Genomic DNA, 57671 nt, shown 5'->3' on the forward strand with positions numbered 1-57671 from the left:
AGTAAGTGGAACACTTTTAGAAAACTTTCAAGAAAAACTTGAAAAGCTACAACTAACTCCAAAAATCCCAGATCTCTGCTTTAATATGACTCCCCTAATCAAACCTAAAAGCGGTTTGAAAAGAATTGAGCAATTTATCGAACAAAGAATAAACCAGCAGGATCATACATGGGCAGACACAGCTAGACAAAGATGGAATGAAGATTTAAAACTATTAGACCACTTTTATGTAGACTTAGAGGAAAAACCAGATTGTTATCACCTAGAAAAGGATGCCCTGCGTGACCTTTATGAGCCACAAATAAATGTAACGATTCAGAGTGGCGGCATCTTTTATTTGACACCCCAGGCTATATTTAATTAATAAGTTTCCTATTTATAGCAGTTGGCTGATTATGCCAACTGCTATAGTTTTGTATAAATTGGTGTATGAATTTGGCTACGATTCTAGTTCTCATACTTTTTAAACCCCAATTTAAAACTGATATTAAATGAAAAGATACGTTTAATTCCTACCAGAATACTAAAAGTAGGTGTCTTTTTGACCTATTTATAGATATCTATGAGAAAACTCCTTACTATTTAAGCGGAAGGTGCATGAAGATAGGCTACATTAGGTATAACGATTAGTACGAAATACAACAGTAATGGAAATATAACCCAAAAAGGAAATATAATTCGACAAAATCAAATTATTGTTATTAAAGTTTTATTAAAGAATAATTAAAGAAAATCCATTAAATAAAAGTCAGCGCATGAAAAAGTAGGTTAATCCACCTACAGATTGTTACAAACAAATTACAAATAACCAATTTAGTTAAAATTTTATTCTTTCGACAAAATTCTGCACACTTCCTATATAAACATATTTATAATAGAATTAGTTATAAAGTCAGGTAACACAAAGGGACTTTTGAGTTAATAAATATCTAAAAAATGACATAAAGTTTATATCAGCAAAAGGCAAACCTATTGAAAAATAGAGACGCAAAGTCACAGATCTAACGTGTTAACCATGATGGCTGGGCTGCCTGAAATACAGGCTAGTATTTTAGGAGGGTAATAAGGTGAATAGTGAAATCATTGAGAGAATAACAAAGGATGGCAAGCTTGATCGTGAATGGGTTGAGATGATTTTAGAAGCATTAGAAATAGGGATCAGTTCTGATGAAATAAAAAAATTTCTTACAGAACCAACCATTACTCATTAAATAAAACTCACTCTCTACATACTTGTATGTAATATTTTTTTATAAATCTGTTCTCCATATAAAACAATACCTTCTTTATATGCTATAATATTTATAGAAAAAGGAAGGTGACTTGACGTGATTGGCCCTAGAATAAAAAAATATCGAACACAAAGGAATTTATCTTTATCTGAACTAGCTGAAAGAGCAGGGGTTGCAAAGTCCTACCTTAGTTCGATAGAACGCAACCTTCAGTCTAATCCTTCTGTTCAATTTTTAGAAAAGGTATCTACTGTATTAGGGGTTACAGTTAACACCCTACTTAATGAACAAAGCGAAACAGACTTAGATGACCTTGACTTAGAATGGACAAAACTCGTGCAAGATGCCATGAAATCCGGTGTTTCCAAAGAACAGTTTCGAGAATACTTAGAATTTAATAAGTGGAAGCTACAGAATGACAATGATAAATAAGAGCATGGTTGGTGATTACGATCACCGATGGTGCTCTTTTGTGTTTTGTTCGTTTTATTGAATATCCCATCTTCACTTCTGATTGTTCTTTTTAGCGATTTAATTCTGTAAACCCATTTAAAATATGTCGTAAATTGACTGTTTTCATAATGCTAATTACACATAATTACGTTATAAAGAACATTAATGGTACTAATAGATTATATCAAAAGTCTTTATTTTTCCGTTTTGTTCTCTATAAAGATTTGTAGAATAGGTACATTCGATTAATATGGATAATAGTTACCTTTTACTTAGAACTTTGAAAGGTTTTTCTGGAGACCTATCCTTATACGATTCAAGTATGTTTTCATTGATAAAAAAGAATAACTTCTTCCGTTTTAGGTAGCTAAAACTATGTAGTTGGAGGAATATGCAGGAGTATTACCATTAATATCCGGTAAAAGGTAGTCTTTCATATAGGAACAAATTTTTCATATTAGTTGTTATTCTTTATAGTCAACAAGTTAATCTCAGGGGTATTGAATAGTCGAAACTTTAAAAATGAAATGGTTTGACTACTGCCTAAGCCTGTACTAACATATTGTTTTGTTTGCTTATATTCCCATAAACCTTTTACTCTATCCTGTGGAGGAAAAAGCCCACTCCGCTCATAATATGCTTCTGGAACAAACAACGCACCTATTAACGGGAGCCTAATTTGCCCACCATGGTAGTGTCCAGCAATAATTAAATCATAATCTCTAAACACAGCATTCGGATTAATTTTTAAAAGATCGATTCTAGCATCAACAATTGGATAGTGGTTTAAGGCAATGACGACATCTGTAGGTTTAGCTGAATCAAGCTTTACCATTTCTTTTAGTAATTGATTACGATGCTGTATAAAGGCTATTGCATCCCCTTCTAATAATCCATTTTGTGTATCCAAGACAGATAATTCGAAATCAACGAAATGTATAGAAGAGGTCCCCCTAACTACAGTATGTATTGACTCAAGATACTTAACACCTCTCATATCCAACCCTTCAATAAATTGATGTTTTCTCAATTTACCCTTTTCATCGATTACATAACTAACAGGATCTGAATTCCCTGGGACAAATAGAGCAAGATCTTTATTTTTTATACCTTCTACTAATTTATAAATAGGCTGATAGTTTTTACTATCTCCATTTATCAACATATCTCCTGTAAAGACGATTGCATCATATTCAATTGAATTAATCTTTTCGATTAAGTTTTCCTGATTGTCACCAAATACTTTTTCATGAATATCTGAAATCTGTAAAATTCTATATCCGTTTATATCATCTGATATATTATCAATTCCTATCTCTTGCTCTACAATTTTTATTCGATTATTGTCCCAATATGTGTAGGCTATGAGAATAAGTACAGTTAACAAAAATCCCAGTATGATTCTACCCTTACCTTTATTCATGATTAACATCGCTCCAATTTTCAGTGACGACGATAGAACTTCTATCTTTACAGTAGCTATTAAAAGCTTATCCATTCTCAACGACTCTTAGGTATTATAAATCTTTTGAAATTCCTGATCAGGAATTTCCTCCCTAACTGAACATTAAATAGTTTTGAAGGTTTCAATGTGTTTGTACGCTTTAACATTAGATTTTTGATATTTTTATTCTTTGGTGGTTGTTGCCTTGTAGTCATAGTTAATAAACTCATCACTTTTTTATCATCATCCAACATTTCCTCTACATCAAATAATATTGGGATAAGTGCAGTTGTTGGACCGACTAATGCATCACCTCTCTGTACTACAGCCAACCCAAATGATATTCTCAGCATACGGAAAAATCTTTTTTCCATAAGCGCAAGATAATATTTAGGATTATACCTAGATGTATGATCCTGGAATACACGCATAAATAAATGGAAGTAACCTCTCCGTTGGTAATCTTGATGTATACAAAGCTTATCTATTTCCCATATTCTTTCTTGATTTGCTTTAATTTCATCACATTCTGAAAATGGAAATTTATGCGGACCTTCAACTGTACTGTTTGGATTCTTTGGATGATAGGGAATAAATTCTATTGTGCCTATAACTCTTCTTCTCTTAAATCCACCCAGTTCTTTGATTAGTAAATTGTATCGGACACCGTTTTCAGCATAAGGATCATTTATCCAGCCAAATTCATCACAAAAGTATTCCCATGTTTTTTCAAACTGTCTTTGTTGTTTTGGTGTGTTTACTAGTTCAAATAGTGTTTCGTAACTGCTGGTTCGGTTTTTCTTTGCCATCATCATTCCCCATTTACCTTATTTAAAGAATTGATAAATAAAGATCCCTTATATAGAGGATGTTCAAAAAGTCCAGGGACAATTAACTTTCAACGGCAACTTATATTGTCATCCTTTTTGAACACTTTCTTAATAAGGGATATATTACTGCGTTAAATAATAATTTCATTTAACTATCCAAGTCGGGAGCTGGTTCTCCTGGTTCTCCAGGTCCGCCATGTCCTCCACCTGGCTTACCAGGTCTATCTGGCTTCCAACCTTTCATGGTCATTTTAATATCAAGTACTTCTATTTTGGGATTTTCCCATTTCCTTTTCATTACTACCACCTCCTTTCATTTAAAAATAGGCACTTTTCGTAAAGTTTATTACATTTAACTGTTTAGATTAGCAAAAAAAGTATCTTTCAACAATTTAAGTACAATTTGTATACATTAAAATTCGTTCTAATTTGTAAAGATTTTTCACAAACTAGCACCCATTTGATTGCTCAATAAATGTCCAAACACACTTCTTTTATCTTGTGCTAGTTGACCAAATTCCCCTTTTTGAATAATTCTGCCTTGATCTAAGACCACAACTTGATCAGCATTACGTATCGTCGATAATCTGTGGGCAATTACGATAATGGTCATTTTTCCTTTTAACCGATCTAACGCATTCTGAATCTTAGCCTCATTTTCTGTATCCAGTGCACTTGTCGCTTCATCTAAGACTAGAATAGATGGATTACGTAAAATAGCTCTAGCTAAAACAATTCGCTGCCTTTCCCCTCCAGACAATCGGATACCTCTATCTCCGATAAGTGTATCTAGACCATGTGGAAGCTCTCTAACAAACTCAGCTGCCGAAGAAAAGTCCAACGCTTCCCACATTTGTTCTTCCGTTGCATCAGGAACAACCAGTTTTAAATTATCCCTTATACTTTCATTAAAAAGAAAAGGGTCTTGTGGAACGTAACTTATTGCACGTCTCAGCGATAACAAATGATCACTTTTTAATGGTTTTCCATCAATTAACATCTGTCCTTTTTCAGGTTGATTCAGACCCATTAATAAATCGATTAACGTACTCTTTCCTGCACCGGAACGTCCAACAAAAGCTGTCATCTTATTTGAAGGTATTACCACATTGATATCCTCTAGCGCATATGATGTTGAATCTTTTTTGTGATAACGGAAAAACACATTTTCGCATTCAATTTCCTGGGTAATTTCCATTGGCTTTATATCTTGATTCTCTGGGAAGGTAAACTCTTTCGCACTTTTGCATTCATTTTGCAGAGTCCTTACAGCCTTAAAGGAAGGGAGTGTTGTAGCAATTTGCTCCATAGAACCTTGAATACCGGCAACTCTCGGCCATAGCCTTGAAAAAATAACAATGATAAGCATCAATTGACCTGCCTCTGCATTAAACATATTTACGGCAATAAATATAAACGAGGCAATCAAAAATGCTGAGGCAACTTTATAGTATAATTGAGATGTTGTTTTTAAATTGATGTATTCAACTTGCTCTTCTTGTATCCCTTTCGTAATTGTACGAAACCAATTTATCCGAGAGTCTTCTAATGTATTGCTTTTAATATCCTTAATTCCATTTATCTGATCGGTGATGCCTGCAAGGTATTCTTTCCCTAAAGTGTAATTTTTGCTCCCCAGTGCCAGGGATCTTTTTAGGAATTTCCGATTACAAAAGATTAGAATTAAACCACAAAGTAATACAAAAATGGTTATAGGAGGAGAAACCCAAAAGGCAAGACACACTTGGATTAATGTGAAAATAAGAGATGACATAAACTGCAACAATGAATGTGTTCCAGCACTCGAACGAGCAATTTCTGTTGTCAATAAGTTAATAAGGTCCGATTTTCTATTTCTAATGAAAAAGTCCCAATTAGCATGTAATAAGGAATTATATGTCTCTACACGTAAATAACGAAAAAATCCATGTTGAATCTTAGTATTCTTAATTGTAATATGGCGATGCAATAAATTTTGACCTATAACAATTAATACATAAACCATCAGGATGAATGGTAATCCCAATGTACTAGGTATATCCTCTAAAAATGTAAATATTCCAGTAATTGCAGTCCCTCCTACGTCCAGGTTTACGATTCCACTCATATTAATCATCGGAATCAATAATAAAATCCCAACCCCATCTAGTAGACTGATAAAAATCATCGCTAGTAGATTAATATAGAGAGTTTTCCCTGCATAGGAATGGATTTGCTTCAAAAAGTAAAAAACATGTTTCATCTATGGCTCCCCCTAGGGTAATGCATGATTCCTTGTTCTCCTCCATATCCAAATAATAGGACGTAATGGAAAGTATAAAAAGTGGAGTTTCTTAGGTAATGGCAATGTCTCGGCATCCTCAGGATATGGAAAAAAGAAACTCAGAACATACATGAACTTTTGCCATGGTGACATTAAAGAAAATAAATGATGTGAATGATAACGAGATACAACTTCTGGAACAGGATCTGTATGTAAATTAACCATCCTCTCAAGATAGAAGATTGCCTCCTGTGCCAATGCATTTGACCTTCTATTTACTATTATAGGCTTCATACCATCTGTAATCTGGGAATTTAGCAGCTCTCTTGTTAATACTAGTGCCTGTGCACCTACATTGTGAAACCTATATCTTTTTAGTAATTTGTATGTCTCCATCCAATCTATTTCTTGTTCTGTTAGTTGATGAATATCTAGCAACCATCTTAGTCTTGACCATCCATGACGAGCACCATGTGAAACGAGAAATAAAAATAAGTCCTCTTTTCCTAATAAATAAACGGGATAATTTGTAAGTTTACTACGATTTTTTCTCACCCACATATCTTCAAAACTAGGTTCAGCACTTGGACCTGGATTTAACCTCCAATGCATCTCAAGTTTAATCCGCTTTTGAGGATGAAAATAAGTAACATGATGATGACGCCATGTCCAATCGTTTAAAATCGTTTTAATATAATCATCTTTTTTATAGCCTTGTTTAACTAAGATTGCCTCTGCTTTCTCAAGCTCTTCAATTGGTATTAAAAAATCTAAATCACTTGATGTACGTAGAGAAATATCACCATATAGGTCATGTGCGATAACTGGCCCTTTTAAGAAAAGCAGACGTATTTTATCTTCGGTGAAGATCTTACTGACTTGTTCCATTTCAGCACTTAATTGAAGCATTTTGAACGTATTCCGTTTGTATTCAAATGAAAGCTGTTCAATCACATATTGAGGTATTAAATCCCTGTCAATTTCTTTTAACTTTAAGAATAAAACCGGATAAACCCGATGATGTTTTGACTGCTCAATAAACAGATCCCAATTAATCTCGGAAAATAATACTGTCTTATTTTCTTTCACAAAGTCTAGATTGTTTTTCTTGAGTAACTTAAGGATTACCTTTAGTTCCCTAGATACATTCTCTAGATCAAGAGTTAATTGGCTATTCACTTTGGATTCCCTCCAATTTTTTGGCGAATTTTCCAACTACAGTAAACTTCTCTTTACCTTCAGCACCTGTAATGTAGTATGGACCACTTCGCAACCATGCATGAGCTATTAATTCTCCTGTCTCATCCCTAGCAGTTCCTAAATAAAGAGTGCTTTCAATTTGTCGTTTTTCTAACATTTTCATTGCTGCTATGGCTTGAACAAGACATTGGCTTTCCCAGAAGGTATAACGACTCATAATTTGAATAGCCTGAGAGACAGAAAATAAAAACTTTTTATTTTCTGTATATAAATCAAAAGTAGTTTCATCCATATGCTTTCCTAGTGATGGGGCCACTTTAGAAAAAGAGATACTTTTAAGATATCGCCCAATACCTAGATAGAAATATGATTCTAGTAAAAGTCCTTTCATTTTCCAATCCATTGATAGAAAAATTTTTAGTTTATTCAAGGTCTCACTGTCCTTCTCTAAACATAATAAAATGTGGCACAATTCTGTTAAGGTCTTAATACATATCGACAAACGATAAATTAGCTTTCTATTAAATTTTCAGTTCTTCCAGCTCAATCAAATCTTCATCTATTAACCGTTTCACAAAACCCATTACCTCTGCCTCACATTCATTCTGTTCGACTTCATATTGTTGTAGTAACGTATTTACTAGTTGATCAATAGATGTAGGGGCTTTAATTAAGTCCCAAATCACTCCCCCCATTTCACCTAAATTGTAATACTTTCCATTTTCAATGCTTAACATCACTTTTTCTCCGTCCATATCACTTACAATATTTCCTTCCCCTTGACAAATTATATGAGTTTTTGAAATTTGTTGAGTATTAACCATATACTTTTTCCTCCTTATTGATTGTAGTTAAAATTAAATCTGTTAAATCATGTGCACTAAATCGGGTTGTTGGGCGGCGTAATTGGTACATTTCAATATGTTCACACATTTTAGCAGATGTGTTGAAATGCCATTCCATTAAACCTAGAGGGGCAATAAAAAAGTTACGGTATGTATGATTGAATAATGTATGTAACCGTTGTAGGTTTTTGATTGGATTCAATTCTATTTCCTCGTTTACATTTTTAACTAGTTCAATTACACCTGCGAGTGGTAATTGTTCCGAAGCAAATTGATTTAAAACGGGTATAGCGAATTTCGTTTCTCGATCAACTATAGGACGGTATTCATTAGATTCCATTTCAAATTCATTTAAACTTTCAATCCATAGTTTTTGTTGTGGATAAGCTGGTGTCACTACCGGGATATTCTCTTCATTCATCGAGACCGGTATCACATCATCACTTATTAGTCGAAAGCCTTTCTTTAAAAAGGCAGAAGCAAGCGTAGATTTTCCTGCACCTGATTCCCCAACGATAGCGTATGCTCTCCCATTCAGTTCAATTGCACTTCCGTGTAGAGGGAGAATTTTTCTTTGAATTAATAGTCCTCCCATACAAGTTCCGAGTAGGTAAAGACGGATTTGATCTTCATTTGCATTATCTACCCGAGAATAATAAATCTCTTTCCCATTTTGAATCATATAAATAGCATTGTCAGGCAGTCGGAACATAATAGTATTTTTCTGAATAACAAAGTATTTATTTCCACTAGAACTTTTTTCCCATAACGATGTAAGATCTTTCTCTTTAATAACAATATCTACTGTTCTATTATTATCATGAATCTTAGATAATTCTGGTAAGGGAATATCACTTAATATATTCAATCCAAAAGCTTTGAAGAGTTGTTTATTTTCGATATATGGTTTCAATGCTGTACCTCCAACTTGTACTTTATAAAGAACGATTAATATAAAAAAAGCAGGAAAACTTCACAAATAACGTTTTCGAACTTTATAAAGAACACTTATAAGATAAAAGTACCATTTTTCTGAAACAGTGTCAATTACTTAGTAGAACAAATAATAAAAATTAATGTGAAGTTATGTTTTTGTGGTAACTACTTTTTTTGTGATAATTGTGGCAAAACTCGTGGACTACTAAAAAAGAATCAATAGTGTTTATATAGAACGCAATATTAATAACAAAAAAACATTACCTGGAATATTTTTTTATGAAGCCCTTATATCAAACTGTATAAGGGCTTCATAATTACATTTTTTTAAGTCGGCTCATTAACTATAATTAACCACATCATGCTCACCTGCATCTGGATCTGGCTGAACCGCATCTGGAGTTTTAATTCCAGGCCCTGCCATAGTCATATTAATATTAAGCACCTCTATCTGTGGTTCTTTCCATTCCTTTTTCATATAGTCACCTCCCTTCAATCTTTCTAATAAATCGACATAGTATTAAACTACGCATTAATATCTTAAATTCAAATTCATAAAACAACTCCGGTTTTGGTTTCCCCTTAATCTTTTCTAGTGAATCTCTAAATACTTCAACATTTATAAAATTTGATAAAGTGGTCTGTTCATTTGAAATTTGTTGTAGTTCTTCGATAAATAATTGCCAACTTTTCTTCATTCGATGTACACCATCTGCTCCTTGAATTCCTCTAGATCGTTGATTGAGTCTTATGTTGTCAGGTAAAAGTCCCTTAGTAGATCGACGTATAAGAGACCTGTCTATTCCCTGCTGAACATATTGACTCTCCGGTACAGATAGACAAAATTGAATCACTCTTATATCGTTTGTAGGGTCTCGTTCCCACATAGAATGCCGTAGTGATAATTTTGTTCCTATTGTGCCGTTTAGACCCCAAAAATGTAATTGATTAAAATGATTCTTTCTAATTTCATAAACATCTATAGTAGAAGTACCTTTAACATCTACTGCATGTTCTTCAAGCTTTTCGAATACGTTTGTCCTCTTGGCAAAATCAGAATTAATCCATTCTGGAAAATAGTTTTGCTCTTGAGGTGAATTAGGACGCGTAAGTAAAGGGAATGCATTTTCCCCAACTAACTTGAATATTCGTGATCTATCAACACCAATATTATTACTGTATAAATTAACCTCTTGATATAAACGAAGAAATTTCATTCTCTTCATAAGAGTTGCATAATAATTTATTGCATGGCCCCAGGATACTGTCCAGTTGCCTCTTTGCCCATTTAACAGTACTCCAATCCCTTGTTGTTCAGCTTGCTCATAAATTCCCTTTAACCAATAAGAGTTTTCATAAAACTTATATGGCATTTCCATAATATCAACCCAATCGTTGATATCTGAATAAGAGTTTTTTTCTGGAAAGCTCAAATAATGTTCAGAGATATTCCCAACATGTTGAACAGTTGCTTCAATTAACGGTCTCTCATTAGCAACCCTATACCTTTTTGTCCAATCCACAAAATCATCAACAGGAACATAGCTGTATGTATGTAATTTTTTATTCTTTTCTCTTAATGCTTTTGCTGCATAGCCGACCACTGAACCAGAATCCAAACCACCACTTAAATGAGATCCAACTTGTTTATGAGTACGTAACCTAGCAACTACTGCTTTTTCATAAACATCTCTGAAAGCCTCTTCATATTCTAAATTTGACTTTAACTTTAATTTCTCTCCTGAAACCAAGTTAGAATATCTAGAAAACTCAACTCTTCCATTCTTAACTTTTATTGTATGGGAAGGTGGAATTTGCTTAATATTTTTATAGACTGTTTCATCAGTTAAGACTGAGTCCGTTGTTACAGGAATAGCTATAAATTGCGCAATCCATTGTTCATTGAGTCCTTTATCAATATACGGTAGAGAAAACAAGGGTTCTATGATGGTACAAAATGCAAACTTCTGTTCATCACAATAAAAATATAGTGTTCTTGTCCCTGAAAAGTCCCTTGCACCAAATAATTGATTCTTCCTCATATCCCATATCATAAATGCAAAATCACCTACTAAGTGCTTTGATACCTCTTCTCCCCACTTTTCGTAGGCAAGTAAAATAAGCTCGCTATCAGTTATTTCAATTCTTTGAGATCTATTAATTTGCAACTTTTGAAATAATTCATTCCGGTTGTCAATTATTGCATCAGCAGTAATTACTAATTGTCTTTCATAATCATAATAGGGTAATTGTTCACCTATTGATTCTGGCGTAATCCATTGTGCGTGGCAGCCGAAGAAAATCCTCTCGTTATGCCAAGTCTCAACATCATCGGCAGGAAACTTCTGTAAGGATTTCATTACATTTCTGCCTTGTTCTATATTTATAGGTTCGTCGTTTATATGATAGATTCCAGTTATTGCACTCATAATTCCCTCTCCTACATGAATAAATGTATCTCTTGTCATCATTTCAATTATTTATATATTCTCATTAAAGAACGTATAAATACACAGTGCTTTAGAACTATTGTTTCAACATTTTTTGATCTAAAAAACCATTAAATTCAGTGATTTATATTGTACGATAAGTCTCCAATCCTCTTTGCTGATGCATCTTTTTTTCTATTGATGATACACTTATTTTATGATTTACTACTCTAGCATTAATTTCTGTTATGTCATTCGCACAATATGGACATTGCCACTGACCATGATTAGAACTACTGTATGATGTGCTCATGCAGCGTGTGCATTGTTTTTTATACAATCAACAAACCTCCCCTATTGACTCAACAAAATGCAACATATAGACCTATTCGTTCTTAATAAAGAATACAAAGTCATATATTAATGACTTCATCTATATGTACCCAATTTTATTTATTTACTTAGAGTCATACAGCTCAATTTAAAACGAACAAATTAATTCTATATAAAGAACGTTACTATACATGTTTATCCTTTGCAACTGTTTTATTACGTTTCGTATATAAGAGTTGACCGTTTTTCAAAACCGAACAGGTAAATTAATAGCCTATTTCTATTCCTTACCTTGCGACATTAGTTCCTTTTGTTCTTTTTTAACTACCTCATATCCATTTGGATTATTAGTTTGCCAACGCCATGAATCCTCACACATTTCTATAAGTCCTTTTTGGGCAATCCAATTCAATTCTGTTTTCGCTTTTGAAGGGTCAGCATAGCTAATTCCAATATCTCCAGGTCTTCGGTCAATGATTTGGTAAGGAATAGCTCTACCTGAAACTTTTTCAAAAGCATGAATCATTTCCATGACACTGTATCCTATACCGGTTCCAAGATTATAGGCATTTACACCTGAAGATTTCACAATCTTTTCAAGGGCCCTTAAATGACCAACAGCTAGATCTACAACATGAATATAATCTCTAACTCCTGTCCCATCTACGGTTGGATAATCATTTCCAAATACATGAAGTTCAGGCAATTTCCCTACTGCTACTTGTGTGATATATGGAACTAAATTATTTGGAATCCCATTTGGATCTTCACCAATTTCCCCACTTTGATGGGCTCCTACTGGATTAAAATAACGAAGTAATGCAATACTCCACATTTTGTTTGATTTATAAACATCTCTTAAGATTTCTTCTATCATTAATTTTGTTTGACCATACGGGTTTGTAGCAGATAGCGGCAGTTCTTCATGTAGTGGTACTAGTTCACTCATACCATAAACAGTTGCTGATGAGCTGAATACCATGTTATGAACTCCGAACTCCTCCATCACTTCGCATAATACTAGTGTTCCAGTTAGATTGTTGTGATAATAGCGCAATGGAATTGAAACTGATTCACCAACAGCCTTTAGTCCTGCGAAATGGATAACCGCCTCTATGTCGTTGTCAGAAAAAACTGTTTCTAGTTCCAGTTTGTTCAGTAAATCTGTTTGATAAAATTTGAAATCCCTTTCGGTAATTTCTCTTACTCGGTTAAGAGAATCTACCTTACTATTAGATAAATTATCAAGTACGACAATTTCATATCCGGCGTTTAATAATTCTATACATGTGTGAGACCCTATATAACCAGCCCCACCTGTGATCAAGATTGGCACAGTTTCCCCCCTAGATTTACGTATATATCGATGATTTAGATTAAGGAATTTTTAATTATTTATTCTTAATAAAGAATTACGTTTTGGAATTAATGCTATAAATAGGCGCAAGACAGTTAAAGCCAAACATATTTTATAGATATCAGTCTATTTATCTATTTTAATACCATTTAATCACTGATTTTGTTCTTTATAATGAACCTACTTTTATATTACACTTCATCTAAATATTTATCAACCACTTCCTAACATTTTATCGGTACATGAAGATGAATGTACTCATCCATAACTCTAATTTCATTTGAAGTCACATGTTTATTACCATTTTGTCCAAGCGAATTGATACTTGCTAGAATTTTATATAGGAAAGAATCTATTTAAGGTGGGATGAAATTTTCTTATGTCGATATCAAATGCTACTTATGTTGTAGAACTTGATCGTTGGGGAATTAAGAATGATGGAACTGAAGCTGTGAATACTACAAATGGGATTAATAGTGCTTTCCAGTGGGCAAGAGATAACCATTTATATAGTGTCATTTTGCCAAAAGGTCAGTATCTTGTTGACAAGACATCCTTTATATTATTAGAAAGCAACACACATTATTTATTTTATGATTGTTTGTTCATTAAAGAATCTAATAATCTAGCTGGCTATTCTATTCTTATATGTGATGGAGTTAAAAACGTTACAATTGAAGGCGCAACAATAAAAGGGGATAGAGAAACTCATGATTATTCAAGTGGGGGAACACATGAATGGGGATACGGGATTGAATGCAAGAATTCATGTTATAACATTTCAATAAAAGCTTGTGAAGCATTTGAATGTACTGGTGATGGCTTTGTAACTTCTATGGATTTTTCTGCAATAGGCGGAGCTCAACATCCTGCTCATTTTGCAAAGGGTGATATTGATAATCAAGGAAATATTAATAGTTTAAAGAATGACTATACGACAGTGTCAAAATTTTTTGATGTCACAGGCAGCTTAGTTAAATCGGTTGGCTACTTTTATTACTCAGGTGATGGATATGGTGGTTATGGTACTGGAAGTAACCTTAATAAGACCATAATAAAGGTCCATTTTTACAAAGCTGATAATACCTATTTAGGTTTTAGAAATACTCGTTCCTATGAATTTATTTATTTAGAATCATTACCAGAAGGTACAACAAAAGTGAGATTCTCATTTTTGCAAGACTTTGATTTAATGAATGGGAATTTGCATTATGTTATGTGTGCAAAAATACCACAATATATTACTTTTTTAAATTGTAAATCTCATAAAAATAGAAGGCTTGGCGCCTCGATTAATGGTGGAAGATTTATAACATTTGATAGCTGTGAAATTTATAATAATAGCAATAAAATGAGTTTATCATCCGGTGTTAACCCTGGTTATGGAATTGATATAGAAGATGGTTACATGACTAATCAAAAAATCACAGTTAAAAACTGTAACATATATGATAATAGAGCCGGAGCTTTTGTATGTATAAGTACTCGCGGGGTACATGTAGAAAATAATAAATTTAGAGGATCATTTGTTTTTTCTGGAAGTGGTGATGACTATCTTTCATTAAATAATATGTACTACGGTGGAATATCGGGTAGGTCTATTACTAGTGGAGTTGAAGCTGACGGTACATTTTGTACGTTTAGAAATGATTCTGTATTTGGTCAATCCGTTTCAATTTTAGGTGGTAATACTACTTTAGAAAATTGTGTATTTTCCAAAAGCAGCCTTTCTTTAGGTGGGGAAACTACAAAAGTAATTAATTGCAAGCTAACTTTTGATGATCCAGACAAAGATGGTGCATTTAGTTTTTCAGGTAAAAATGTGGAGGTTTATAATTCCTTATTTGATATAAGAAGATCCAAAGGAATCGCGACAGCTTCATATAATTCAAGTGAAAATGTAATACTATCAAATGTTAAATTCATCACAAAAGATGCTGGAGGCGGACATTATGTAGGAACGAAAAATCTAATTGTAGATAACTGTGAATTTATTCATAGTGGTATTACAACACCAAATTACAGCCGTATGATGGTCTCTGAATCGATGAGAGTGGCAAATTCAACTTTTAAAAATCAATCATTCAGATTTGATGGTGGAGATATTTACGGGCTAGAAAAATTAGCAAAAGATACAGGCTATATTACTCATATTTTTAAGAAAAACAAGATAATTTGGGATGTACCGTACTCAACTTATACACACGAAGCTAGAGGTCCTGGAATTGCCTTTATTTATATACCAAGACTTGAAATCTTAAATAATACTTTTCATGTAATTGACAAAGGTATTTCACTTGGTTCTTTATACACATTAAGGATATTTACTGAGAATCATTTAAATCTGTCTAATAATACAATTCTAACAACTAAAGATATAAATTCAAATACAAAAGGAACAATTACAATAGATGGTTCTTATAGGAAAAATGGTTCAACAATATCAATACCAATTGCAACAATTATTGATCAGAACAATGAAAAAGTAAACTCAGAGATAATATATACAAATAGTATAAGTAACCAAATGAAATAATTAGTAGACAAACTATAAGTTATTTACAAATAATTACAGCGTGATACACAAAGAAACTCTATTACTCAGGTTGATGTATTCATTCCTTAAAACGATTACGATTATTCATGTAGAAACTTAAAATATAAGCAAAACTATATTGAGCATGAATTAATAAAGATAAGAAAGATTTTTACCGTCGATTGGGGAATTATGAAAGGTTTGACTTCTAATTCTCCCTTGAAATAACGAAAATGTAAAGTAATTGTTCTTTTATTTTCAATAAAAAAGGACCTAAATCACCTATATTCACAATTTGCGTGATAGCTGGTGTTATTTAGCCTGTTTTAGACCTTTTATTCTCGGTTATTCCTCTCTCATTCCCTGTCTACTGAACTAGTTTTACAAGCTTTAAAACAAGACTGTTTCTATCCAATAGCCAACGTCTGACCTCTTTTTCCATACGGTCTATGCTCTCAATACACAAGTAAGAATTTTAGCCCGGCGCTAAACGAACAGGAAATCATTACAACTTCTAGCCAAAGACTGCCCATACGATTAGGTATGTATTGAATCTTTTCATGCCCTTTTAAAGAAGCAAGAAGTCCATTACGAAACCTATTTGAATTTTGAATTAGCGAACGCAGCCTTCTTTCACTTTACCGTAGGCTGGTATATAATCCTCGACAAATTCATGTACAATTAAACTTTCAGACCCCGTAGGAAGAAGTAGAAGATCAATTCATCAATCAGCACAAAAAGTTAACTTGTTTGTGTCCTTGCTATTGACCAAGATTCAACTATACTAACTCCACTTAACTGCTTGTTGCTGATTATAAATACTGTTCATATAATTAAATTAAGGATAATTTCGAAGCAATATTCTGTAGAGTATTTTTTATTTTTCTCTTTTTAAAAGAATTTAAACCTAAATTATATAAAAAATTAATATCTTGATTTTCAATAGCATTTAGATAATCCTTTGGGAAATATTTCATTGCTGCTTCGTTAATTATCGTTTCTCTTACTGCTTCATTTGTAACGTAGTCTTTTATTATACCTTTAATCTTTTTTTCATTAAGTCTACTGTTAAATAAATTATATAAACAGTTTTTAAATGTATTTAATAACATTATACTAATTCCATTATATTGAATTTGTCGTGTGTTTTTATAAAACTCATCAATTACTTCCTTTTGTATTTGATAACCGTTGACAACATCATCAAAAAAATAAGGCATATATTTACTAGTGAATCCACCCAGTCGGTAATAATACAAAGGTTTATCGATAAGTTTAACTTTTTCTGACTTTAATAATATCTCTAAGTTTAAGTAAAGATCATCCCCCAAAAAGCGTATTCTATTTAAATATTTTCCACTATTTAAAAGTAACTCTTTTTTATATAACTTTGCTACTAAAAAGGAAGGAAAAGGGTGACCATGAAAGTACGCAGTAATTAATTTGCTATTTATTTCTTCTCTATTATAAATTCTATCGTTATAAAAATAATTACTTTCAATCTTTTTTTTGATTATATTTCCATTTCCTAGAGTTTTATATGCATTACATACTGTTATATCTGCATCAATTTTAACAGATTCATTGTAAAGTACTTCCACTGTTTCTTTATCAATCCAATCATCTGCATCAACAAACATTATATAATTAGACTTTGAGGCTTCAATCCCTCTTCTTCTTGTTAAAATACTGCCTTCGTTTTGTTTGTTTATTAGAATTATTCTATTATCATTTTTTTTATATTTATTACATATATTTAAACTACAATCCGTAGAACCATCATTTACCAGTATTAATTCAAAATCTTTAAAAGTTTGGTTAACGATTGATTTAATGCATTTTTCAAGTTTCTTTCCAGCATTATATATAGGCACGACAATACTTACCTTAATCATTGGATTTTTCCTTTCTGATTAGGATTATTAAATACAAGTGGATTGAATTCACATAATAATTAAATTTACTAAATGGCCCAACCTTTCCACTAAATTAGATTAGATTAAAGAAACTTTTAATTAAAGTTTTGCTGCCGAAATAACAGTATGTATCCCGAGTATATGAATTTGGATTTTTTCACATAAAATGACTTGATACTCATGACTAAAAACAACTCTATTTAGTGCTCGGTAGGAATAATAGACCTCTCTACTAATAGTAGAACATAATTGAATCTTTTTCTCTGATCAAACAAGTTTTGTGCGCAAATGCAATATTAACACGACTTCCATTTTAGAATAAGTGAATGTCCTTGTTTAAGGATAATCCTACTAACATATTATTTTTGTTGTCCAGTCAATGCCCTCTTTTCCGAATTTAGATTGCGTACGAAGTAAGCAGCCAATTTTATGACCCAAGAGCCAAGCAGTTTTAGACCTCACTTCAAGTTCTTCAGAAGTTTATGAGCAAACGCTAAAGGCTACTAAATAGTTCGCCATGTGAACTATTTCTGCAAGCTAGATCTCAAAAGCTTCGTACTATTTTTGTTACCTCTTCACCTGTAAAATATAGATTCCATCATACTTTATTGTTTTAGACTACATAATCTGGTATTTGATTTCACATTTATTCTTCAATTACCTTTTCGATTTCCATATTTATTTTGCATATTGATCAAAATCTTCAAACTACTCTTACGTACTTAAAACAAAAGATAAGGTATAAAGATTATTGAAGCAACTTTGTATAAGAATCATGCTCATTAGTTAGTAAGCATCTCACCTAAATTAAGTGTGTCCTCAGTAGGAGGATATATTTATTCAATTGATTCAATTGATTCACATAATTGACTTTTCTAATTTATTATCAACTGCTACTAGTCTACCTTTACTAATTTTGAATATAAAATCACAATTTTGTATTGTACTTAATCTGTGGGCTATAATGATCAACGTTTTATCACCTTTTAAGCTATCTATAGCTTTCATAATCTCTTTTTCTGTTTCATTATCCAATGCTGATGTTGCTTCATCCATAAATAATATTTCTGGATTATGATATAACGCTCGTGCAATACCAATACGTTGACGTTGTCCCCCTGAGAGTCTTACACCTCTTTCACCTACTTTTGTTTCCAATTGATTCGGAAGTCCTTCAACAAATTCTCTTAATTGTGCCTGTTCTAATGCTCTCCATACAGCATCTATATCAATCTGTTTTCCATCAACACCAAAGGCAATATTACTAGATATTGAATCATCTGACAGAAATATAGATTGAGGGATATAACCTATTCTCTTTTGCCATGTTGATATCTGTTCATTTAAACTTTTACCATCTATTAATATTTGTCCCTTATCCGGACGTAATAGTCCAAGAATTATATCAACGATTGTTGTTTTTCCAGCACCAGATTCTCCTATAAACGCAACTGAGTGACCAATTGGAATAGTTAGAGAAACATCATTTACAGAATAATCCTTTTGGTTAGAGTACCGAAAAGAAACCTTATTTAACTTAATTGAATCAATAAATGTTCTCTTTCCATCATTAATAACTACTGATTGCAAATCAGTAGTTATATCATTATTTGAAAAATTTTCTTTATTCATAAACAAATCATCATAGATTACATTTAAAGCAGGTTGACTATATCGAATCGTTGTAATCATTGCTACTACACGATTGATTGAAGGCATGAGTCGAAAAGCCGCCATGGAAAATAGTGCCATCGTCGAAACTAGACTTGTTGTATTTTCACCTTGGAAAATAATAATTACCATCGTAATAAGAACCAGAGATACCAATAAAATTTCTATAAAATATCTTGGCACTTGTTCTATTACCTTCATATATAAACTATTATTTGCCTTAATTTCACTTTGATTTTTGAAGGAATTTATAAAAAACCTTTCTTTCCCAGATACTTTAATTTCTTTACTAGCTCCTAGCCCTTGATTGACCCATTTTATCATTTCTCCACTTACTTTTTGCTGCTCTACCCCTAGCTCACTAATTTTTTTACGAAATTTATTAAAAAACAGAAGAACGCTTCCGAGTAGTATCACAGAAGATGTTATTGTAGCTAAAGGTGCTGAAATTAAGAGTAATAATAAAATACAAGTAATTACTAGTAGCTCTGTAAGCAACTGAAAAATAGACATGATTATTCCTTGAAACACCTTAGGTACTTCTTCATTTACATTACGTAGTAAATCCGCTGTATTTCGTTGTAAATGGAAAGTATATGGTTTTGTTAAATACTCTTTGAAGAGATTTTGAGATAATTTAACTTGTTGATTTAAGATAACTCTATTTTGTACGTAATGGAAAAATAGCAGATATACATTTTTCAAAATGAATATTGATAGTAAGAACACTACTGCAAACAAAATAAATGATTTAGTTGATTGAAAATTCAGCAATTCATACATGTACAATAAAATAAATTGTTCTTTAATAATAGCTGGATTAGTTACAATTCCAACAAAGGGAACAATTAATCCTATACCTAAAGTTTCAAACAATGCTGCGATTAACATCATAAAAAATAAAATAGCTAGTTTTCTTTTTTCTTTCTTATTAAAAAGCATTAATATTTTTTTAACATTATTCTTCAATATCCTCACATCCATTTCACTTCTTATTTATATATAGTTTCTATTTATTTTATAAATTGGAAAACAGCTTCTCCGTTTTAATTTAATAACCCCTTTCACAAGTCATCTACCCTTCATATTGCTTATATAATAAGATTACATAGTTTATTTATTTCTAGTGTATTTATATTTATATTTTCATTCTCTAAGTTTTGAGAAAAATTTTCACGAAGTTTTTTATTATTAATTAATTTCAAAACTCCTTTATATAATTCGAATTCATGAGCACCTACAATTAACCCTGTTTCTCCATTTTTTATTTGTTCTTTAGCTCCACTAGTGTCAGTAGAAACAATAGGTTTTTTTAAACATCTGGCTTCAGCAAGTGTTATACAATACCCTTCGTGTCTTGATGGCTGCACATATATATCACATTGATCCATAAAAGGATATGGATTAGGATTTACACCTAAAAAAATAAACTCCTCTTTAATATTATATTTTTTTACAAGTTTTTCGTATATCGTTTTAGAACTTCCTTCACCTAAACAATACCATCTAACTTTATGCCCCTCATTAATTAATAACGATAATACCTTAATAGCCATATCTTGACCTTTTTCATTTGTTAACCTACCGACAGTTAATATTCTCAACCCATCAAATTTATCAGTATATCCGTTTCCCCTACTTGCTTGTTTATATATTAATTCTGATGAAATAATATTAGAAAACACTTCAGTTTTCTCTTCTATCGAAGGTATCATATTAACTAATTTATTTCTTCCTTCTTTTGAAACAACAAATATCTTATCAAATTGTTTATACATTTTAGTTACATATTTCCCATTGAACCCTATTTTTGTAACGTCAAAATGTATCCATTGGGCTTTCCTCTTTGCTTTGATTTTATTTAATACATAAAAAGTTATTAAATCCATAGGACCAGCATAAGATATAGCCAGATCATACTCTTTTTTACTTTCATTTACTTTTTTTAAGATATAATTTAAGAACATTCCACGATCTCTGGTTATTTTTGAAATTAAGTGGAACAAAAGGATGTTAAAACCTTTAAAAATCCTTCCCGTTTTTATACACCTTAATGCAGATATATAGGGAGGATCATTATAGATAGATTTTATTTCCTCATATTCCTTAATATATTCAACATGTATATGACTTGGAATGTAGTTTAAAAAACCACCACATTTTTCTAACATTAAAATTGTGACATCATACTTATCATTTGGTAAATCCTCTATTAAATTAAGTAGTGCTTTTTCAGTCCCACCCACATTCATATTTATTATCATAAAGATAATTTTCTTTTTCATAAGATTCCTCGACAAACTTCTTCTTTCTCAATAAATTCATTTAACACTTGAAACTGATTCTTAGACTGTCTCTTCACTTTATCTAAATTAAAGCTATTATTAAATGATTGATTGATAAAGTTTTCATTACACATTATATTAAGATTTACCATATTAACGAGGATAGGATCTAGTTTTAGATCTTTTAGCATATTTGTCGTTTTCTCACTATATATAATTGGCATTAACCCAATACCAAGTAAGATCGCTAGAATATTTGCATGGAATCTTGCTGCGATAAATAAATTAAAAGAAGCTATTAAAATAATAGCTTCTTTTAAGTCGCCTCTATAATCATACACAATCACCTTTTTTTGAGCTTCGGCAGATAAATTTAATTTAATTTCATTGATCATTTGCAAATCTCCCTCTTGCTCACAAAAAGACATTAAAATGCATTCATATCCCTTACTTACAAAAGATTCAACCGATTTTACTGTACTACTAATATAATCTTTATAGAATTTCGATAATCCTAATTTATGTCTTACATCAATTATCGAAAAACCAATCCTTTTATTATCATCCTCAGTCTTATACTCATTCATATCCATTTGAAACACTATATCTGGTGCAAACCTAACTTGTGGTAGACTTTGAAATAAATTATATGAATAATTATCTCTAAAACAAACATCATCACATAGTTTAAAGAACTCTTTGTAATCTTCTAAAAAATCATCTGACTTAAAAGGTCCAAAATTTGCTCCTAGAACAAATACCGACCTTCCTCGTTCCTTAAATTCCTTAACCATTTTCATTCGTTCTTGATAGAGTGATTGATGATAATCTTCTTCCCTAAAGATAGATCCACCAATAAATAGTAATGCATCATGTTCTTCGGCTACTTTATCATAGTTAGTTATTGAATCAGATATTTTAAGACGTTGACTAATTTTATTAATTAGTGAATATTTTCTTCTCTTTACATTATGATATGCAGAAATAAATTGATCATAATTATTACCAAGATAATTAATAGTAAATTCGCTATTTGGGAATTTTTTTGCAAGGATATCTAAAAATAAATCGTCACCTAAGTTAAACTGTAAATAAATATCCACAAATACTCTTTTCATTAATTTCACCCCTCATCACATTTCAATTAGATTGTAAAAATAATTTAACTGATTCACTGAACTATATGGTTTTGTTGACTCTAGTTTTTTTAGTACTTTTTCTTTAAACTCTTTTTCATCCAAATATTTTTTAACACCATTATATATACTTTCTATATCATGTTCGACTATTAACCCATCTACTTCATGTTTTATGATCTCCTTAGCTGTAGGGAAATTAGTACATACTATTGGTCTTTTTAATATTTTTGCTTCACATACTGTCAAACCAAATCCTTCTTTTGATGAAGTCTGTACATACAGATCACATTTTTTCATATATGGATACGGATTTATTTTTTTACCTAGTAAAATAAATTCGTTATTTAGATTATATTTATCTATTAATATTTGTATTTTCTTTCTTTCTGGTCCCTCACCAATGACAAACCATTTGAACTTAACAGCAGATTTCCGTAACATTCTAGCTACTTCAACCGCTTTATCATACGATTTAACCGTTGCTAGTCTCCCCACTGTTAAAATATTTACTATTGATTTATCAAATTCCTCAACTTCATATTCATTTGACATTTTCTTTATCAAGTTAGGATCGGTAATATCTTTTATTATGTCAACTTTATTTTTATACTCTATTCTTATCTTTGAAACTGAATCTCTGGTATTTTGTGAAACTGCTATTATTTTATTTATTTTTCCATATGAGTCATAATCAAGATTTTTATTGTATTGCGTATTAACATAATCTGTATTAATCCAAGCAAGTTTTTTGGTAGCTGTAATTTTATTTGCCACAAAATATGTAGGCATACCTTGACTATACGCAATAGCAACATCATACTTTTTAGGTATAGGTTTCAATACTTTTTTTATATTCTTATATACTATTTGCTCTGTATGTAAAGTGTTTAACTTGTACGTGTTGACTCGTAAACTCAACGATGTTCTATATCTGTAAATTAAATAAATTAATCTTTTATTAACAGGGACATTTTCTTTATTAATAAATCTGAAATACTCTGGAATAGGAAGCACATTCATATGCTTTGGCAAATACTCTTCCAGATCCCCACCTGATTTAAAAAGCATTAAATCAATTTCATACTTTGAAGAAGAAATCATGTTCAATAATGATACTAAACTTTTCTCTGCTCCACCGATGGTAAGTGAATCAATGACAAATAATAGTTTTTTCCTCATATGATCACTTTTCTCTCCTAGAAATTTTCTTTTTTATTTCTCTCAATAACCTTAGATAAGTACCATAAATAACAATTGCTCTAATCCAGTTAATTTTGATGAAAAATATATAAGGCTTATAAAGATAATTTTCAGTCAAAAAACTATCTTTATAAGCCTTAATATAAGCTATATCTAATATTTCTTTTACTTGTTCATATGCTGGTTTCATTCCTATTTCCTTTATTCTTGCACTCTGTTGTTCAATTAGTTTTAAGATAACCTCTAGTATTTTCTTGCTTATCATTTCTTTCGACTTTAATTTATCTTTTCCTTCTGTATCGTATATCCTCTCTAGTTCCCTCCACACTATAATATAATTTTCTATATAATCAAATGTAATGTTTGAAGATATACTATTTTGATTATGTCTATTGTAGTTGTATAGGTAATGTTTTATTGAAGCAAAGGATTTACAATGTATAGCATACTGTAAAACAAATACTAAATCTTCACACATATATATATTCTTATCCAGCTTCAAATTAAAATTATCTATAATATCTTTTTTGAAAATTTTACTCCAAAGAACTCCTCCAGTGCCCTTACAGACCATTGCCATAAAAGAATTAACCGTAACATTTCCGATGAAATCAAAATCTGTATGTTCCATGGTACCTCTATTAGAAAAATCTTTATAACCGCAGCAAACTAGATCAGCATCAGAAATTGAAATTTCAACTAATAATGTTTCAATATACTTTTTATCGACAGTATCATCTGAATCTATAAAAACTATATACTCTCCTGTAGATTGTATAATCCCTTTATTTCTAGCTTCAGATGGTCCACTATTGTTCTGAAATAAATAAATAATTCTATTGTCTATTTCTTTATATTTTAAAATATTCTGCTCACTTTTATCATTTGATCCGTCATTTATAATGATAATTTCAATGTTTGAGTATGTCTGATTAATTATGCTTTCTAAGCAATTCGAAATATAATATTCAGAATTGTATACCGGTACTATGATACTTACTTTCGGAGCCATCCTTTCCTCCCCTTATTAATTTACTAATTCGTATAATTTCTCAAGCTCAAATTGATTTGAGAAATTTGTATTTTCACAGTTTGTTATTAACTTATTCCTTAGTTCTAAGTTGTTATAAACTTTAACAATTCCATCAGCTATTCCTTCAATCGATAATTCTGTAATATATCCATCAATTCCATCTTTTACCTGACTACTAGCTGTTGTATATTTTGTAATCATCACCGGCTTAGTAAGAATCTGAGCCTCCCCCACAGTTACTGCCTTCCCTTCGTATCTTGAAGGTTGCACATACAGATCAGCTGCTTTCATAAATGGGTAAGGATTCATCTTCTTCCCTAATAAAATAAAACTATCTTCTAATTTAGATTGTTTTATCAATTCTTTTAACAAAGCTTCATCTCCACCATAACCTACAATATACCAAACAAGATCATGATAGCCTTTTTCCTTCAGGATCTTTAAGGCCTTTACAGCATTATCTATTCCCTTAGCATGTGATAGTCTAGCAACTGTCACAATTTTAAATCGATTATCGTTCAACATTGGATTATCAACTTTTTCATCGGCCATTTCTCGAATAAATTCAGGTGAGGTTATGTTTTCTATTACTATCACTTTATTTTCTAATTCACCATACTTATTCAAAAAAGATGATTTACAGGCTTCAGACACCGCTACTATAAAATCAAATTTATTCCAAGTTCTTAAGTCCAGATTAATATCTGTTTCAACAGTAGAATAATCCGTATGAATCCAAGCTATCTTTTTTTTAGCATTAACTTTTTCTGCAACAAAATCATGTGGCCATAAATAACTAATCGCAACATCGTATTCTTTTTCAATTTTAGGCAGAAAAGGTAAAGCATACTTCCACATTAGCTGCATTTGATAGTATCCGTGTTCATTCATTCTTTTAATTTTCCCTTTAAGTTCAGCGTTTATCTTTGATAAAATTCTTGATATTCCTATACCATATTGTTTATCATTCAATGTTTCTCTTATTGATTTTCTAAAAGTAGTGTATTGAGGAACTTCATCTAATAATTTGACTTTGTTAGAAATTAGATTGAGAAAATCACCTTGATGACGGTATAACATTAAATCAACATTGTAATTATCGTAATCAAAGTTATCAAGCATGCTTATCAGACTTCTTTCGACACCACCAACTTCCATATCAAAAGAAGCTATTAATACTTTTTTCATTTAAACCTCCTAATTTCTTGAAACAACTTTCCTGATTTTAGCTATATTTTCTCCACCAATTACTTTTGCTGCAATTGATTTTATATTACTTTTTATTCTAGCTTTTGGTGGTAACCAGCTTTTATAAAAATGATGCATTGCAAACGTATCTGTAGTTAAAAACTTCCTACAATTTATATAATCAAATGGAGAGAAGTATGTTTGAGGGTAAAAGCTTCCTTGATTTTCTAGTTCTTGATATTGACCATTCATTTTCAATCCGATGTTTTTTAGTAGTTCAGTAACTATAGCTACATTCGTTAAATCATTGTAACTTCCATTTCCCTTAATGAATTTTTTTTTAGTGTATGAATCTAAAAATAACTTGATTAGCTGATTACCCTTCTTTGCTCCAATCGTACTTGTTGCAATAAAATTCTCTTGTTCAAATCCCCAAAAAGATTCATGGTGTAATAAATCATCAAAGGGCTTGAATACTTCAACATCCGTATCTAAATATATTCCACCATAATTATATAAAACATAAACTCTTACGTAGTCACTTACGAAAGCGAATTTTCTATATTCATAAGCCTCTTTTACATATAAATTACAGTTTATATCAAAGCTATCCTCATTCCATTCTATAAATTCATAACCAGACAAATGCTTTTCCCAGCTTGTCATACATTTCTTTACGATATCTGGTTTTTCTTTTCCACCAAACCAGCAATAATGAATCGTTTTGGGTATTTCACTTTTATTACTGTTCATTTTATACTCATCCCTCCTTCAATAGCGAAACCTATATTAGCTAATTTCCAACCTTAATTTTCAAACATTCTTTAATACATTGAATGACTCTATATTGTTCTTCATTTGTCATATTTGAACCAGAAGGAAGACACAATCCAGTATTGAACAAATTTTCAGAAACGTTCATATGTCCATAATGAGAGTAGCATTTTACTCCTTCAAAAAGAGGTTGTAAATGGAGTGGTTTCCAAACAGGTCGCGCCTCAATATTTTCTTCAGCGAATACATTTAGAATTGAAGAAATTGAAGTTCTTGTTGCCTTTTCATCAATTGTTAATGCTGTAAGCCAACGATTTGATTGTGTATGTATTAATTCAGGCATGAATTTAAGACCCGGTATAGACCCTAAAGCTTTATTATAAACATCAAAAATTGACCTTCTTGCTTGAACTCTTTCATCCAATACCTCTAACTGAGCTCTACCAATGCCAGCAAGGATATTACTTAATCGATAATTAAAACCCATTGAACTATGTTGGTAGTGTGGAGCTGGATCCTTTGCCTGGGTAGCCAAAAACCTTGCTTTCTTCATCGCTTCAATATCATCTGAAACTAGCATACCACCGCTTGATGTAGTAATAATTTTATTACCATTAAATGAAAACACTCCAAACTTACCAAAAGTTCCACTCGCTTTACCTTTAAAACTAGAACCAAGTGATTCAGCTGAATCCTCAATTATCGGTACTTCATATCGGTTACTTAGTTCTGTGATTTCATCCATTTTTGCACTTTGACCATAAAGATTAACGACAATGATTGCTTTTGGCATACACCCTTCAACAGACGCTTCATTTAATGCTCTTTCAAGAGCTTGAGGTGACATGTTCCAGGTATCAGGCTCTGAATCGATAAAAACTGGATCTGCTCCCTGATAAAGAATAGGATTCGCACTTGCTACAAAAGTGAGGGTTGAACAAAAAACTTTATCTCCCTTTTTTACATCTAATAAAGAAAGAGCCAGATGAATTGCTGCAGTACCCGAACTTACGGCAACAGCTTCACTGACTCCTAGATAATTTGCTAATTCTATTTCAAAGGCATCAACATTTGGACCTAGTGGTGCAATCCAATTTGTTTCAAATGCTTCATTAATATAATTTATCTCATTTCCACTCATGTGTGGTGACGAAAGAAGTATTCTCTTTTGTTCCATTATTTAATCCCCTCATTAACAGCTGCTCGAGCAGGAACACCAACAGCGGTTGTATTTGCTGGAATAGAGTTTATAACGGAAGCACCCGCTCCTATAATAGACCATTCCCCAATTTTTATATTTGGAATTATAGTTGCACCTGCACCTATATGTACTCCTTCACCCAACTGAACACTACCTGTCAAGGTTGCATTTGGTGAAATATGAGAATAATCATCTACTTTTGTATCATGTTCAATAATAGATCCTGTATTAACTATCACATGATTTCCAATATTAGCGTCTGCACCAATTACAGTATTTGCCATTACAACTGTACCTTTACCAATTCTAGCACTTGGACTTACTATTGAAGAAGGATGAATAAGAGTTGTAAAAATTCCCTCATTAGGTTTAAGTTTATCTACAATCTTTTTTCTTGTTTGATTATGTCCAATTGCAACAACAAATTTAACATCAGAATCCTTATTAAGAAAATATTCACATAAAGATATTGGTCCGTAATATATCTCATTTTCAAGAACTTTTTCCTTGAATTTGTTATCTAAATATCCTAAAATACTGCCTTTATGAGAAAGTATAATATCCTTAATTACTTTTCCGTGACCTCCATGACCTATTATAACAATTTTCATTTTTGACCCTCTCTAAAGATAGAACCTTTAAACTTTTCAACAGTAGCATTCCCCTGTTGATTAATGCCTTGTGATTTAAGTACCTTGTAAATAGTTTTAATAAGGATTTTTATATCAAGTAAGAATGTGTGGTTATTAACATACCAAACATCTAACTTAAACTTTTCCTCCCAAGAAATACTATTTCGTCCATTTATCTGTGCCCAACCTGTTATACCTGGCTTTACTAGATGTCTTTTAGCCTGTTCTTCCGTGAATAATGGTAAATATTCCAATAATAAAGGTCTTGGACCCACAAGACTAATATCACCTTTTAACACATTAATTAATTGTGGAAACTCATCTAAACTAGACGTTCTCAAGAATTTTCCAAATGGGGTTAATCTATATTGATCAGATAATAATTCTCCATTTTCACCTTTTTTATCTGTCATTGTCCGGAACTTATAAAAATAAAAAGGCTTATTATGTAAGCCTGGTCGTTGTTGTTTAAATATAATTGGTGAACCCAAATTAATTTTTACTAATATTGCTATAATGAGCATAAATGGGGAAAGCAAGATTAGTATAAACACTGAAACAACTATATCAAAAAAACGTTTCATTATTTCCCCTCTTTCACTTTATTGTATACGAGATAAATTGTTTTTTATTTTCCTCAATTAGATCACTTTTCTATTTCTTGCTTCATTTGATAAACAATTCTAAAATACCTTTTAGCAATTTTCTCAGTTATTTTTACGGAAGAATAAATAATAACCTCTTATAAATTTATGTAATCACTTCGGTAAAATAGATTTAAAGATATTACTTGTTCATAATAAAAGTACAACAGGTAACAAATCAATAAACAATAATAAACAAATTTTCTACTATTCTCTTTGAATAAATAAATTATCCAAGAAATTAAAATTAAATTATATAAACTGAAATAAATATTAAACCTAGCAAATATCCAATTTTGTGTTGCAATGATCATAAATAGTAATCCAATAAGTGACATATTTACGATAATATCACTCTTAGGCCATAATTCTCTTAATTTATGTCTACCTAGAAAAGCTATAATAATTGGAACAGATTCAACAACTACCCTAATAATATTTGCTCCGCCTTCTTCAAAACTACTGTAATGTCCGTATTGAGAGTCTGCCAGTGCAGAAAACAAAACTTGAGAGAATTGATCAAAACCTATTACAATAAAAATCGCAAGCGTCAGTATTAAGAATGTAACCTTTGTCCATGCCTCTCTTCGTACAATAAAATAGATCGGTAGCAAAATAAGAGCACTTTCATGGAATGTAGAAGCAAAAAGTATTACCAGAAAGTACTGTTTGAATTGACCATTTAACAAATACTTTGTTGCCCAAAATATGATAGAAGCTGCAAGAAATTGACGAACTCCATTCATAGAAACAATAAACAACCCAGATGTAATAAATACAAAAATACTTAATTCGATCATCTTCGTATATTTATATAAAGTCACAACAATTAATATATTTGTAGTCAAAGCGGTAATAAGCAAAAGAATTTGCGGATCGTTTGATAAGATTTTTAATAGCATTTGTAATACACTAAAACCAGGATCCTTATTAGAGAAAACGAAGTCCCAAGTAAAATCCTTAGTTGAATAAACATGCATATAAAAGTAAGTATCACCAATTGTGTTTCTTAATCCAGATACTAAAACTAAACATGTTAAGGCGAGAAATAACATAAGTTTATTCGGCTTTACTTGAATTTGACCGTATGCAGCAGCACTGTAAACTGGTATATATCTTGATAAAAAAGCGAGAATGAACACAATTAAAAGCATTACCCAAAGTACTGTCATTATTTTTCCCTTTCAGTTTAATTTACAAGGAAACGTTTTGTCTTACTCATAATCAGAAAATATAAGAGTAAGCCAAATGGAGTTGCCAAGATCGTTAACATTAGTAAAGGAGCTTCTGTTAGAAAATTTTTATTTTTAGAAATTAAACTACTTGAGACATAATGAATAGCTTGCTTAAATTTATATTTTTTTCCTGCAAAAGGTAACTTCATTAACTCCTTACGATAAAAAGCAAAACCTTTAGGATTTATTCTATACTGCTTAAACATATTTAATGATGAACCATCTGGTAAATACTCAACAATACAGAGAACTTCATTCACAAGAAGCATTGGATACTCTTGGTCTAACTTATGGTATTTATAGGCCAATCCCACATATTTTTCATTTTCAAAAATGGGATATGGGTATTTCCTCGTTAATTCAGATCTATAAACTAGCTTTTTATCACCAGTGACATTGTGTTTATTGTAGAGATCAAAAAGAGTTGAACTATACACATGGTCTGGACATTTAGTTCCGATAATATCCCCATTCTTATATGCATCAAGACCTATCATTCCACTCACCTTATCATGTCCATGAGCTTCCCAGAATGAGAGAATATTTTCTACAGCATCCGTAGGCATATAGTCATCCGAATCAATACAGACATTTAATTCTGTATCAATCTGTTTATATGCAGTGTTATGAGCACCATGCATACCTAAGTTTTCTTGCTTTATATAACGTATTTCAATAATTCCTTCTTCTATCCATTTTTCGACTATTTCATTTGTATTATCCGTAGAACCATCATCTATAATTAGCCAAGTAAACGCCTTGTTAGTCTGGTACTTTAAACTTTCATAGCAAACATTTAGACAATAGGCTCTATTGTAGGTTGGAGTGAATACAGTTAACTTTTTCAACAAATTCACCTCGCAGACTTCAAGTAAAAATCATTCATATAGATAGCAGTACTTTTAATATCATAACCATGTTCTGAGAGATTCTTATTTTGCATTTCTCGAATAGTATTTTTAGCAGAAAGTTCCCTAATTTCATTAACCCAAACATTTTTATTTTTTATAGATAAAAATTTAACAAGATCACAATTCATAACGACTTCTTCAGTAATATTATCTGATATTAAACAAGGTAAGCCAGCCCCCTGTGCCTCAATTAACGTGACAGGCAACCCCTCATGTAAGGACGGAAATACAAAAACATCTATGCCTTGTAATAAGATATGAATATCACTACGAACTCCAAGAAATTTTACATTACTTTCTAGTTTTAACCTTTTTACCTTTTCTTCAATACCAGAACGTAAAGTTCCATCCCCAACCAACACTAAATAAGACTTAGGTTCCAATTTATTTAATTCATTGAAAACATCTATTAAAAACGCATGATTTTTCTGGTGATTAAATCTCCCTACATGTCCTATGACTAAGTTGTCTTGTTCGATACCTATATCATTTCGTATCTGATCCTTTACTAGCTTTGAAAATGTAAATTTTTCGGTCTCAATTCCATTTTTTAATAGAATACATGCATCAACCTTATTCTTAAATAGCCATTCTGCTGCTAATTTTGAACAAGCTAAATAGTGAGTTGCAGATCTCTCGATATTACTACCGGCATATGTTTTATATAGTCTACTAGCAAATCCACCTTCACTCTGTGTATTATGACTATGTGCAATCCGAACAGGAATACTAGCCTTCCTAGCAGCCTTCAATACAAAGCCACTCATTTTATCCATATGTGAATGCACAATTTTATAATGATTGTTTAATCGAAAAAAGTGATTCAGATGTTTCAAATAATGGAAGTGTCCTCCATCTGTAATATACGGAATCCTGTGGATCTTCCCCCCCATATCTAATATCTCTTGATCGAATACACCTTCTTTACAAGTCAAAAAATCAAATTGTATCTTCGAGCGATCAATGTTTCGATATAAATTCATGATAAGTGTTTCCGCTCCACCACGATTCATATTAACGACTACATGTAGGACTCTTAATGGGCTATCCACACTTCTCCCTCCATTTCTTTCATGTACCTCTCGTAAATACGTCTCTTTTCTATTAAAATGGTTTTAACACTGTATGATTTAGCGATTCTTTCCCGACCGTTTTCACCAAAGGTTTTAAGAAGATGTTGTGTATTTACTAATTGAATAAGTTTATTTGCCATTTCCATACTTTTTTCCGTGCTAACTATCCAACCATTGTAATGATTTTCGATAAGTTCACTATGTCCACGATTTTCCGTTCCTACCACTGGTAAACCACAAGCCATTGCTTCCAGTATATTAACTGGTAGTCCTTCTCGTAAGCTCGAAGCTACTGCAACATCACATAATGGAAGAAGGTTTTCGATATCATCACGATAACCTAAAAATTCCACCATATTTTCAACACCTAACTTAACTGATAAGTCCCGACAATAATTCTGAAGAGTACCTTCTCCAGCCAAAAGAAGTTTTGCATTTGGTATGAACTCTTTAATTTCTGCCAATGCTTTAATTAGTAACTGCTGATTTTTATTTTTATTAAATTCCGCTGCATAAAAAAGTAAGAAATCACTAGACTTGTAACCTAAATCTTCCCTTAGCTTACGTTTATCCCCTGATTTCATTGGTTTAAACCGTTCCGTATCTACACCCACTCCATGAACGTGTTCAAGCTCTCTTGACATAAACCGATGCGAGATTGCGAGTTGGTAATCTTCTTCATTAATTGTAATTAAGCAATCCGTGTACCTAGATAGTACTTTTTCAATAGGATAATAGAGGAGCCAGTTCATAATTGGCGCTCCTTTACAAAAATGAAATCCATGTGCTGTGTATAGCACCTTTGCTCCGATTTTTCTAGCTTGAATAGCCGCAAGCCGAGTAATAACCCCTCCCATTGGTGTATGACAATGGATGATTTTATAATTATTCTCGTTAACGATTGATTTTAATTCTCGATAGGCTTCTATGTTTTTCGCATGAAGTGGCGAGCGCTGAATTGGTAGATTATATTTCATATCTACATAAGGCAGCTCGATTTTTCCATTTGCAGCTACATGAACTTCCCAGCCTTTCTCTTTAAACCATTTTAAAATCGGAAGATGAAAAGCTTTAAAATGGTAGTCAACTGTTGCGCAGAATAATACTTTATTTGACATAGACGATCACCCTTTTTGAAGCATGAAAAAAACACCTTTTATAGAGGTGTTAAATTTCAGTTACTTCTTTTTCTATGACATTATTTAAAAAAGCTAGCAATTCATATTTTAAGTCTTCTCGCTGTAAAGCAAGCTCAATAGTCGTTTGAATAAATCCCATTTTTTCTCCAACATCGAAACGTTTACCCTTAAAATTATAAGCATAGATCGTTTCCAATTGATTTAATGTAGCGATTGCATCTGTTAACTGGATTTCACCACCAGCGCCAGGCTTTTGTTCTCCTAATATGTCGAAAATTCTTGGAGTTAAAATATATCGACCCATGATTGCTAAGTTTGATGGTGCATCCTCTTTATTTGGTTTCTCTACTAGGCTGTTTACATTAAAGAAACGATCACCAATCTCTGTTGCATCTACGATCCCGTAACGTGATACATCCTTTTCTTCCACATGTTGAACACCAATAATCGAAGCATTATATCGTTCATATTGTTCAATCATTTGTTTTAAACATGGCTTTTCAGCTTGAACAATATCGTCGCCAAGTAACACCGCGAATGGCTCATTTCCAATGAACTTTCGAGCGCACCAGATTGCATGCCCTAATCCACGAGGTTCCTTTTGACGGATGTAGTGGATATCGACCAACTTTGATGCTTTTTGTACCTCTTTTAATAGTTCAATCTTTCCCTTTTCCATTAAGGTCTGCTCTAGCTCAAACGAGTGATCAAAATGATCTTCTATTGCTCGTTTACCTTTACCTGTTACGATAATAATATCTTCAATCCCTGATTCAACTGCTTCTTCAATAATATATTGGATTGTAGGTTTATCTACGATTGGGAGCATTTCCTTCGGCATTGCTTTTGTTGCTGGTAAAAACCTTGTTCCAAGTCCTGCCGCTGGGATAATCGCTTTTCTTACCTTCACCGACTACACACTCCTCCATTAAACTGAAACTAATTTCTTCTGATATGGTACTCGTTCATTTGCTAAATCCAATAATGTTTTTCTTAAATGATCACGCTCTAATGACTTGAAATTTTTAATAATATAATCTATCTCTTCTATATATAACTCAGAGGTTTTACCGATATAGATTTTCGGATAGATTTGCTCTTCATGAATCTCTTCTTTCTTTAATAATTCCTCAAACAGTTTTTCACCTGGTCTCATTCCGGTGAATTCAATGCCAATTTCATCAATATTATTGCCTGAGAGTTTAATAAGGTTTTTGGCTAAGTCGACTATTTTTACTGGGTCTCCCATATCAAGGACAAAGATTTCGCCACCTTTTGCTAAAGCTCCAGCTTGGATAACTAAACGGGAAGCTTCGGGAATCGTCATAAAATATCGAATCATGTCTGGATGTGTAACAGTTACTGGACCACCGTTTTGTATTTGCCTTTTAAATAGCGGGATGACACTGCCTCTACTTCCTAACACATTACCAAAACGGACAGCGACAAATCTTGTTGAACTTATTTGGTCGAAATGTTGAATTAACATTTCTGCTAATCGCTTTGTTGAACCCATGACGCTAGTAGGATTAACAGCTTTATCCGTTGAAATCATCACAAATGTTTCAACTCCATGTACACTTGCTGCTTGGGCAATATTTTTTGTTCCGATCATATTATTTTTTACAGCTTCTTCTGGACTTCGTTCCATAAGTGGAACATGTTTATGCGCTGCTGCGTGGTAGACAACATTCGGTTGATATGTTGTCATCACATTCATTAATTTGTCGTAATCCTGGAGATCAGCAATTTCCGTTATGAAATCGATTCCTCCTTTTTTAGCTATTTCTTTCAGTTCCATTTCTATCGAATAAATACTATTTTCACCATGACCTAATAAAATCAGTGACTTTGGGTTAAATCTAGATAGTTGTCTACATATTTCGGAGCCAATCGACCCTCCAGCCCCTGTTACTAGGACAACTTTATCTGTCACATAATCACATATGCTCGTCATATCCAATTCTATTGTGTCTCTTCCTAATAGATCTTCTACTTGAACATCTCTAAATTGATTGACTGATACTTTGCCAGTCATTAAGTCTTCAAGCATCGGTATCATTTGTGTTTTAGCAGTTGTTTTTGCACATTCCTTAAAAATATGATTAAGTTGTTTTTTACTTAAGGATGGTATCGCAATTACAATATTAGTAATATTATGGAACTTTGTTAGCTGTTCAATTTCAGTTACACCACCGATAACTGGAATTCCCAATATATCCAATTTTTGTTTATTTATATTATCATCAATAAAGGCGACTGGTAGTAATTCACCATCGTGATTACTTAGTAATTGTCTAACAACCATTGTACCTGCTGAACCGGCTCCAATAATAAGAGTACGTTTTTTATTTTTACTTTGACTTAGGATACTATCTCTGTATATTCTCCAAAAGAATCTTGAACCACCAATTAATAGTAGATGGGTCATCCAAGTGATAACCAAAATTCGGTAATCCATCTTAAGTTGAGCAAGTTCCTGCACGACAAACGTTAGTATGATTGTCGAGGTAATTACTTTAAATATGTTAATCAATTCACCAACACTAGCATATTCCCATGCCTTTTTATAAAGCTTATATAGAAAAGAAAATAAATGATGACCAAGTATCAAAGTAAGCGAACTAATGACGAATGGAAAAGTTAACGTTTGAATAGTTGGATTGATTAACAGTTGACTAATAAAAATGGTTGAAAGCACTATACACGAATCTAATACGATTAAGAACCATATCCGTTTTTGATACGACAAAACGATTTCACTCCTCTCGATTTAATCTTGTGATGGTTTCTTAAGTATTACCATCCGCTTATTTAGCATGAGCTAGAACTCTCTCTTAAATTGTTCAAGCTGATCGATTGATGCATCTTGTTTTATATACCGCTCGCGTTTTCATAGTTTTTGGAATTTGATCGAATTCCTTCATCGCTTTAATCTCCTTTAAATAAAATAGTTACCTATACATCCCGCAATCAAGACATATAAGTAATTATTTTATTAATTTGGGCATTTAACCCAGCCTCACACCGCACTCTTGACGACAAGCGTCTAAGGTTTCATTCACCCACAGCACAGCCGAGTACCTCCATTGATAAAGGCTAGGAGATATCACCTAAAATAAGTTATAAAGAAATATATATTCTTAATTAAGAACAATGAATTAATAGTTATTCTCTTTCGTTTAAAATAACTCCCAACACTTTTGCTCTTACTAGATTTAATAACCGATTGGCTTCTACTGCTTTTTCTCGATCCGTTTTGCCACTACTTAATACTAAAACGACACCATCACATTGCCCAGCTAACAGTTTCGTTTCTGTTGTTTCAAGAACCGGTGGACAATCGAAGAGAATCACATCGTATTTTTCTTTCATGTTATTAATAAAGTCAGTCATTGCCTTAGAACCGATTAACTCAGTTGGATTGGCTGGGATTACTCCACTTGTTAGAATTTCTAATCTTCCAATCTGCGTTTGAAATACGGCTTCCTCTATAGTTTTGGTTCCCAATAAGACCTCTGATAGTCCATCCGAGTCCTTTAAGTTAAAAGATGTTTGTAAGCTAGGTCTACGAAGATTTGCATCAATTAACAATACTCTTTCACCTTGTTGGGACATTGATATGGCTAAATTAATTACTGAAGTTGTCTTTCCTTCACCTGTTGATGGTGAAGTGATGATTAACGTTTTATGTTTACGATCAATCGATGAAAATTGAATATTTGTTCTGATTGTTCTAAATTGTTCTGCTATTTGAGAACCTGGATTAGCGTACGATACAAATTGACGTTTTGTTATATCCTTTTTCAATTTCTTTTTATTTAACTTAAGAGCCAAGGGTCTCACTCCTATACTCGTTATTAGTTTGTTTCCTTTTCTGCATATTTTTCTTTTTCATTTTAGAAACGGATCCTAGGACTGGTACACCTAATAATTCCTCAACCTCATCTTCTTTTCTAACACTATCATTCAAGGAATCTAATAAAAATGCTAAACCTATTCCGATCACAATGCCTCCGATAATAGAGATTATGATTGTTCTGTTTTGATTTTCATTTATTGGGTTTGGAACAACTTTTGCATCCGAAAGCAGCTTAACATCATTAAAACCCATAATACCTGGGATTTCAGCTTTATAAGTTTCAGCTACTGAATTTGCAATGGTTGCTGCTTGTTCTGGGTTTGGATCAGTAACAGTTATTGTAACAACTTGAGAACTATCTATACTTCCTACAGTGATCTTTCCACTAAGGACTTCTGATGGATATGGTAACTCCAACCTATCCACGACCTTGTCTAACACTGTCGTATCTTGGATGATAACCTTCAAGGTGGTGATTAAATTACTGTCTGCCCCAATAATGATCCGGGCTGTAGATTGATACATTGGTGTATTAGTAGATATGGAGTAGTAAGAACCTGCTGAAGTTGTGATAATTGTCAAAAATACAATCAACCATATGTATCGTTTTAAAATTTGAAAAATTTCCTTTAAATTGATTTCTTTTACCTTTTTATGTTCGCTTAAATGCTTATCCTCAAGCTCATGAAAGCTAGACATACAACATATTCACCTACTTATCCAGTATAGTTCATCATTAAGAACGAACAAATATTAGTACCTCTCGTTTTGCCACTATTCGTTCTATAATCCATAATAGTTCATTATAAAGAACAAGTCAATGACTTAATTCTATTGAAGAATCTCATTTCAGATACTTTTTTAGATTGTTATGAAAGAATCTAACGCACTACTTTATACCTACTAAAGTAAACCAAAAATCTCATCTTTCTTATTTAGTAAGTGTCAAATATTTGACTAAATACTTATGATCCTGTGTTTCATGGTAGGAACTATACTCTGTTTACCAACTCTAATTAATATAAGCTATTATTCCTATTTTTAAAAACTCTGAAAATTCCTTGTTTTTTCGCTAAAAAGAACACGTTCCCTCTATTTTCTCCCATTTCCTCTTATTATCATATTATTACAAAACTTTATTAAGAACAATATGTTTCATATAATGAATGATGTAGGACAATATTTGCTACAAAAGGATAAGGAGACCGCATATGGTTGGAGAACGTTTAAGGGAGTTGAGGCAGGAGAAAGGATATTCGATTAGTGAATTAGCTGAGTTAGCTGGTGTTTCGAAATCTTACTTAAGCTACATTGAACGAGATGTGCAAAAAAATCCTTCCCTTCAATTTTTAAGAAAGATTGCTTTAACACTTGAAACAGATGTTGAAGATTTGCTTAGTTCTTCATCTTCATCTAAACAATCAAACCATTTTGTTCTTGATGATGAGTGGAGGAGATTGCTAAACAAAGCTGTTGAAGAAGGGATGAGTAAGAACGACTTTATGGAATTTCGAGATTATTTAAAATTTAAAAAATGGAAGGATGCAAAGAAGCCAAAATAAAACTTCCCAGGAGGACTTGCTAAATGGATGATTATTTAGGACAGCCATTAGATCAGGGATGGATCGAATTAATAAAAGAAGCAAAACAGCTTGGATTTTCCTTTGATGAGATTCAACAGTTCCTACAACAAGGAAAGCCAACGAAATAGTGAAGAAAACACACCATTAATGCTATTTTACCTATAAATATCGGCCTTTGGATTTTCATTTAGAAATTCGGTTCATTTTAATAGAAGACGGTTCAATAAATTAGCATAAAAGAACATATGAATAGATTAAATTCGTATAAAGCACTATTTTTGATATACATCAATCTATACTCAAACAGCCTTTTATAAAAAAGAACTAATAAACGAAGACAACCTAGTAGATTTTAATACATATTGGATCTGGGATCGTCTTCTTTTATTGTTCTCCCCATTCAGATCCTCCGGCATTATCAATGTCTATCTACGCTATCTTTTTTCATATTCAGTGAATAATTATTCTATTTGAATTAAAACTATGTATATTGTGATTATTTATGGAAAATATATGTAGTAAGGACGGTGTTCATCGTTGAAAAAATGGATATTTTTTCTTACTATATTATATGGTTTAACAACTACTCAAGGGCATTTTATCTCCGAAGTTCATGCTGTCTCTCAAAAAACATGGGAAGATGTTGCGACAAAGGAGACAAAAAAACGATATCCTTTATCTCAGGTGCTTTTTTCACAAAAAATTTGGGATCAAGCTAAAAAGGATTTTACTGTTAAGCAATATCGACTTACATTGCGAGAAGGTATGCAGGACTTTGCAGTTTACACAACGATTACCTATGATTCAACCACAGGTGAAATAAAAAAAATCCAAGTGATTCCTGAAGCATAATGGCAAAGCAAACTCACTACGAGTATACATTTATTGTGTACTTCAAGTGAGTCTGCTTTTTTTGTACGATTACATTTTTCTTTACAAATTTTTTCGAAGAGAGAGAAAGTAACTAACCATTTGAACAAGTGCCACAAGTAACAATACAATAACTGGATAAAAAGGAATCTTTTCTTCGATAATTGGGTATAAGAGGAGCAATCCTGCACCAAGAGGAACTGCATACCACATAGCAATATATGAACTTCTACATGCCTTTGCCGTTATCAGTTGTTCCCTTTCATCAGATTCTTCTAATTCGGGTGGTAGCATGAAGGCTTTTGAAAGACTCTTATGCTTTCTTTTCCCCATTATTAACAAGTAAGCTGAGATCGGTAAACCAATAACAAAAAATATAAACAATGGCGATAAATTAAACGATATCTCCCATGGAGGATCAGGGTTTTTTAGTACATCGGCAAATTGCATTTGTGCATGATAAAGAGGCAAAAGTGCCCAACCAAATAATAGTAACATCACCATATTTAAGATAGCAGGTTGTAATATCTTCTTCATTTTATTAACTCCTTTCTCCTAACCAAAATACATCTTCCATTTTGGAATGAAACACCTCACACACCTTTAATGCTAATAAAAGGGATGGTGTGTAATCCCCTTTTTCTATGGCTGCAACTGTTTGACGGGTTACTCCGACCTGATCAGCTAACATACCTTGTGTCAAATCATATCTAGCTCGAAGCTCTTTCACTCGATTTTGTAGTTCCATTCCGTCACCTTCCAATATTTTACTACTCACTTATTGTAATATATACTTAACATAATGTAAAGTTTAATTAACATTATGCACGAAAAATAGGCTACTCAAAACAATGTGCCCAATCCTTCAATTAAATATAAAGAAATCTTTCTAAACAATTTCTTTATACATGATTAGGATTAGCCCTGTTTAAGTTAGCCAGTTATTTAACTGTTTTTTTCTTTTTTTTCATCAAAAGCTTAATTGAAAATGGCAAAACACCTAGCCATCTATTTGTGTAGTATGGTGTAGAGATCTCTTCATGCTTTCGATCTTCTCTTATTTGTTTACGAGTTTCTCTAGGTGTATCCATGTATTTAACAATTTGTTGAGTAACGTATTTGACATAATCATTTGTAGACAAGGTAAAAACCCCTTATTATCAGTTCTTACCTCTATTTATTACCAAGTTCATTTATTTTAGTCAGTTGTGCGATAATTTCATTGATGATCTCTTCAATGTTCTTATTTGACGTTTCAATTTTCATTGTGCAATCTTCATAATAGCTAATACGTGATTGATACAACTTGGTAAGCTCCGCCTTCGTTAACTTACTTGCTAATGGACGGTTTGTATCTGTATGTACCCGCTCGTATGTAACATCCATATCAGCATGTAATAAAATGACTTGACCGTTTTTCTTCATGATTAGACGATTTTCATCATTAATTACAATACCCCCACCCGTGGTCACAATGACATTTTTAGTTGGTAGTTCTGTAAGAATATCTTTTTCAGCCTGGCGGAAGTACGATTCACCATATTGCTCGAAGATCTCCTTAATTGTCATATTCAGTTTTTTGATGATTAGTTGATCTGTATCAAGAACAGGTAATTTTAGCTTATCTGCTAATTGTTCACCTATTGTTGTTTTACCTGCTCCCATAAATCCAGTTAGATAGATAGCCTTCAAAATATAGTCCCCCACGTTTTTCTTATACAATAACACAATTGCTAATATTCAGACCACTGTATCATTTCATTTTCCATCATATCGTATTGATATGTTGCTGTATACTCTCTATTTATTGTTGTTTTACAATGTAACTCTACCTGATAAATCCCTGAAGAGTCTATTTCAACTTTATATTCTATGCTTCCATTCAATGTGTCTTTTCGTATCGTTTCATTTAATTTAGCAGTTCCATTTTTAATTTCATGTAATGTCAGATCAACTGTAAGCTGCATTAAATTTTCAAGCATATAATATTGCTCTGTTTCTTTATAAAATTGCTTTTCACTAATTAGCGAAGTAGAAACATGTACAACGATTAATAAGCAAAACAGCGCTATTACCAATGTGGTTGGAAACATAAAGCCCTTTTGATTTCTCATGTTCCCGTTCTTCCCTTATACGAATGAAAGGTATATTGGTAAATATCACCAGAAACACTTATTATTGTTAATGAAACACCCGAATTCACCTGCTTGAACTCAACATTGTTGACATTAAACAAAAAGATCTCATGACCCTTTCCAAAAACTTGTCTTCTTATTAGGTTATGATAATGATTAATACTCACATCCTGCCCTTGTTTATTAGTTAATGTTACTTCGGTCCTTTTTACATCGATATTACTAGCCTCCTTTAGCTCTCTCTGTAATTGAATAACAAATAACTCCCATTCAAATGGCTTTAGATCATCTGGATGTTGGGCAAGAGAAATAAGAAAGTGGAGGATAAGTGTCAGCGATGTGATGATAATTGTGTAGATAAAGAATGAAAGAAGCATATTGATAAAGGAATATCCACGATCATTTTGACAATAGGAAACAAGTTGACTTTGAATTTTGATATGAATTCGTCCATTGTATACATGCTTTGTTATAATCATTTTCCTCTCTCCACGTTAAGTTGTAGTCGACATTTTCTACTTCAAGAACTTCATCGATCATCGGTCCACTGTTATAAGCAACTTGTTGTGTTTTTTCATGTAGGAGTTTATATGCTACTAGAGACTGTTGGGTATTTAACCGTTCCTGAGTTAATAGGACAAGTTGTGGGATAAGAGTGATTACGATGAGACTCCAGATACTGAATGCTGCAATGGTCTCAACAAATGAAAACCCATTACAATTCCTCAATTCGAATCCTCCCCTTACCTAAGTAAAAAATAACTTTGTATTTTCTATTTTTATAAGAAATATACATGGCACCACTTTTTTGAATGGAACCATTACTTATATAGGTCACTCTATTTGTAAGCGTCCCTCCTTCTAGGGAAATTTCTGGATGATAGTTCCTTTTTAGCAACGGGGTAGCTAGATCGTTAACTTCCAGACTATATTGAAATTGGTCTCCGTTAAACAAGATATAAACAGGTTCCTCGTGTACTATGGCATATTGTTGTGCAAGCAACATATCTTTTTCAAATTGGTCTAAAAATATTTCGATTACCTTTTTATGGTAAATTGGCACGATATTAGTAATGAGAACTAGACTCATAACACTAACTATGGATATTACTAATAAAGCTTCTAATAGAGTAAAGCCATTTTGATTATAAATCAGCCGTTTCTTCACCCTCTGTAACCTCACCATCTGCTGAAATGACTAAGACATTTCCATTGGGGCATACAGGATTTGATCGTAAGTAATTAGCATCCAATAACTCATCCTTAGTAGGTATCTTGTTATTTTCAATTTGGTAAGATGTGACTTGAGCTTGTACCATATGGATCAATCCCTCACAACCCTTCTTTTGGATACTGGAATTATGTTTTGTTATATTTGGTATAGTGATTAATAGTAAAACGGAAATTACCAATAACACAATGAGCATTTCAATTAAGGTAAACCCCTTTTGATTTTTCATTTCTTCCTCCTAAATATTCTCCATCAGTTTGTACATCGGTAATAACATTGATAAGTAGACAAATAAGACGATTATCCCGACAAATGCATAAATAGTCGGTTGGATAATGGTCATCGCCCTGACCATATTATTTTCTAATTTTTCAATAACAAATTGACTATACATATAAAGTTCCCGTGCCAACTGCCCATTAGCTTGTCCGTGTAAAATAATCAGTGAAAGCTCCTGCTCATAAAATCCCCGTTCCTGGATAATTCGATGAAGCTGTGCCCCTGTTTTTAACCGTTCAATTAAGTGACTCGCTTCTGTTCGGTAAAAAGGCAGGATCGTTTGACTTTCAAAAATCTGCAAACTTTCAAAAGTGGACATTCCTCCCCTCAAAAGATTACTCAGCTGTAGAGCAAAGAAATAGCTATGAAACATGATGAGGCTACTTTTTATAATTGGAATCTTCAGCAAAATATTCATTTGAGCGTAAACTGTCTTTTTTCTAAAGATAGAAAAGTAATAGGTTAGTATGACGATTACTAATCCGATACATCCTACACCAATCCACTTAAGTAGTAAGAATACAAATAGGAGAAAAGTGGAGAAGAATGATGCTTCGATATTCATTGAATCATAAAGTTGTTGAAACTGTGGGGTAATGACAGATTGGACAACAGATAAAATAATGATGACTGTTATGATGAGAAAGGCGGGATATCGAAGTATTTTAGTTAACTTTTCTAAATGTGTCATTTTTTTATATAGAACCTCACTGCTTTCCCTTAAGGCAAACTCCATATCACCATGTTGTTCTGCAAAATACAGGTAACTTAATACATCTCGATGAAATTTCAAGTTTGTCAGCGCTTTACGAAATGAATATCCTGAAGAGAGAAGTGTCATACAAGTGTATAAATCAGTTTTTTTCCTTCCATATTCATTAACATGAAGGAAATTTAGTGCTTCATTCAAGGTATATCCTTTTTCAAGCATGCTACTGATTCTTTTCAACATGATAGCCTGATCCTTTAAGCTCCATTTCTTTCTAATCTTCATATTGAAATACCCAGCGGTCGTATGCACTTGGATAAAGGTAGCCAAGTGCAATTCCCTTTTTAATAACGTCCTTAAGGGTTGGATAATGGTAGGTCGAAACTTCTCCTTTAGCTTCATTTACAACTGCTGCAAGATTTTTGCCATAGAGTAATTCATAAATACTTAACCGTCTTTTTTGTCTTAACTTTTTACAAAAGGGGGAACATACACCCGCGCAAAAAGGACATCTTAGTTGAACAAGACGCTGAGCAGATACAGCGATTAAGGTTTGTTCGATTTCAGACAAGCTCACATCGAATTCAAGTAACCTGTATATAGCCCCCTTTGCATCTCGAGTATGCATTGTAGATAATACTAAATGACCTGTTAACGCCGCTCTAATAGCAATCTGTGCCGTTTCACTGTCACGAATTTCTCCTATCATGATAATGTCTGGATCATGCCTTAATATTGCCTTTAAGCCTGCTGCATAGGTAATACCTGCTTTTTCATTAACCTGGACTTGCAGAACCTCTTCACTCTTTGTTTCAACTGGATCTTCTAAGGTAATGATATTACGATTAAAATGACGTTTTGCGTAGTGGATGAGTGAATACAATGTAGTCGATTTACCAGATCCTGTTGGCCCGGTGAAAATCATCAAACCATGTGAATGATTTAAGATAGACAGCAGTTTATTCGTTGTTGCGGGGAATAATGATAATTGTGAAATCGGAGGTATTTTCTCTTGAGGTAGAATTCTAATAACAAGGCTTTCTTCATGAACAGTTGGGAGTGTAGATAATCGGAGATGAACATTTATATTTGTTGTTGAGATTGAAAGAGCACCATTTTGAGGTCGTCTTCTTTCTCCAATATCCATTGAAGCGAGAAATTTCAGGTGGGATATAATCCGTTCACAAACCTCCTTTTTCATCGTATGTTTTTCAATTAAATCATCATCCACACGAAAATGAATGAGTGTTTCAGTATCTTTAGGCACAATGTGTATATCAGAAGCTCTTAATGCACAAGCTTCTTCGATTAATCGTTCACTTAATTGTTCAATTGCCTGCATTCCACCTTCACCTATCCCTTCTACTTATCTAAGACTATTGTACATAACGTTTGACGTTTAATCACATGACAAAAAAAGAGTTTTATTCGTCAATTTTTTATAATTGCTACGCAATTTTTTGTAAAACAGGGATTATTATCTGTTTTAGTGTTATAAAAAAGATAAAATCGAACATAATAGAAATGATTTAGGGAGTTCATTACTTCCATTGGGCTATAGCCAAGCGGTAAGGCAACGGACTTTGACTCCGTCATGCGTTGGTTCAAATCCAGCTAGCCCAGCTACTAAAAGACGTCTGTTGCTTTAACAGACGTTTTTCTTTATCTTGGTGACATGAAAAATAGGACTAAACACATACAAATTTAATTTCTTCTTCAGTTTGATGCTAGTATCCTGTAAACGCTATTTACAAGTGGGTGAATGGTACATTATAATAATTAAAGTGATGGACTTGTATGTCAGAGTATAATTTGTCAAAAGCTATCGTTAAAAAGATGTTTTATGAGTAGATCAAATCACATCATTATTAATCTGAACCTGTTGTTTAGGGCAAAATACAGCTTGTGGCAAAGCCAATAAAGGAGGGATACATATGGATCGTATGTTCCGTGTATTAGGTTTCTGGACAGGAATCTTCGCTGTTATGTTTTATCTTGGTGACATGAAGACTACTTCCTTACTATTTTTCGGGCAAACTGGGTTTTTCGTCTTCTTATCTTACTTAAAATTATCTGAGCGCATGTACATATACGTATTTGGTGCTTACTTAACCATTTTCTTTGTTGGGTTTACGTATTGGACAACATTTATGATGATTCCTGGTCAAAATATGGGTCATTAATTTAGACTCTTTTCTAAATGTTTGTTGCTTTTACACTAATAAAAGTCTGATTTGGACTTTTATCGTACAATTTTAAAAAAAGAACAGGCTACCTAAAAAAAGGTAGCCTGTTCTTTTTTATTTTGGATCTTTTCTTAAAAGCTTGTCAGTTAAACATTAGCGCCTTTTCGTACTGAAGTAAGTCCAAAATCAAGGAAAACTTCTCTGCTTAAAACCCATTCAAAAACGGATTTCCTTCCATTTCTACTTTTATACTTGTTTCAGGACCATGTCCGGATAAGACAAGAGTTTCTTCAGGAAGTATCAGTAGCTTATCATGGATACTTTTTATTAACTGATCGTGATTACCTCCAGGAAGGTCTGTTCTGCCTATGCTGCTCGCAAATAGTGCATCTCCCGAAAAAACAACCCCTATTTCTTCTACATAGTAGGAAACACTTCCAGGAGAATGACCTGGTGTTTCAAAAACTTGTAACGAAAAGTTACCGATTGTCAGCATGCCTTCCCCTTTAATGATTTCATCTGCCTTAGACACTTGTACTGAACCTGCCATAAAAAATTGTGAACCATTTAATGTTGGGTCTGAAAGCCAATCCTTTTCATTTTTATGTACGTACACTGGTACTTTCCATTGGTTACGAATATCATCAACTGCACCTATGTGATCAAAATGTGCGTGAGTCAGTAATATCGCTACCGGTTTTAGATGTTGCTTCTGTAAAATACTATTTAATTTAGGTGCGTCGCCACCTGGGTCAATCACTATACACTCTTTCACATCGTTAGAAAAAAGATAACAATTTGTTTGAAGAGGTCCTAATGGTAATTGTCTCCACTTCATTTCAATACACCCCACTTCATTTACTTACTTTTATTTTACACTATTAGATAAATAAACGGTATTATCAGTAAATGATTAAAGATTACTAAAATGGTCATGATAAAATAGAGTTGATTAGTAAATAAGTTTTGTATGTAAGGATACACTTTGTACGTAAAATCACTATTCTTGCTAAACCAGCCTCATACAAAAGAATTCACTTTAATGAAAATAAACTCGACAAACCTCTTGAAACCGATTAAAATATTATAAGGACTTGTATGTATCTTCGACATCAATAATGATACAATAAAAATGATCTACATAGAGTAAGGAGGCTTTTTAATGGGCTTAATTGTTATTTTTGGTCTTGTAACCATTCTTGCCATTTTTGGATTAATTCGTTCACTAAAAGAAAAAAACCTTCTAGGTGCATTTTTTGCATTTGGAACATTAGCAGTATTTGGATGGTTTGCTATTATGACTGTTGTTCATCATGGTTTCCCAACTGCACATTAAACTGTATACAAGCAAGAGGATGACTAATTAGTCATCCTCTTTTTCTATTTTTCCAGTAAATTGTTTCCTTTCATTATTACAAAAGGGTTAGACCTGTCCTTGTAGAAAATAGAGCTCTTTGAAAGGATCGATTTCACTCTTCATTTATATATTTTTGAACACTTTCAAGTTTACCCTCCATCGTCGTTTTCTTATCACGGCGGTCATCAACGCGGATATTAGTAGCTACACGTTGTATACCTCTGTTGAACGGTGCCTCATGAATTGCAGTAATTACCTCAAACAATGTAGCTAATTCACCTTCAATTATTGTATTCATTGGAGTTAGCTGATACTTTATCTTCTCTTCCATTTCATACTTCTTTAAGATCTGTTGGATATCTGCAACGTATTTACTAACACTCGGATCCTTTGTCCCTATTGGAATAACTGTTACATCTACTATAGCCAAAATGGTTCACCCTTTCTAATTTAACAAGACTAATTCATTAATTGATTTATCTGTGAAATTTATAATCTTCTCATACCTAGCACCATAAAGTGCAAACTCCCCATTAGGTGAGAGCTTAAAGGGTAGATTTTCAACATTGTCAAAAAGCTTTTCCTTCTCTCCAGTTCCAAGATCAAATGATATGAGTGAAAATGAAGACTTCTTTTCATTTACTTCAAACATATAAAAAATATTAGCTTTGTTGTCCATATCATGATTAGGTATCGCCCATTCTGAATACAACGAGACTAAACGTGTAGGCATTTCTTTTAGTTGCTCTTTTTCCGCTATACCATAAAATCTTACAACAGCAGATCCGTTTTGATCGATTAATTCGAACGTTGTTAAGTTATTTACAAAGTTTGTGTTCGAAACCACTTCACTAGAAATCAATGTTTCTTGTTGAGTTTCCATATCATAAATATAAAGTGGTGCTGTTAATGAAGGAGCATCCTGATCCCACTTAAGATAAGAGATTTCATTATTTGGTAGCCATTGAATAAAGGGAATATCTACCTTGCTTTTTATAAACTCCTTTTCAGCAACGTTTAACTGATATGTCTGATATGTCCAATCCTCATTAAAGCTAGTAACAAAAAGTTGATTTTGATTGAATTGGTTCCACGTATATTGTAGCTCGTAAGATTCTGTCTTAGCTCTATGTACAATTTCCGCCTCGCTATTTAACAAAATTAATTCCGCCTGATAACTGGTTGGACTTGTATGTACAACGAAAAGGCTATGGTCATTGTTGGCTTTAACCTGTACGATTGGAGATATTGATTCAAAAAATAATGATGTTTCTCCTGTGAATATGTTGTATGTATTGATTTCAGATCCATCGATATTATTTGTGATATATAAGATCTCTTCGTCACTTTTCCAATCAGATACAGAATGAAATATGTTTTCATTTAATTTTAATGGTACTTTTAGTTTTTTTACATTTCGATTATCTACCTTTTGTTCTGATTTTTGAGGTTCCCTCTTAGATGAGGGCTCGTTATTTTGCTCTGGTTGATGAGATGGATTACAGCCTACACCAAGAAGCACGATTAACATCAGCAAGAAAAGAAGTTTTGTTAATCTCATCAACTCTAATTTCACCCCATTCTATTTACTTCTTGATTGTTTCTCTGGATGTTGGTCGTTACCTTTGTGATATAGTGTTGAAAAAGGGAATCGGGAAGGTTCTTCCTATATCGAGAAAGAACCTTCTCATTTGTAATCTTGATATCTTTCAGTTAAAAACTCAAAAGGAAGTCCTGTCGAGTTTTATTCCTCATGATACTGGAACTTAATTAATTCTATTCGTATCATTCGATATTTTACCATCTATTACTCATACGATTAAGGTATGAATTTTGTTTCATATTTGTTAGTATTTTTCTATTATTACTTAATTAAAAATTCTAAAATCAAAAGTGAACTATATGTTTTACAAAAAACAACCATCTTTGCGAAACAGACGATTCACATATATAAGGCAGCAAAAAAGATCCCCTTACTTTTACTATAAATCTCATTAAATTGCGTAAAGGGTAATGGATTTTCACCAAAACCTAATTCAATAGTAAAACCTGCCTTTTCCCAATCGTTTACAAACCAATCACGAAAACCAGCGTGACTATCAATATCCCTGACAGCTTTATACCCACTTACCTTTTCAAATTCCTTAACAATGTGCGCTGCTTCGTCAGGTTCCTTTCTTAAGTAGCCCCAATATATCTCTTCACCTTGGGTATGAAAAGCAAGCACACGGTCAAAATCTCGCTTCTTAACTAGTTCAGAAAGAGCAATTGATTCAGGTTCTGTTAATGGAGCATCTCCAGGGTAATCTCGAGGGGCAGGTTTTTTGGGGATTTTGCGTTCTTTTTCAATTTCCCAATTGACAGGGTATTGGTTATTTAAATCTATTCCTCTAATGTTTGCTTTCCACTGCGAAAAGTCATGACTGTGATTATTTATCTCCAGGATTGATGTCCGATATGTGATGTTATCAGGTAAACCATTCTGTACAAGATCAACACCGTCTGGATTCACCATCGGCACGATCGATAACGTTGTCTCCTTATAAAAAGAAAAACAATCGTAGGCACCATATGAGTGTCCTTCGACTAAGGCCGACAGATACTCCTGTAGCCAATGCATTGTCATATTTGTAGTTATCCATTCATTTGCGTGAAAAGATCCATTCATATGAACATGCTTCGAACCAGTACCTATTGTTAATTCTATAATAGGAGTTCCTAGGACACTTTGACCGATTACTTCCTTTTTGATAAATGGGTATAAAATTAATAACTTTTCTATATCCTTCATGAATTTTTTGGAATCATAAGGTCTATTCGTTGTTAAAATTGTATCATGTTGAAAGATATCTTGCTTGATAAATGAGTGATCGTTCACCAATTCGATATATCTATTTTCTATATTTACTAAATGCTGAGTGAAGGGAATGTTTAACTGTGTTGCTGCCCCTATCTTCTCTTCAATTATTTTATCAAGGTTGCAGTCAATAATTAATTGTTTATGAATACCAAGATGCTTTGCAAGCATTGTTAATGAACTTGGTTTCTTTGTTCGAATGATCATCGTTAACCTCCTAAAACATTAAATCTTTTTGTTGTATTAGTTTATGAGGTAGGCGAGGATTTGGTATATAGTGTGTTTGCCTATTTTTAGAAACTGTTTCTTTTGTTCGTCTTGATTTTATCTGTAGTTTTATAATAATGGTAAATTCGCACAAAAAACTCCAATTAGTATATACTGTGTCCTATTCCTTTAAGCTCCAAACTTTAAAAAAGACAACAAAAAAACTGACCCGATCCACTATCCACTAAATTGTGAGGCGGTCGAATCAGTTCAATTGTTAATTTTTGTTAGTTTTTGAAGATTGTTGCTCTGAAACTGCAGTGTCACCATCTTTACCATAGAAGCGCAATAGATCTCCATATATGATCTCATCTGAATAGTTAAGCTCGTGTTTAGCCTTATCCATGTATGGCTCACACACATCTTGTTCTGTTTCTACACCGGTAGCTTTATCGTAGCATGCGCCACGAGTGTAGACGTTATTTTCAGTAATAAAGCTACCGTCTCTTAGAACTGTAAACGAAAGTTTATCATCAGAAAATGCATCTGTACCAAATTGAATTTGCTCATTTGTATCAACGCCAATAAGGCTCATAAGAGTTGGTCTTATATCAATTTGTCCAGTTACTTTAGAGAATGTCTGTGGATTTTTATCCGTCACACCAGGAATATGAACAATAAATGGGACACGTTGCAATTGAATTGATTCAAATGGTGTGACTTCTTTACCTAAAAATTTCCCCATTGCAACATTATGATTTTCTGAAATACCATAATGATCACCATACAAGATAATAATTGAATTTTCATATACATCAGTTTTCTTTAATTCCTCAAAGAAATGCTTTACCGCTTCATCCGTATAACGAACGGTTGGAATATATTGATTTAACGTTTTACTGTTTGAATCAAATTCTTCAATCAGTTTATCTTCTTCACCTAAATCAAATGGGAAGTGGTTTGTTAATGTAATAAGCCTTGTATAGAAAGGTTCAGGTAGATTATCGATATGTTGGACAGATTGCTCCATAAAGTCAACATCCTTTAGACCCCAACCAATTGAATTTTCTTCTGTTACATCATAATCATTCACATCAAAGAAGCGATCATAACCTAACGTGTTATACATAATATCACGATTCCAGAAGCTTTTATTGTTGGCATGGAAAATTGTTGAATAATATCCATGTTCCTTTAATAACTCAGGAGTAGCCGTAAATTCATTACTACTGTTAGTAAAGTAGACCGCCCCCCGTCCTAGGGGATACAATGAGTTATCAACAATAAACTCAGAATCGGATGTTTTACCTTGACCCGTTTGGTGGTAAAAGTTCTCAAAATAATAACTTTCATCAATCAAATCATTCATAAATGGTGTAATCTCTTGACCATTTAACTCTTCATTAATGACAAAACTTTGTAACGATTCTAGAGAAATTAATATCACGTTACGCCCTTCAGCTACACCATTCAGATCTTTTAGAGGTTCTTTGCGGTTAGCATTCACGTAGTTTTCAATTTCAATTAAGCTATTGCTATCTGCTAATGCACGTTGAGCAGATGTTTTTGATTGTAAAAAAGCATCATAAATATGGAAATTATATACGCTGATATTTTTCACTAGCATTTCGCGATCAAATGAACGTGTTAGTAATTGTGGACGCTCTGTTTCAGCTAATCCCAAGTTAAAGAAGAACACTGCTGCGACTAATAAAAAGTAAGCAGATCTTTCTTTTCGAGTCATTTGTGATGTAGATTTAAAAGTTGGTTTTTTTAATAACCAAAATAAAACAGCAAGATCGACAAACATTAATAAGTCTGTTGGCAAAAATAAGCCACTAATACTACTGCCTAAATCCCCCATATTGCTTGTCTGAAATAATACGGGAATAGTTAAAAAATCATTAAAAAACCGGTAGAACACCATGTTTGCTAATAAAAGTCCAGTTACAAATATACTAGCTCCAAAAATATATCGGTTCCGATTCTTTTCTTTCATAAACAAACCAATTCCAAAAATTAATAGTAGAAAACTTAGTGGGTTAATAAATAAAATAAACTCTTGTGTAAAGTTTTCAATTTTAATATCAAAGCTAGTTTTATAGACAATGTATGTTTTAATCCATATAAACAAAGTTGCTAAGAATAAAAATGAAAGTTTCGAAAAAGATTTCTTACGCATACGTTTACCTCCTCATCCCTTGGGACAATAGCGCTTTTTTATCTCTAATATTCCATTTATTAGGTTAGTAATGAAACAACTAAATCATATCTTAATACTTCTATTACAAAAAATCAATCCTTTTTATATTGGCTTAATATTAAACTGATAGAATGATAATGATTAGTTTATTCTCTTTACCATCCTATTAGACGTTTGAAACCTGAAAAAGTTTCATTTACTTAAAAGTTTAAAAATTCCAAAAACTAATTGTCCTTACTTCTTTAGAAACTTATGATAAAAAACTTAACCTTTGCGAAAATAGATTTTCATTATAAAAAGAAGCACTGGTTACTTGCTCCTTTTTATTCTTTCCGTATTAATGATTGTTTATTTAAACAGTTTTGTTTTGTTAATACCTTTCTTAAATCCCTAAATACAAAGCTACCACAATAAAAACAAACTAATTATTTACTTAGCTTTGTTTTCGCTAACCATGCGCCACCGATCACTCCCGCATCATTACCTAAGGTTGCAACCGTAATTGTGGCCGCATCAGAAACTCGAGGAAATGCAAAACGCTTAAAGTAATGTTCTACCTTATTGATCAAGCTATCTCCTGCTTTAGAAACCCCCCCACCGAGGACAATTTTCTCTGGATTTAACCCATTTGATACATTTGCAAGTGTTAACCCTAGATAGAATGTAACATAATTAATAATTTCCTCAGCCAGTTGGTCTTCTTTATCTGCAGCCTCAAAAACATCCTTTGATGACAATTCGCCATTTTTTTCAATTATCTTTCTGAGAAGGCTCTCTTTGTCAGTTGTTGCAAGTTTTTCATTGGCAATTCTTACTATTCCTGTTGCAGAAGCAATTGTTTCTATACATCCAGTTTTCCCACAATTACATGGTGCACCACCTTCTGGTATAACAGTAATATGGCCAATTTCGCCACCTGCACCATTTACACCATGGACAACCTCTCCATTTGAGATGAGCCCTCCTCCAACACCTGTTCCAAGAGTGACACAGATCAAATCTTTTGCTCCGTCACCTGCACCCTTCCACATTTCGCCAATAGCTGCAATATTTGCATCATTGTCAATCACAGCTGGTAAACCTGTTTCCAATTCCAGATGATCTCTTAACGGATAGTTTTTCCATCCGAGGTTAACTGTTTCGTAAATTAGACCACTTGCTAGGTCAACAGGACCAGGTGCACCCATTCCTATCCCTGCCAGTTTTTCTTTAGGTAATCCTAATTCAGCTAGTTTGGCATCAATTGCTTTTGCAATATCTGTTGTAATCTTTTTCCCGGACTTATCTGTAGGAATCTCCCACTTTTCCTCAATTTCACCGTAGTGGTTAATAAACGCCATTTTAATTGTTGTTCCACCTAAATCAATACCTACAAACCATTGCTCATTCATAAAATTCACCTTTTCTACTATTATATATGTATTTTGTAATCAATTACTCCCGGTAGAATTCACCTATCCTAAATTTTTTCATCAAAAACTAAGCTATATAGATTGATTTGTGATGATAACTTAAGAAAAAAATCGTAATCGTGTTAACCTTTAAGTCTTTGTACCTCTTGCCTTAGGAGAAGAATAGCCATTTGGTAGTCCTTTGTTTCAATTAAACTAGACTGAAATAACTGTTTTATTTCTTCCTCCATTAGTTCCAAATCGGCAATTCTATCTCCTATGTAAATAATCGTACCAAACTTTTTTAATAGCTGTTGTACATCATATATTGTATTCACTTGATCACCTGCTGTCTTTTGTCCATTTATTAGAAAAAGATGTTCATAAAAACGAATTTATCTAGTTGCTCTACTTTAAAGTATAAAGGAAATGACCTTTGCGTCAAGAAATCGTTTAAATATTTTATGTTTATTAATTTATAAAGGGAATAGTAAAGGGCTAACTCAGGAGAGTTAGCCCTTTACTATTCAACGATCTGGATCCTGTGGATGTAAAAAAGGTGGACGTCTGTTTTTTAACGGCATTGGCGCTCTTAGTAATACATCTCTCATTGCTTTATAATCAAACGGAATAAAGGGATAGAGGTAAGGTACATTGAATGATTTCATTCTTGCAAGCAATATCACCCAACCCGCTACACCAACTACAAAACCAATTACACCTAAAGATGCTGTAAAGAGCAATAACACAATCCGGAAAATTCGATTTGCTAAACCGAGCTCATAACTTGGTGTTGCAAATGTTCCGATCGCTGCGATTGATAGATAAAGTACAACTTCGTATGTTAAGAGACCTACTTCAACAGCTACTTGACCAATCATCAAAGCAGCTACTAATCCTAGTGCTGTCGCCAATGATGAAGGCGTGTGAATGGCAGCCATCCTTAATACATCTATCCCAAGCTCAATAATTAAAAACTGGATAATTAAAGGGATATGTCCTTGTTCCTCGATCCCAATAAACTCCAACCCGGGGGGAAGTAAATCAGGGTTTTGTGCTAGTAAATACCAAAGAGGTAAAAGGAAAATTGATGTCCAGACCGCTAAAAATCGAACGATCCGTAAATAAGCGCCAACAATTGGCTTGTTTCGATATTCCTCAGCATGTTGAAGATGATGCCAAAATGTAGTTGGCGTTATGATCGCACTTGGAGAACCGTCAACGAAGATTATGACATGTCCTTCAAACAAATGAGCTGCTGCAGTATCAGGCCTCTCCGTATACCGAACCATAGGATAAGGATTAAAATGTCTCCCCGCTATATACTCTTCTACTGTCTTTTCTGCCATCGGTAATCCATCTGTATCAATTTTATTTAGTGACTCTTTTAAATCCCTTACATGGTCTAAATCTGCAATATCCTCTAAATAACAAACGACAACATCTGTTTTAGACCGTCTCCCGACTTGTAAATATTCCATTCGAAGCGAACGATCTCGAACACGTCTTCTGGTTAGTGCAGTATTAAAAACGATCGTTTCAACAAATCCGTCCCTAGATCCTCTAACAACTCTTTCCATATCAGGCTCCTGGGGACCTCTTACTGGATATGTACGAGCATCAATTAAAATAACTTCTTCTATGCCATCCACTACAAGGGCAGTCGGCCCCGAAAGGACTGAGTTAACAACAGAATTAAGATCATCTGACTTGTCAATTTCTATATATGGTATATATGTTTTCAATAACTTATCTAGAGTAGCTTCCTTTAAGTCCTCTGGAGAAACACGTGATAAATACTTCATTAATAGATGAAGGATATCATCCTTTACAAAACCATCGACCATAAAAAGTGCCATTTTTCGGTCTGCATATTCTAAATCAAGCTGAATCACATCAAAGCTTTTTTTTACTCCTAGTCTTTTAGACAAATAGGATATGTTTTCTTGAAAATCTTTTGAAACTTGTTTCTTTACCTCATACGTCATAAGACTTCTCCATTTCACATCACAATTTGTTATCCATCTTAGACGAAATATCATTCAAACATACCTTTATATTATTTATTGGTTATTTTATTTTCATATTTATTCGTTTTTCATCATACACTTTAGCAACCTGTCCTATCTCGGAGTTGATATTTTTGAAAAAGAAATGGCTATTTATCATCATTCTTGCTTTTATTACATCTAGTATACTTTTTTATTGCCAGGGGAAATCCGTTCGAGAGAGCATCATTTTTTTCCCAATCGATGAGACGATAAGCTTCGATAAAGCTTCTACTTCATTACAATTCATGGGAAGTAAAGATGATGATGAACATATTTTCGAATGGGATGTTACGTCCATTACGGACAAAGAAATTTTTCTAAGACAAGATATTTCTCTGCTTTTTTCTGATGGGAAATTAATTGATAGCCTTTCAGAATGGGAGGATCGAAGCCAGAAACTTGCTCAATATAAGAAGGTGAATGGTGAGGATAGTAGCCATTATCAAGCAATAAGTCTACATTATGGAGAGATTCATTTAGGGAATGAACAAATTCGCAGTACTCAAAAAATGACAAGTGATCATTTATATGTGATTGACTCTGAGTTCACAACGTTGTTTTCCTTTGAAGTAGCCCAATCAGAAGAAGAAAAAGAGTGGCAAGAAATTCTAGATAAAGTAAAGAATCAACATTTAGAATTCAGTTGGAATCAACTTATTGATTTTTATCATATAGACGTTAGTAAGTATAAGACATATTCATTAATAGATCTGGCTACCTTTGATACAGAAGCCTTCAGCGGGTTAACTAAAACAAATACCAAAGAAGTAGTTGGGAGCCTTTGGGAGGATTTATATAAGAATTATTTTTTAGGACTAAAAACGAGGGAAGGCAAGGTGATTGAACCGATT

At 32.8% G+C, this 57671-nt stretch carries 59 protein-coding genes, 1 tRNA gene and 1 riboswitch (2 of these 61 running past the window's edge); of the genes, 11 read left to right on the forward strand and 49 right to left on the reverse strand.

Annotation, left to right across the window (positions count from 1 at the left end):
- From AC6CHR_RS08155 to AC6CHR_RS08165, 3 genes are all read left to right on the forward strand, one after another.
- Positions 1–364: the final stretch of a YqhG family protein gene (locus AC6CHR_RS08155; protein ID WP_498248094.1), read on the forward strand. 434 nt of this gene lie to the left of the window's left edge; only the last 364 of its 798 coding nucleotides appear in the window; its start codon lies off the left edge, out of view; the stop codon is at positions 362–364.
- Positions 365–952: 588 nt separating this feature from the next.
- Positions 953–1035, forward strand: a riboswitch (cyclic di-GMP riboswitch).
- A gap of 32 nt (positions 1036–1067) precedes the next feature.
- Positions 1068–1211, forward strand: a complete 144-nt coding sequence (locus tag AC6CHR_RS08160) for an anti-repressor SinI family protein (protein ID WP_498248095.1) — start codon at positions 1068–1070, stop codon at positions 1209–1211.
- Positions 1212–1328: 117 nt separating this feature from the next.
- Positions 1329–1664 (forward strand): helix-turn-helix domain-containing protein, encoded by a 336-nt coding sequence (locus AC6CHR_RS08165; RefSeq protein ID WP_498248096.1) that lies wholly within the window; start codon positions 1329–1331, stop codon positions 1662–1664.
- 478 nt (positions 1665–2142) lie between these two features.
- Here the strand turns inward: AC6CHR_RS08165 and AC6CHR_RS08170 are convergent, their stop codons facing one another.
- The 11 genes from AC6CHR_RS08170 to galE form a co-directional block, all read right to left on the reverse strand.
- Positions 2143–3183, reverse strand: a complete 1041-nt coding sequence (locus AC6CHR_RS08170; RefSeq protein WP_498248097.1) for a metallophosphoesterase — start codon at positions 3181–3183, stop codon at positions 2143–2145.
- Positions 3184–3185: 2 nt separating this feature from the next.
- Positions 3186–3938, reverse strand: coding sequence for a hypothetical protein (locus AC6CHR_RS08175; protein WP_498248098.1), 753 nt, complete (start codon positions 3936–3938; stop codon positions 3186–3188).
- A 169-nt stretch (positions 3939–4107) separates the two neighbouring features.
- On the reverse strand, positions 4108–4257 hold the full coding sequence (locus AC6CHR_RS08180; RefSeq protein WP_498248099.1) for a paeninodin family lasso peptide: 150 nt from the start codon (positions 4255–4257) through the stop codon (positions 4108–4110).
- 144 nt (positions 4258–4401) lie between these two features.
- Positions 4402–6201 carry an ABC transporter ATP-binding protein gene (locus AC6CHR_RS08185; protein WP_498248100.1) on the reverse strand — a complete coding sequence of 600 codons (1800 nt, stop codon included), beginning with the start codon at positions 6199–6201 and terminating at the stop codon, positions 4402–4404.
- A 12-nt stretch (positions 6202–6213) separates the two neighbouring features.
- Positions 6214–7401 (reverse strand): nucleotidyltransferase domain-containing protein, encoded by a 1188-nt coding sequence (locus tag AC6CHR_RS08190; protein ID WP_498248101.1) that lies wholly within the window; start codon positions 7399–7401, stop codon positions 6214–6216.
- A complete protein-coding gene (locus tag AC6CHR_RS08195; RefSeq protein WP_498248205.1) occupies positions 7394–7825 on the reverse strand; it encodes a lasso peptide biosynthesis B2 protein in 432 nt (143 codons plus the stop codon). Before AC6CHR_RS08195 ends, AC6CHR_RS08190 begins: the two co-directional genes overlap by 8 nt.
- Before the next feature lie 118 nt (positions 7826–7943).
- Entirely contained in the window at positions 7944–8246 is a 303-nt protein-coding gene (locus AC6CHR_RS08200; RefSeq protein ID WP_498248102.1) for a lasso peptide biosynthesis PqqD family chaperone, read from the reverse strand.
- Complete coding sequence (locus AC6CHR_RS08205; RefSeq protein ID WP_498248103.1) at positions 8239–9180, reverse strand: aldolase; 942 nt, start codon at positions 9178–9180, stop codon at positions 8239–8241. Before AC6CHR_RS08205 ends, AC6CHR_RS08200 begins: the two co-directional genes overlap by 8 nt.
- Before the next feature lie 363 nt (positions 9181–9543).
- The gene (locus tag AC6CHR_RS08210; RefSeq protein ID WP_498248104.1) at positions 9544–9681 is read right to left on the reverse strand and encodes a paeninodin family lasso peptide; all 138 of its coding nucleotides are present in this window, start codon (positions 9679–9681) and stop codon (positions 9544–9546) included.
- A gap of 4 nt (positions 9682–9685) precedes the next feature.
- Positions 9686–11632, reverse strand: coding sequence for an asparagine synthase-related protein (locus AC6CHR_RS08215; RefSeq protein WP_498248106.1), 1947 nt, complete (start codon positions 11630–11632; stop codon positions 9686–9688).
- A gap of 613 nt (positions 11633–12245) precedes the next feature.
- Positions 12246–13301 (reverse strand): UDP-glucose 4-epimerase GalE, encoded by a 1056-nt coding sequence (galE, locus tag AC6CHR_RS08220; protein ID WP_498248107.1) that lies wholly within the window; start codon positions 13299–13301, stop codon positions 12246–12248.
- 400 nt (positions 13302–13701) lie between these two features.
- Between galE and AC6CHR_RS08225 the strand changes: the two genes are divergently transcribed.
- A complete protein-coding gene (locus AC6CHR_RS08225) occupies positions 13702–15858 on the forward strand; it encodes a right-handed parallel beta-helix repeat-containing protein (RefSeq protein WP_498248108.1) in 2157 nt (718 codons plus the stop codon).
- A gap of 833 nt (positions 15859–16691) precedes the next feature.
- Here AC6CHR_RS08225 and AC6CHR_RS08230 read toward each other — a convergent pair.
- From AC6CHR_RS08230 to AC6CHR_RS08320, 19 genes are all read right to left on the reverse strand, one after another.
- Positions 16692–17753, reverse strand: coding sequence for a glycosyltransferase family 2 protein (locus AC6CHR_RS08230; RefSeq protein ID WP_498248109.1), 1062 nt, complete (start codon positions 17751–17753; stop codon positions 16692–16694).
- An 879-nt stretch (positions 17754–18632) separates the two neighbouring features.
- Entirely contained in the window at positions 18633–20423 is a 1791-nt protein-coding gene (locus tag AC6CHR_RS08235) for an ABC transporter ATP-binding protein (protein ID WP_498248206.1), read from the reverse strand.
- A 113-nt stretch (positions 20424–20536) separates the two neighbouring features.
- Complete coding sequence (locus AC6CHR_RS08240; RefSeq protein ID WP_498248110.1) at positions 20537–21730, reverse strand: glycosyltransferase; 1194 nt, start codon at positions 21728–21730, stop codon at positions 20537–20539.
- Positions 21727–22848 (reverse strand): polysaccharide pyruvyl transferase family protein, encoded by a 1122-nt coding sequence (locus AC6CHR_RS08245; RefSeq protein WP_498248111.1) that lies wholly within the window; start codon positions 22846–22848, stop codon positions 21727–21729. The genes AC6CHR_RS08240 and AC6CHR_RS08245 overlap by 4 nt, the downstream gene beginning before the upstream one ends.
- A gap of 15 nt (positions 22849–22863) precedes the next feature.
- The gene (locus tag AC6CHR_RS08250; RefSeq protein ID WP_498248112.1) at positions 22864–24048 is read right to left on the reverse strand and encodes a glycosyltransferase; all 1185 of its coding nucleotides are present in this window, start codon (positions 24046–24048) and stop codon (positions 22864–22866) included.
- 4 nt (positions 24049–24052) lie between these two features.
- Positions 24053–25081 (reverse strand): glycosyltransferase family 2 protein, encoded by a 1029-nt coding sequence (locus AC6CHR_RS08255; protein ID WP_498248113.1) that lies wholly within the window; start codon positions 25079–25081, stop codon positions 24053–24055.
- A 15-nt stretch (positions 25082–25096) separates the two neighbouring features.
- On the reverse strand, positions 25097–26290 hold the full coding sequence (locus tag AC6CHR_RS08260; protein ID WP_498248114.1) for a glycosyltransferase: 1194 nt from the start codon (positions 26288–26290) through the stop codon (positions 25097–25099).
- Positions 26291–26299: 9 nt separating this feature from the next.
- Positions 26300–27043 (reverse strand): glycosyltransferase family 32 protein, encoded by a 744-nt coding sequence (locus tag AC6CHR_RS08265; protein ID WP_498248115.1) that lies wholly within the window; start codon positions 27041–27043, stop codon positions 26300–26302.
- Positions 27044–27083: 40 nt separating this feature from the next.
- Positions 27084–28241 carry a DegT/DnrJ/EryC1/StrS family aminotransferase gene (locus tag AC6CHR_RS08270; protein WP_498248116.1) on the reverse strand — a complete coding sequence of 386 codons (1158 nt, stop codon included), beginning with the start codon at positions 28239–28241 and terminating at the stop codon, positions 27084–27086.
- Entirely contained in the window at positions 28241–28876 is a 636-nt protein-coding gene (locus AC6CHR_RS08275) for an acetyltransferase (RefSeq protein WP_498248117.1), read from the reverse strand. The genes AC6CHR_RS08270 and AC6CHR_RS08275 overlap by 1 nt, the downstream gene beginning before the upstream one ends.
- Entirely contained in the window at positions 28873–29481 is a 609-nt protein-coding gene (locus AC6CHR_RS08280) for a sugar transferase (protein ID WP_498248118.1), read from the reverse strand. The genes AC6CHR_RS08275 and AC6CHR_RS08280 overlap by 4 nt, the downstream gene beginning before the upstream one ends.
- Before the next feature lie 158 nt (positions 29482–29639).
- Complete coding sequence (locus tag AC6CHR_RS08285; RefSeq protein WP_498248120.1) at positions 29640–30713, reverse strand: EpsG family protein; 1074 nt, start codon at positions 30711–30713, stop codon at positions 29640–29642.
- 17 nt (positions 30714–30730) lie between these two features.
- On the reverse strand, positions 30731–31624 hold the full coding sequence (locus tag AC6CHR_RS08290; RefSeq protein ID WP_498248121.1) for a glycosyltransferase family 2 protein: 894 nt from the start codon (positions 31622–31624) through the stop codon (positions 30731–30733).
- 5 nt (positions 31625–31629) lie between these two features.
- Positions 31630–32739: a glycosyltransferase family 1 protein gene (locus tag AC6CHR_RS08295; RefSeq protein WP_498248122.1), complete on the reverse strand. Its 1110-nt coding sequence runs from the start codon at positions 32737–32739 to the stop codon at positions 31630–31632.
- Positions 32724–33878 (reverse strand): glycosyltransferase family 4 protein, encoded by a 1155-nt coding sequence (locus AC6CHR_RS08300; protein WP_498248123.1) that lies wholly within the window; start codon positions 33876–33878, stop codon positions 32724–32726. Before AC6CHR_RS08300 ends, AC6CHR_RS08295 begins: the two co-directional genes overlap by 16 nt.
- 49 nt (positions 33879–33927) lie before the next feature.
- Positions 33928–34809 (reverse strand): UTP--glucose-1-phosphate uridylyltransferase GalU, encoded by an 882-nt coding sequence (galU, locus tag AC6CHR_RS08305; RefSeq protein ID WP_498248124.1) that lies wholly within the window; start codon positions 34807–34809, stop codon positions 33928–33930.
- Positions 34810–34827: 18 nt separating this feature from the next.
- Positions 34828–36651 (reverse strand): polysaccharide biosynthesis protein, encoded by a 1824-nt coding sequence (locus AC6CHR_RS08310; RefSeq protein WP_498248126.1) that lies wholly within the window; start codon positions 36649–36651, stop codon positions 34828–34830.
- 416 nt (positions 36652–37067) lie between these two features.
- Positions 37068–37745 (reverse strand): CpsD/CapB family tyrosine-protein kinase, encoded by a 678-nt coding sequence (locus AC6CHR_RS08315; RefSeq protein WP_498248127.1) that lies wholly within the window; start codon positions 37743–37745, stop codon positions 37068–37070.
- Positions 37726–38460: a YveK family protein gene (locus tag AC6CHR_RS08320; RefSeq protein ID WP_498248128.1), complete on the reverse strand. Its 735-nt coding sequence runs from the start codon at positions 38458–38460 to the stop codon at positions 37726–37728. Before AC6CHR_RS08320 ends, AC6CHR_RS08315 begins: the two co-directional genes overlap by 20 nt.
- Positions 38461–38972: 512 nt before the next feature.
- Here AC6CHR_RS08320 and AC6CHR_RS08325 point away from each other — a divergent pair.
- The 3 genes from AC6CHR_RS08325 to AC6CHR_RS08335 all read left to right on the forward strand — a co-directional run bounded on the left by AC6CHR_RS08325 (position 38973) and on the right by AC6CHR_RS08335 (position 40196).
- Positions 38973–39323, forward strand: a complete 351-nt coding sequence (locus AC6CHR_RS08325) for a helix-turn-helix domain-containing protein (protein WP_498248129.1) — start codon at positions 38973–38975, stop codon at positions 39321–39323.
- A gap of 23 nt (positions 39324–39346) precedes the next feature.
- Positions 39347–39472, forward strand: coding sequence for an anti-repressor SinI family protein (locus tag AC6CHR_RS08330; RefSeq protein WP_498248130.1), 126 nt, complete (start codon positions 39347–39349; stop codon positions 39470–39472).
- Between the two features lie 409 nt (positions 39473–39881).
- Entirely contained in the window at positions 39882–40196 is a 315-nt protein-coding gene (locus AC6CHR_RS08335) for a DUF3889 domain-containing protein (protein WP_498248131.1), read from the forward strand.
- Between the two features lie 81 nt (positions 40197–40277).
- Here the strand turns inward: AC6CHR_RS08335 and AC6CHR_RS08340 are convergent, their stop codons facing one another.
- The 11 genes from AC6CHR_RS08340 to comGA form a co-directional block, all read right to left on the reverse strand.
- Entirely contained in the window at positions 40278–40751 is a 474-nt protein-coding gene (locus AC6CHR_RS08340; protein ID WP_498248132.1) for a hypothetical protein, read from the reverse strand.
- A 4-nt stretch (positions 40752–40755) separates the two neighbouring features.
- Positions 40756–40962, reverse strand: coding sequence for a helix-turn-helix transcriptional regulator (locus AC6CHR_RS08345; protein WP_498248133.1), 207 nt, complete (start codon positions 40960–40962; stop codon positions 40756–40758).
- A gap of 193 nt (positions 40963–41155) precedes the next feature.
- Positions 41156–41356 carry a YqzE family protein gene (locus tag AC6CHR_RS08350; RefSeq protein WP_498248134.1) on the reverse strand — a complete coding sequence of 67 codons (201 nt, stop codon included), beginning with the start codon at positions 41354–41356 and terminating at the stop codon, positions 41156–41158.
- Positions 41357–41387: 31 nt separating this feature from the next.
- Positions 41388–41906 carry a shikimate kinase gene (locus AC6CHR_RS08355; protein ID WP_498248136.1) on the reverse strand — a complete coding sequence of 173 codons (519 nt, stop codon included), beginning with the start codon at positions 41904–41906 and terminating at the stop codon, positions 41388–41390.
- 41 nt (positions 41907–41947) lie between these two features.
- The gene (gene comGG / locus AC6CHR_RS08360) at positions 41948–42328 is read right to left on the reverse strand and encodes a competence type IV pilus minor pilin ComGG (protein WP_498248137.1); all 381 of its coding nucleotides are present in this window, start codon (positions 42326–42328) and stop codon (positions 41948–41950) included.
- Positions 42325–42828, reverse strand: coding sequence for a competence type IV pilus minor pilin ComGF (gene comGF / locus AC6CHR_RS08365; protein WP_498248138.1), 504 nt, complete (start codon positions 42826–42828; stop codon positions 42325–42327). Before comGF ends, comGG begins: the two co-directional genes overlap by 4 nt.
- Positions 42749–43078 carry a hypothetical protein gene (locus tag AC6CHR_RS08370; protein WP_498248140.1) on the reverse strand — a complete coding sequence of 110 codons (330 nt, stop codon included), beginning with the start codon at positions 43076–43078 and terminating at the stop codon, positions 42749–42751. Before AC6CHR_RS08370 ends, comGF begins: the two co-directional genes overlap by 80 nt.
- Positions 43065–43517 carry a competence type IV pilus minor pilin ComGD gene (comGD, locus tag AC6CHR_RS08375; protein WP_498248141.1) on the reverse strand — a complete coding sequence of 151 codons (453 nt, stop codon included), beginning with the start codon at positions 43515–43517 and terminating at the stop codon, positions 43065–43067. The genes AC6CHR_RS08370 and comGD overlap by 14 nt, the downstream gene beginning before the upstream one ends.
- Positions 43495–43809 (reverse strand): competence type IV pilus major pilin ComGC, encoded by a 315-nt coding sequence (comGC, locus tag AC6CHR_RS08380; RefSeq protein ID WP_498248142.1) that lies wholly within the window; start codon positions 43807–43809, stop codon positions 43495–43497. The genes comGD and comGC overlap by 23 nt, the downstream gene beginning before the upstream one ends.
- Positions 43810–43818: 9 nt before the next feature.
- Positions 43819–44853 (reverse strand): competence type IV pilus assembly protein ComGB, encoded by a 1035-nt coding sequence (gene comGB / locus AC6CHR_RS08385; RefSeq protein ID WP_498248143.1) that lies wholly within the window; start codon positions 44851–44853, stop codon positions 43819–43821.
- The gene (comGA, locus tag AC6CHR_RS08390) at positions 44843–45910 is read right to left on the reverse strand and encodes a competence type IV pilus ATPase ComGA (protein ID WP_498248144.1); all 1068 of its coding nucleotides are present in this window, start codon (positions 45908–45910) and stop codon (positions 44843–44845) included. The genes comGB and comGA overlap by 11 nt, the downstream gene beginning before the upstream one ends.
- A 209-nt stretch (positions 45911–46119) precedes the next feature.
- Here comGA and AC6CHR_RS08395 point away from each other — a divergent pair.
- Positions 46120–46191 (forward strand) — tRNA-Gln (locus AC6CHR_RS08395).
- Positions 46192–46502: 311 nt separating this feature from the next.
- On the forward strand, positions 46503–46751 hold the full coding sequence (locus AC6CHR_RS08400; RefSeq protein WP_498248145.1) for a DUF2626 domain-containing protein: 249 nt from the start codon (positions 46503–46505) through the stop codon (positions 46749–46751).
- 208 nt (positions 46752–46959) lie between these two features.
- Here AC6CHR_RS08400 and AC6CHR_RS08405 read toward each other — a convergent pair whose 3' ends face one another.
- Positions 46960–47592: an MBL fold metallo-hydrolase gene (locus tag AC6CHR_RS08405; RefSeq protein WP_498248147.1), complete on the reverse strand. Its 633-nt coding sequence runs from the start codon at positions 47590–47592 to the stop codon at positions 46960–46962.
- A gap of 324 nt (positions 47593–47916) precedes the next feature.
- On the opposite strand from AC6CHR_RS08405, the gene AC6CHR_RS08410 reads away from it, so the two are divergent.
- Complete coding sequence (locus AC6CHR_RS08410; protein ID WP_498248148.1) at positions 47917–48090, forward strand: DUF2759 domain-containing protein; 174 nt, start codon at positions 47917–47919, stop codon at positions 48088–48090.
- Positions 48091–48223: 133 nt separating this feature from the next.
- Here AC6CHR_RS08410 and AC6CHR_RS08415 read toward each other — a convergent pair whose 3' ends face one another.
- From AC6CHR_RS08415 to AC6CHR_RS08445, 7 genes are all read right to left on the reverse strand, one after another.
- Positions 48224–48541 carry an MTH1187 family thiamine-binding protein gene (locus AC6CHR_RS08415; protein ID WP_498248149.1) on the reverse strand — a complete coding sequence of 106 codons (318 nt, stop codon included), beginning with the start codon at positions 48539–48541 and terminating at the stop codon, positions 48224–48226.
- A gap of 15 nt (positions 48542–48556) precedes the next feature.
- Complete coding sequence (locus AC6CHR_RS08420; protein WP_498248150.1) at positions 48557–49672, reverse strand: YqgU-like beta propeller domain-containing protein; 1116 nt, start codon at positions 49670–49672, stop codon at positions 48557–48559.
- A 381-nt stretch (positions 49673–50053) separates the two neighbouring features.
- Positions 50054–51175 (reverse strand): M14 family metallopeptidase, encoded by a 1122-nt coding sequence (locus AC6CHR_RS08425; RefSeq protein ID WP_498248151.1) that lies wholly within the window; start codon positions 51173–51175, stop codon positions 50054–50056.
- Between the two features lie 277 nt (positions 51176–51452).
- Positions 51453–53357, reverse strand: a complete 1905-nt coding sequence (locus tag AC6CHR_RS08430; RefSeq protein WP_498248152.1) for an LTA synthase family protein — start codon at positions 53355–53357, stop codon at positions 51453–51455.
- A 446-nt stretch (positions 53358–53803) separates the two neighbouring features.
- Positions 53804–54769, reverse strand: a complete 966-nt coding sequence (locus tag AC6CHR_RS08435; protein ID WP_498248154.1) for an ROK family glucokinase — start codon at positions 54767–54769, stop codon at positions 53804–53806.
- A 143-nt stretch (positions 54770–54912) separates the two neighbouring features.
- A complete protein-coding gene (locus AC6CHR_RS08440; RefSeq protein ID WP_498248155.1) occupies positions 54913–55107 on the reverse strand; it encodes a YqgQ family protein in 195 nt (64 codons plus the stop codon).
- A 189-nt stretch (positions 55108–55296) separates the two neighbouring features.
- The gene (locus tag AC6CHR_RS08445) at positions 55297–56757 is read right to left on the reverse strand and encodes a spore germination protein (RefSeq protein WP_498248156.1); all 1461 of its coding nucleotides are present in this window, start codon (positions 56755–56757) and stop codon (positions 55297–55299) included.
- A gap of 155 nt (positions 56758–56912) precedes the next feature.
- Between AC6CHR_RS08445 and AC6CHR_RS08450 the strand changes: the two genes are divergently transcribed.
- Positions 56913–57671 carry the 5' portion of a hypothetical protein gene (locus tag AC6CHR_RS08450; RefSeq protein WP_498248157.1) on the forward strand. 117 nt of this gene lie beyond the right edge of the window, so the window shows 759 of its 876 coding nt (coding positions 1–759); its start codon is at positions 56913–56915; its stop codon lies beyond the right edge, outside the window.

It is taken from the genome of Metabacillus sp. GQ13 (assembly GCF_059758525.1).

Bases quoted from the DNA above. Each gene is read 5' to 3' on its own strand.
- AC6CHR_RS08170 (WP_498248097.1), bottom strand. From the start codon at position 3,183: ATGGATAAGCTTTTAATAGCTACTGTAAAGATAGAAGTTCTATCGTCG.
- AC6CHR_RS08175 (WP_498248098.1), bottom strand. From the start codon at position 3,938: ATGGCAAAGAAAAACCGAACCAGCAGTTACGAAACACTATTTGAACTA.
- AC6CHR_RS08180 (WP_498248099.1), bottom strand. From the start codon at position 4,257: ATGAAAAGGAAATGGGAAAATCCCAAAATAGAAGTACTTGATATTAAA.
- AC6CHR_RS08185 (WP_498248100.1), bottom strand. From the start codon at position 6,201: ATGAAACATGTTTTTTACTTTTTGAAGCAAATCCATTCCTATGCAGGG.
- AC6CHR_RS08195 (WP_498248205.1), bottom strand. From the start codon at position 7,825: ATGGATTGGAAAATGAAAGGACTTTTACTAGAATCATATTTCTATCTA.
- AC6CHR_RS08200 (WP_498248102.1), bottom strand. From the start codon at position 8,246: ATGGTTAATACTCAACAAATTTCAAAAACTCATATAATTTGTCAAGGG.
- AC6CHR_RS08210 (WP_498248104.1), bottom strand. From the start codon at position 9,681: ATGAAAAAGGAATGGAAAGAACCACAGATAGAGGTGCTTAATATTAAT.
- AC6CHR_RS08215 (WP_498248106.1), bottom strand. From the start codon at position 11,632: ATGAGTGCAATAACTGGAATCTATCATATAAACGACGAACCTATAAAT.
- AC6CHR_RS08225 (WP_498248108.1), top strand. From the start codon at position 13,702: ATGTCGATATCAAATGCTACTTATGTTGTAGAACTTGATCGTTGGGGA.
- AC6CHR_RS08230 (WP_498248109.1), bottom strand. From the start codon at position 17,753: ATGATTAAGGTAAGTATTGTCGTGCCTATATATAATGCTGGAAAGAAA.
- AC6CHR_RS08240 (WP_498248110.1), bottom strand. From the start codon at position 21,730: ATGAAAAAGAAAATTATCTTTATGATAATAAATATGAATGTGGGTGGG.
- AC6CHR_RS08245 (WP_498248111.1), bottom strand. From the start codon at position 22,848: ATGAAAAGAGTATTTGTGGATATTTATTTACAGTTTAACTTAGGTGAC.
- AC6CHR_RS08250 (WP_498248112.1), bottom strand. From the start codon at position 24,048: ATGAGGAAAAAACTATTATTTGTCATTGATTCACTTACCATCGGTGGA.
- AC6CHR_RS08255 (WP_498248113.1), bottom strand. From the start codon at position 25,081: ATGGCTCCGAAAGTAAGTATCATAGTACCGGTATACAATTCTGAATAT.
- AC6CHR_RS08260 (WP_498248114.1), bottom strand. From the start codon at position 26,290: ATGAAAAAAGTATTAATAGCTTCTTTTGATATGGAAGTTGGTGGTGTC.
- AC6CHR_RS08265 (WP_498248115.1), bottom strand. From the start codon at position 27,043: ATGAACAGTAATAAAAGTGAAATACCCAAAACGATTCATTATTGCTGG.
- AC6CHR_RS08270 (WP_498248116.1), bottom strand. From the start codon at position 28,241: ATGGAACAAAAGAGAATACTTCTTTCGTCACCACACATGAGTGGAAAT.
- AC6CHR_RS08275 (WP_498248117.1), bottom strand. From the start codon at position 28,876: ATGAAAATTGTTATAATAGGTCATGGAGGTCACGGAAAAGTAATTAAG.
- AC6CHR_RS08280 (WP_498248118.1), bottom strand. From the start codon at position 29,481: ATGAAACGTTTTTTTGATATAGTTGTTTCAGTGTTTATACTAATCTTG.
- AC6CHR_RS08285 (WP_498248120.1), bottom strand. From the start codon at position 30,713: ATGACAGTACTTTGGGTAATGCTTTTAATTGTGTTCATTCTCGCTTTT.
- AC6CHR_RS08300 (WP_498248123.1), bottom strand. From the start codon at position 33,878: ATGTCAAATAAAGTATTATTCTGCGCAACAGTTGACTACCATTTTAAA.
- AC6CHR_RS08320 (WP_498248128.1), bottom strand. From the start codon at position 38,460: ATGTCTAGCTTTCATGAGCTTGAGGATAAGCATTTAAGCGAACATAAA.
- AC6CHR_RS08325 (WP_498248129.1), top strand. From the start codon at position 38,973: ATGGTTGGAGAACGTTTAAGGGAGTTGAGGCAGGAGAAAGGATATTCG.
- AC6CHR_RS08330 (WP_498248130.1), top strand. From the start codon at position 39,347: ATGGATGATTATTTAGGACAGCCATTAGATCAGGGATGGATCGAATTA.
- AC6CHR_RS08340 (WP_498248132.1), bottom strand. From the start codon at position 40,751: ATGAAGAAGATATTACAACCTGCTATCTTAAATATGGTGATGTTACTA.
- AC6CHR_RS08345 (WP_498248133.1), bottom strand. From the start codon at position 40,962: ATGGAACTACAAAATCGAGTGAAAGAGCTTCGAGCTAGATATGATTTG.
- comGG (WP_498248137.1), bottom strand. From the start codon at position 42,328: ATGAGAAATCAAAAGGGCTTTATGTTTCCAACCACATTGGTAATAGCG.
- comGF (WP_498248138.1), bottom strand. From the start codon at position 42,828: ATGATTATAACAAAGCATGTATACAATGGACGAATTCATATCAAAATT.
- comGC (WP_498248142.1), bottom strand. From the start codon at position 43,809: ATGAAAAATCAAAAGGGGTTTACCTTAATTGAAATGCTCATTGTGTTA.
- comGB (WP_498248143.1), bottom strand. From the start codon at position 44,853: ATGAAGATTAGAAAGAAATGGAGCTTAAAGGATCAGGCTATCATGTTG.
- comGA (WP_498248144.1), bottom strand. From the start codon at position 45,910: ATGCAGGCAATTGAACAATTAAGTGAACGATTAATCGAAGAAGCTTGT.
- AC6CHR_RS08400 (WP_498248145.1), top strand. From the start codon at position 46,503: ATGGATCGTATGTTCCGTGTATTAGGTTTCTGGACAGGAATCTTCGCT.
- AC6CHR_RS08405 (WP_498248147.1), bottom strand. From the start codon at position 47,592: ATGAAGTGGAGACAATTACCATTAGGACCTCTTCAAACAAATTGTTAT.
- AC6CHR_RS08410 (WP_498248148.1), top strand. From the start codon at position 47,917: ATGGGCTTAATTGTTATTTTTGGTCTTGTAACCATTCTTGCCATTTTT.
- AC6CHR_RS08420 (WP_498248150.1), bottom strand. From the start codon at position 49,672: ATGAGATTAACAAAACTTCTTTTCTTGCTGATGTTAATCGTGCTTCTT.
- AC6CHR_RS08425 (WP_498248151.1), bottom strand. From the start codon at position 51,175: ATGATCATTCGAACAAAGAAACCAAGTTCATTAACAATGCTTGCAAAG.
- AC6CHR_RS08430 (WP_498248152.1), bottom strand. From the start codon at position 53,357: ATGCGTAAGAAATCTTTTTCGAAACTTTCATTTTTATTCTTAGCAACT.
- AC6CHR_RS08435 (WP_498248154.1), bottom strand. From the start codon at position 54,769: ATGAATGAGCAATGGTTTGTAGGTATTGATTTAGGTGGAACAACAATT.
- AC6CHR_RS08445 (WP_498248156.1), bottom strand. From the start codon at position 56,757: ATGACGTATGAGGTAAAGAAACAAGTTTCAAAAGATTTTCAAGAAAAC.